Raw genomic sequence first — 57,671 nt, 5'->3', positions numbered from 1 at the left:
AGTTGTACCGCTTGATGCTGTGAATGAACCATTCCCGTTGTTTGTAACCGTTGCGTTCGGAGCCGGTAAAATAGTCAGATCCAGAACGAAGATGGAATCACAACCGTTGCCGTCAACCAAGGTATCCGAATAAATTCCGGAAGCAGTATAAGTCATACCGTTTTGTGCCCAGGTATAGCTTGCACAATTCGTTACGGATTCTGTCTGTGAAGAACCACCGATTGTCAGGTTCAAGGTGATAATGGAATCACAACCTGCTGCATTCGGGATAGTATCTGTATAAGTTCCGGAAGTCGTATAAGTCATTCCATTTTGAGCCCATGTGTATGAACCACATGCAAATTCATTCGAAGATGAGTTGGAAGCAGTTAAGATAGTCAAATCCAGGGTCACAATAGAATCACATCCTGCTGAGCTTGGAATTGTATCAACATACGAACCGGAAGCGGTGTAAGTGACCCCGTTTTGAGCCCATGTGTACGAATAGCAATTGCTTTCTGTTACCGTGTTAGTAACCGGAGCAATGACAGTCAACGTCAATGTTACCGTAGAGTCACATCCGTTTGCTGCAGTTCTTACCTGTGTATAAGTACCGGATGTATTGTAAGTCTGAGTACCCCATGTGTAAGAGTTACAAGCTGTTTGGCTGAAACTTCCTGTGATCGGAGCAGATTCCGTAATGGTAAACGATTTTGTTGCCTGACAGTTGTTCGCGTCAGTCACTGTTACAGTATATGTTCCTGCTTCCAATCCTGAAGCTGTAGCAGCTGTACCGCCTGAAGGAGTCCATGAGTAAGTGTAACCCGGAGTTCCGCCTGTCGGAGAAACGGTTGCAGAACCTGTAGAACCACCGTTACAAAGAACATCTGTTTGTGAACCGGACGATACATCCAGTACGGTCGGTTGTACAATGGTGAAGGATTTTGTTGCCTGACAGTTATTCGCGTCAGTCACTGTTACAGTGTATGTTCCTGCAGCCAGTCCTGTTGCTGTAGCAGCTGTACCGCCAGAAGGAATCCATGCGTAAGTATAACCTGGAGTTCCACCTGTAGGAGAAACGGTTGCTGTACCATTTGATCCGCCGTTACAAGAAACATCTGTATGTGTTCCGGCAGATGTATTCAAAGCAGTTGGCTCATTAATAGTGAATGTTTTTGTACCCTGACAGTTGTTCGCGTCCGTTACCGTTACGGTGTATGTTCCTGCTGCCAGTCCTGTAGCCGTAGCTGCAGTTCCACCTGAAGGAGCCCATGAATAGGTGTAAGAAGGAGTTCCACCGGTAGGAGAAACAGTAGCTGTACCGTTCAACCCACTGTTACAAGACACATCTGTTTTACTTCCTGCAGTGGTGTTCAAAGCAGTTGGTTGTGTAATCGTAAACGATTTTGTGCTCTGGCAAGAGTTTGCATCTGTTACAGTCACGGTGTATGTTCCAGCCGCTAATCCTGTTGCAGTTGCAGCAGTACCACCTGATGGAGCCCAGGAGTAGGTATACGAAGGAGTTCCACCCGTCGGAGAAACGGTAGCTGTACCGTTCGAACCACCGTTACAAGATACATCCGTTTTGCTTCCTGCAGTGGTATTTAACGCAGTTGGCTGTGTAATCGTGAAGGATTTTGTACCCTGACAGTTATTCGCATCTGTTACCGTTACGGTGTATGTTCCTGCTGCCAGTCCCGTAGCCGTAGCTGCAGTCCCACCGGAAGGCGCCCATGAATAAGTATAACCTGGCGTTCCGCCTGTAGGAGAAACGGTAGCCGTACCGTTCGACCCACCATTACAAGACACATCCGTTTTGCTTCCTGCAGTGGTGTTCAGCGCGGTAGGTTGTGTAATCGTAAAGGATTTTGTACCCTGACAGTTATTCGCATCTGTTACCGTTACGGTGTATGTTCCTGCAGCCAGTCCTGTAGCCGTAGCTGCAGTACCACCTGATGGAGCCCATGAGTAGGTATAAGAAGGAGTTCCACCTGTAGGAGAAACCGTTGCTGTACCATTTGTTCCACCGTTACAGGAAACGTCTGTTTTGCTTCCTGCGGTGGTATTCAACGCAGTTGGCTGTGTAATGGTAAATGATTTTGTAGCCTGACACGCGTTCGCATCGGTCACCGTTACGGTGTATGTTCCAACCGCTAATCCTGTTGCAGTTGCAGCAGTACCACCTGATGGAGCCCATGAGTAGGTATAAGAAGGAGTTCCACCTGTAGGAGAAACCGTTGCCGTACCATTTGTACCACCGTTACAAGATACATCTGTTTTGCTTCCTGCAGTGGTATTCAACGCGGTTGGCTGTGTAATGGTAAATGATTTCGTAGCCTGACACGCATTTGCATCGGTCACCGTCACGGTGTATGTTCCAGCCGCTAATCCTGTAGCCGTAGCCGCAGTACCACCTGATGGAGCCCATGAGTAGGTATAAGAAGGAGTTCCACCTGTAGGAGAAACCGTTGCCGTACCATTTGTTCCACCGTTACAGGAAACGTCTGTTTTGCTTCCTGCGGTGGTATTCAACGCAGTAGGCTGTGTAATGGTGAAGGATTTCGTCCCCTGACAGAAGTTTGCATCCGTTACTGTTACAGTATAGGTTCCAGCGGCCAATCCCGTTGCAGTTGCAGCCGTTCCACCTGAAGGCGCCCATGAGTAGGTATAAGAAGGAGTTCCACCTGTAGGAGAAACCGTTGCCGTACCATTTGTTCCACCGTTACAGGAAACGTCTGTTTTGCTTCCTGCGGTGGTATTCAACGCAGTTGGCTGTGTAATGGTGAAGGATTTTGTACCCTGACAAGAATTTGCATCGGTTACCGTTACGGTGTATGTTCCGGGAGCTAATCCTGTAGCCGTAGCCGCAGTACCACCTGATGGCGCCCAGGAGTAAGTATAAGAAGGAGTTCCACCTGTAGGAGAAACGGTTGCAGTACCGTTCGAACCTCCGTTACAGGAAACATCTGTTTTGCTTCCTGCTGTGGTATTCAGCGCGGTAGGTTGTGTAATCGTAAAGGATTTCGTCCCCTGACACGCGTTTGCATCGGTTACCGTTACGGTGTATGTTCCGGGAGCTAATCCTGTAGCCGTAGCCGCAGTACCACCTGATGGTGCCCAGGAGTAAGTATAAGAAGGAGTTCCACCTGTAGGAGAAACGGTAGCTGTACCGTTCGAACCACCGTTACAGGAAACGTCTGTTTTGCTTCCTGCAGTGGTATTCAATGCCGTAGGTTGTGTAATCGTGAAGGATTTTGTACCCTGACAGTTATTTGCATCGGTCACCGTTACGGTGTAAGTTCCTGCAGCCAGTCCTGTTGCTGTAGCCGCAGTACCACCTGAAGGCGCCCATGAATAAGTATAACCTGGCGTTCCGCCTGTAGGAGAAACGGTTGCAGTTCCGTTTGAACCACCGTTACAAGATACATCCGTTTTTGAACCTGAGACAGTATTCAATGCAGTTGGCTGAGTAATGGTATACGATCTGGTAGCCTGACAGTTATTTGCATCGGTTACTGTTACGGTGTAAGCTCCGGCAACCAGTCCTGTTGCAGTTGCCGCCGTACCGCCTGAAGGAGACCAGGAGTAGGTATATCCCGGAGTTCCACCTGTAGGCGCAACGGTTGCTGTACCATTTGAACCTCCGTTACAGCTCACATTCGTTTTACCTCCGCCAACACCAGCATTCAATGCACTACTTGGCTGAGTAATCGTAAAGTTTTTGGTAATCTGACATGAAATAGCATCGGTAATGGTAACTGTATAACTTCCTGCAGCCAGTCCGGTTGCAATGGAAGCAGTACCTCCTGAAGGAGACCAGCTATACGTATAAGATCCGATTCCCCCGTTTGGAGATACAGCTGCCGAACCGGTTGAGTTTCCGAAACATAAGACATCATTTTTGGCTGTTGAAGAAGTGATATTCGAAATATTCAGTGTTCCTGCACTGGTATTGGTAAAACAGCTGGCAACTGCATTGATAGCAGTACAACGATAGGTATACCCGTTCATTGCACCGGTTGCACCGGTAATGCTTAATGTCGTGGTTGTTGCATTGGAATAAACACCGCCGTTTGTAATGTCTACGAAGCCGGATCCGGTATTGACCTGCCACTGGTAAGCTGTAGCTCCGGTAGCAGATGCCGTAAAGGTAGTGTTTCCGTTCACACAGATGGATCTGTTCGGTGGATTTGCCGTGACAACAGGAGCAGTACAGGAAGGAGTTTCAAACAAGCGGAAATTGTCTAACGCAAGTGATCCCGGGTTCCCGTTGTTGACATAGATATCAAAGCGCAAATCCAGGGTAGTTCCCGTTCCGGTAATTGTTCCGGAGACTTCCGCAAGAGTCGAGCTTAACAGCGGACTGTCTCCGATTCTGTCACCGTCATTGTCAACCGCCATCGTACCACCTGATGCAGTAGCGTTGTTTGGATAAATTCCAACGATTTTAGTCCATGTACCTCCATCGATACGGTACTCAACAGCCATGGAGTCCATGGTGAAACTGTTGGTAGCATTCGCGAAATAAATTCCCTGGAAAACAGCTCCGCTATTAGCTCCGAAAAGCCCTTTAAAAGATAAACCGCTTTTTCCGGCAATATTGATCCCTGACCAGGTAATTGACTGACCGGCACTGATGCTATTGTTAACACACGTTGACCCTCTGTCAATATCCATTGCGGACCAGAATTTAGAACCCTGGAATCCGGAATAACTACTTGTTGGAACAATGTCTGTTCCATCTGTCCGTTTAAAATACGCAGTAGCTGGACTGTTGCAGCTGAATTCTGCGATGGAAAGTGTCCGGCTGCCTGATGAGGGAGCTCCGGCATCTTCGAAATTGTCTGACCAAAACTGTGTCTGGGCGGAGCTGTTGAAGCCGACCAGAAGCAGTACGGTGAGCATGGTAAGTAATTTTTTTGTTTTCATATAACTGTTTTTTTTTGGATTAGAGGTGATTATGGTTTGAGTTTTTAGTATGAATTATGAATTGAATAGCAAGCCGAGAACGGGTTTTTTCGCAGCGAATCGCTCCGCCGTTTGAATCCCAAAATCTCCTGCCAGGATTTGAACATGGATAATTTGACCATCCAGACAAGAAACAGCGATTTCTCCGTCCGGAGTCACATTCAATACCTTTCCGGGAATGTCAGTATGCTGATTTTCGGATAACGAAGCGGATAAGATTTTGATGTTCCTTCCTTGTAACAGGGTATCAGCTCCCTGATTCCAGGGGTTACAAGCATTGATCAACGAAATGATTTCATCTGCAGGCATGCGTTTCCACTGAATGAAGGTGTCGGCTACTTCCGGCTTTTCAAAGTAACGAGCCTGATTTTCATCTTGTGCTGTCCGGGGGATTTGAGAACCGAATTGAAGCATGTGTGCCATATTTAATGCCACCATGGCTGTTCGTTCACTCAATTTGATAGCCAGCTCACCGTATGTTTCATTCGGTGAAATAGCTAGTTTCTCTTTCAGAATAACGGCTCCTTCGTCAAATTCCGGGTTCATAAAATGAACACTGATTGCCGTTTCTTTCTCCTGGTAACGCAATACCTCAAAAAGAGGCATCGGTCCGCGGTATTCAGGAAGTGGCCCCGGATGAAAATTGATAAAGCGCTCTTCCCCGAAGGACAAAACGTCTTCCGAAAGAAGAAACGGGAAGGAAATGCTGAAGATGTAATCCGGTTGCAATTCTTCGATCCAATCTTTCAAATCCGAAAGACTTTCTTTGTCCGGAAAGGATTTATAGGTCAATCCGTTTGTAACACGTTCCTGCTCCAGAACGGCTAGTACCTCTTTCTCACCTTTCCCGATTCCAACACCACACAGGAATTTTTCAAGCCCCAGGGTTTGCAGGGTTGGAAAAGCGAATTGACCGCCACATAGAACCAATATGCGTTTTTGTTCCATTAAATGCAGGTATAACTGTTATACCACCCCGAAATAGCATTTTCGGTTGAGATGGTAATGAATTGTTCAAAATCAGACCGGGAATTTTCAACGCTTTTTTCGATCAGCAGCGAGCAGGTTCCGTTTTCATCTTTTTGAATACTTGTTTCGTACAATGGAGCAAGGGTATGTCTGGTAGGAGCGTGGAAGCTTACGGTTCCTCTCGGACCGTCAAACGAAAACGCGTTCAGGGTATTGGAAACCAGTTCGACTTTATTCTTATTCTCCAGCATCAGGTCGCTTGCACGAGCCGCCAGGATTGCACCTTCCCATCCGATTAATGAGAACAGATTCGGAGTGCGCCCTGCAGAGTCGATTGCATCCATGAAAATCGTGTTTTCCGGGTTGTTCAATTGTGATGACCAGGCTGCGATCCCTTTGATTTGTCCGCCAGGATGAACGGCATTGCTGAGCATGGTTTCTTCGTGGGCGAATGGAGGAAGGTAGACCGGGAGGTGATTTTCACCAAATAGGTCTTTCAATCCTTCAAAATACCACTGGACATAGTCGCCGCTGAAAATACTCAGCAAAACTCCTTTCGGGTATTTCTCAACATGCTCCTTCAGCGGAAGCATCGAGAAATCGTCTTTGTTGTAACCGGTGGCATGGTTGAACGCGATGCTTCCGCCGGCCGCCGCAAAGCCGCTGCATAATCCCCAGGTTTGAAGATAGCCGCCATCATAATATCCGGTTACCATTCCTCCCTGGGAAAATCCATCGTTGGCAGCACGTTTGGCAGCTAACCATGAACCGAAGGAGTTATGTAACGAATGGTAAATGATATTGGGAGTTTCAGGCCATTCGTGCGGCACGTTTGCCCCGGCATCCAATACGATCAACAACCGGTTGGAAGCCTGAAACAGAGGTTTCAGAACCTGGGCCATCCGGTGTCCGATATAAGCCAGAACAACCGTTGCATTTTCATGCATGATTAATTCTTCCGCTGCTTTGTAGCAAAGTTGTTTATCGGTTCCGAAACCGATATTCTCTGTCACCAACCGGATCGTATCACGTTCCATATGACGAAGGGATGAGCGCACACCCTCAAAAATGTCAAAGCTCAAGCCTGTATAATAGGTTGAGCGTGGTAAAAGTAGACCAATTGTTTGCATCATATAATCAAAAGGGGAGTGCGTTTTGCGCACTCCCGTATTAGTTTAATTCCGGCTTGGGAAGATTCCTTCCACTGCAATTGAAAAGTTCAGACACAGGAATGGATTCAAAATATTGAATGGCATACCGCTTCCGGCTGCATCCGTAGTTCCTGAAACCTGTGTTCCCCCGGTATATAAATTCGGAGTCGCTGTATCTGCATAAGCAGCAGCAACAGTTGTTGCAGGAAATGTTCCATCTGCCGATTGCTCGGTAGCAGTTGTATTGTTGGCTTTGATCTGTACATGCATATTTACAAGCGTGTGAATATGCTGTGGCAGATTATCCGTTTTTAATGACATGTTTGTATTTCCCGAAGCTTCTCCGATCGTATAGTTCGGTAAGCCGCCTCCCTGACCCTGACCTACAGGCATGCGTCCCTGAAGATCAGGAAGTGCAAAAGTCGTTTGACCATTACCGCCATAAGTTGTTCCGATTAATGAGAACAAAGCCGTGTATGCAGCAATAGACAGGATCTGTCCCTGACAGGTCATGTATCCCAAAGGAGGAAAGTTAAAGCCCAAAAGTTTTACTTCTCCGATAAATGGTTCTGTAGACATACTAAATGGTGTTAGAGTAAGTAAAATAATTAATTACGGCTTGGGAAAATTCCGTAGAGCGCGATAGAGTAGTTCATACACAGATAAGGGTTCAGAATACTGAACGGTTGCCCGCCTCCGGTGATATCTGTCGTTCCGGATACCACTGTTCCTCCTGTGTAAACGTTGGCAGTAGGTGTATCAGCATAAGCAGCAGCTACTGTTGTTGCAGGAAATGTGCCATCTGATGATTGCTCTGTTGCAGTTGCAGAGGATGCTTTTACCTGAACTCTGACGCTATTCAACGTGTGAACGTGAGGAGGAATGTTACTTGTCAAAAGCGTTGTGGAAGTTGTACCTGCTACCTCTCCCATGGAGTAATAAGGCAAACCTGGTCCCTGACCTTGTCCGATTGGCACACGTCCCTGAAGATCAGGAAGTGCAAAAGTAGTTGTTCCGTTTCCACCGTAAGTAGTCCCCAAAAGAGAAAACAAAGCTGTGTTTTGAGCAATAGACAAAATTTGTCCCTGGCATGTTGCATAACCTTTTGGTGCAAAATTGAATCCGAAAAGTTTTACTTCGCCGATGAATGGTTCCGTAGACATAGTTATTATTTGTTTAAGAGTTACTTTTTACAAATGATAACTATTATCCAAAACAGCTGCCTGGCGTTGCATATGAGAGGAATAATGGTGTTATCATCAGTGAACGTTTATTTATCAAGGTTGAGACAAATATAAATGATAAATCACAAGAAAAACGAATAAACGGAATTTCAAGGGGAAACCCCTGTTATCCGTTCGTGGAGCAGAGCGTGTCCGGCAGGGAGAAATGGCGTAGGAATGTATTTGAATGGTAAGGGGTTGATTGATAGTTTTTTTGCTTGTTTTTTGGGGATGACTGCTTCAAATCTTGAAGGTGGATGGTTTTTTATCGAAACAACTGCCTCATTTTGGGGATGGGAATGACGAAATCACCTGAATTTTAAGAGAAAATAGCATATTTTATTGCAGAGTAAGAAAATGTTTGAGCGATCTTGTGAGATTATGTCGTACCTTTGCACCAATAGTTATTTAAATACAAGTTAATGAACAAAGGAACAGTTAAGTTCTTCAATGAAACTAAAGGATTTGGTTTTATTAAGGAAGAGAACTCCGAGAAAGACCATTTTGTACACGTTTCAGGATTAGTAGATGAAATTCGTGAAGGGGATTTGGTAGAGTTTGAATTAGAAGAAGGAAGAAGAGGAGTGAACGCAGTAAATGTGCGCATTATTCAATAATAAGCCTTTATAAATGACTAAAAAGAGTTTACCGTTTTTTTAGTGGTAAACTCTTTTTTGTTTTTGTAAGAGTAGTAAATTTTAAACAATTAAATGGCAAGATCACAAGAGACTTTTAGCAAAAAAGAAATTCAAAACAAGAAAGAAAAAAAGCGTAAAGACAAAGAAAAGAAAATGTTGGAGCGCAAAGAAAATGGGAAAGCCAGTTTCGAAGACATGATCGTTTATATCGATGAGAACGGAAATCAGACAACAACTCCGCCGGATCATTCAAAGCGATTGGAATTTAATGCCGAAGACATCGTAATCGGTGTTCCGAAGAGAGAAGACCTGGAGCCGGAAGACAAAGTTCGTAAAGGGGTGGTTACCTTCTTTAATGAGTCGAAAGGATACGGTTTTATCAAGGACAGTACTTCCGGAGACAGCGTATTCGTACACGTAAACCAGATGAGCGAAACGATTGTAGAAGGAAACAGAGTGAGTTTCGAAGTTGAAAAGGGGCAGCGCGGACCAACTGCTGTTCGTGTGAAAAAGGATTAATTCCTGTTGAATCGGAATCAGGCGGACGGGGAGTCCGTTTGGTTTGAATCTTCAAACAAGGATTTGTATGAAAATCCTGGTGACTTGAATTTTTATTTCTTGTAAATAAACTAAATGCGTTCAAAGGTTTAAAGGGTTCAAGTGGAACCGTTTCATTCTGATAGCTATCGGAATTTTAATCCTTTGAACTGTTTGGATACGCACTCACTCTTTCGTTGTGGTGAATATGACCATCACCTGTATTTTTGTAATCTGCTTTAAATAAAAAAGGTTCCCGAAGGAACCTTTCTGTTATTTGTCTATCGAACCGGTTACACGCTTCATAAAATCATTCAGGGCGTCTCGTTGGGTTTTACCGGTTTTTATTTCCTTGTGAACCTCGATCGCTCCGGAAAAATTGGAGAGTAATTCCCCAATAACGTCCAATTCTTCGTCTTTCAATCCCGGAGCATCAATTAAGTACTCCAGTGTTTCGATCGTTTCATTCACGTAGTCTTCATCGTTTTCTTCGATGAATGTGACCATATGTTTAATTACCGGCAACCGCATCTTTAATTTCCTGAATGGTTTCTATTTTATTTCCCTGAGCTTGTTTTACCAGTTCTCCGCCCACAAAGCCAGCGAAAGTAGGCAGGTTGGAAACATCCGCAAACTTGCGTGAATTCGGTAACTTCTCCGCATCCACGTAATAGAATTCTATCCCTGGATTTTCCTCTGCCATCCGCTTGAACTTCGGCTTGGTGATTTTACAGTTACCACACCATGATGCTCCGTATTGAACCATCACTTTCTGATTGGTGTTCAATAACTGCTCTAAATTATCTTCCGTTAACTCTGTAAACATGACTTCTTAGTTTTTGCTTAAATACTCAGCTGTGCTGACACGGTCAGCTTTCATTGCTTCTTTTCCTTCTTCCCAGTTTGCAGGACAAACTTCTCCGTGTTTCTGAACGTGTGTGTACGCATCTACCAAACGGATGTACTCGTGTACGTTACGTCCAACCGGCATGTGGTTGATAGACTCATGGAATACGGTTCCTTCTTCGTCAATCAGGTAAGTTGCTCTGTATGGAACGTTGTCACCGATTGAATCCTCATCATACGGATCGTAATCCAGGATATCCAGTTCTTCAGCCAAACGACGTGTTGAATCTGCAATCAATGGGAACTTAACACCTTCAATTCCACCATTGTCCTTTGCAGTGTTTAACCATGCAAAGTGAACCTCAGCTGTATCACAAGATGCTCCGATAATCAACGTATTACGTTTTGCAAACTCTTCGGAAGCTTCCTGGAAAGCGTGAATTTCAGTCGGACAAACGAATGTGAAATCTTTCGGGTACCAAAACAACAATACTTTTTTCTTGTTATCGATTGCTTGTTTCAATACGTCGATCTGGAAAGTATCTCCCATTTCATCGATTGCGTTCACCACTACTGATGGAAATTTTTTACCTACTACACTCATTTTGTTTGTTTTTTTATGTTTGTTTATTTGTTACTTTTTTTGAGTCAAGAGTCACGATTTGGTTCTTATCAAAGTTCGGAAAGAAGCGAACTGTTTCCTATGACTTATGTCAGCTTTTTGGAGTCAAGACATTTAGTGTCAGGGATTGAGACTGATAGATTTAAGAGTCACTACGATGAGAGTCAGGAAAACAGACTGATACCATCCGGACTCTTCCAGTCTTGCCTCTTTCGATCTTACCTCTTTCAATCCTGCCTCTGACAGTCTAACCAATTATTTCCCCAGCCACGCTGCAAACATCCAGTTCGTTTTTTCTTTCTCCCGAACCAAATCGCTCATCATGCTGTTGGTTCCTTCATCGCCCAGTTCGGCAGACTCATTCAGGATTTCGCGTTCCAGTTTCAGAATCGTTTCCTGTGCATTCAGGATATAGGACATGCCTTCTTTTCCGTCGTGGATTGTTGGATTTTCCTTCAGGTCACTGTGCTTCAGGTAATCCTCAAAGCGATGAAGCGGTGTAATTCCCAATGTCAGGATGCGCTCAGCCAGATCGTCGATGATTACTTGTGTCCGTGTATACAATTCTTCGTACTTCAAATGCAATTCGAAGAAGTTCGTTCCTTTGATATTCCAGTGAATTGCGCGTAAATTCTGGTAATGTACCTGGTATGTCGCCAACAGGCGGTTCATCTTATTGTTCAAATCTTGCTGTGAATTCATTGTTATGGTTTTTTAATAGACTTCAAGACTTGGAGAGTTATGAGACAAGACGTGCGAGTCTTGATTCCTGGCTCTTTTAGTCTGGCCTTCGATTTCATTATTCAAAGTTGCTCATTTTTTAAATATAAATGATATTGATTAACTTTATAAATCTATAGAATTAATTTATCATGATTTCACCACAGCAGATTGCATACATCCTGGCGGTTTCCGAAACAGGATCTGTCAGCCGGGCAGCGGAACAATGTTACGTCACGCAACCCACTCTTTCCATGCAGCTTAAGAAAGCGGAGGAAGTATTGGGACACCAGGTTTTTCACCGCGATACGAATCAAATGGAGCTGACGGAATTCGGGAAAGACCTGATTCCCGTTTTGCAGCAAATCCAGGGAGATTACGGTGCTATTGAACGGATTCTGCAGATTTACTCCGGAACTTACCAGGAACGCTTGCGTATCGGGGTTATCCCGACTGTTGCAGCCTACCTCTTGCTGGATAATTTCCGGGAATGGCAGTCTTTGCTGCCGGCAACCCAGGTTTTCGTGGAAGAATTGAAGACCGAAGAATTGCTGGAAGCTTTGGACAACCGCAAGGTCGATCTGGCCATTCTGGCCGGTCCGGTTACGCAGACCAATTACCGCATCACACCGTTGTTTACCGAAGAAATCCTGGCGTATGCTCCGAGTATTGAAGGAGATGTTTTGCTGGTAGATCAGTTGAAAGACCTGCAACCCTGGCTTTTGAATAAAGGGAATTGCCTGCGGACACAGATGATGCAGTTTTGTTCGATCAACGATGATCTGCCGTCGAGCTGGAACTACCAGGGCGGAAACATGGATTTGCTCATGCGCATGGTGGATCAGCAGGGAGGGTACACACTCATCCCGGAATATTACCATCCGTTTGTGCAGCAGCAGGTCGAGTTCAAATCCATCCGGGACGAACAGGGGGCTTTTCCGGGACGATCTATTATTGCAGTGAGTGCATTCCGCCACGTGAACTGGGATTCAATGGAGAAAATCATTCGTTCCATTCAACACAAATACAGCAAGCCGGTTTCTAAGGAGCTGGAATTGTTGAGTTGGAAGTAGTAGGTTTAGAGAGGGACTATAAGACTTCGGGAGTCAAGAGCCAGGATGTTTGGGGTTTGAAGTTCGGGGAATGTTAATTAGTCAGAAAAAAGAATGATTGAACGTTGAATCACTAATTTTGTGCAACCAAACATTCAACCTGTATGTGCCGTTTAAGCGTACTTATTTTCTTTTTCTGCCTGTCGTTTTCTTCATTCGGACAGTTGACCGACCAGAACAAAATTCAACTGAAAAAAGAGCTTTCAGCCCTGGTCAATGCGCTGCGAAAAGAGAAAGGACTCAAAGCGTTGCAGTTTCATCCGTCATTGGAAAAAGCGGCAGAAATGCACAGCAAGTACATGGCTGAAAAGGGCATCCTGGATCACGTAGAAAAAAACGTGGAATTTTCCACTCCAACCAAACGGGTACTGAAAGCCGGGGGAACAGACCTGGAAGCTGCCGGTGAAAATGTACTTTACTCCACTCCGCAGAAATTTCCGCTGGATTCCGCCGCAATTGCTGTGCTTGCAAAAGAGATGTTCGAATCCTGGAAAAATTCGCCCGGTCATTATGCCAATATGATCAATAAGACCTACGAACTGGGAGATTTTGGATTCGAGGTCAATTCAAAACATGTCGTTTATGCAACGCAGGTATTTGCGAAAAAGGGAATAGTCGTCAAAAACCAATTGTCGAACAATGCGTTTGGCTTGAAACAAGGGCCGAAAGATTGTGCCAAAGACCTGGATGGTTTTATGAACCTGGTTAACCAGCTGGGAAACTCGATTGAAATTCAGGGAAATGAAGTGATGTTTTATTATTCTGATTTTGATCAGTTCAATCGAATTCTGAAGGGAGACAAAGACGGAATCGCCGTGGATATTATTCAGCGAAGCCAGGTTCCGTGTTCGGCTGACAATCAATTGGATATGTCGCCTTTTTACGACGGTGTTTTACTGAAACCACTGTATAAGAAAGAAATTCTGAGTAAAAATCAGGCGGAGAGCAATTACCGGTTGATTACTTCTCTGGGAAAGGTCCCGGAGCATTTGAAAGGCAAGGAGCTGAACATTTCGCTGGTACTGATCAAAAACGGAAATGCCTGTTTGTATCTTTCCCCCGGAGTAGTTCCTTCCGAAAATTATCACTTGAGTAAAGTGGAGCCCAAACTGACCAACCCGCCGGATGCCGTTTTCAGTCATGAAGGAATTATTGAATCGGTGGAGGTGAAGTATGATTTCAGACCGAGCGATTCGATTCCGCTCACGTATCCTTCCTTCAAGAGTAACGGGAGAGCTGTTCATTCGGTGTATATCCAGTCTTTTACTTCGATCGATGGAGACAAACGGGCCAATGATTACTACCACTACATGAGGGCGCAGACCATCAAAAAACATATCCAGTCTAAACTGAATGTGCCGAACGAAGCATTTACGATTGATGCGCGTGAAAACTGGGAATTGATGGATTTTCAAATGCTTTATTATTTCGCAGACGAATTGGCATCCATGAGTCGTGATTCGATTAAAAAGCACTATTCGGATTACGAGGGAATTCCGTGGAGAGAGTTGTTTCAGAAGCAGCGGCGGTCTACGGCAACCATTAATTTTATAGGGAAAATTCCGCCGAATGCTCCGATGAAGCAGCTGGCAGAAATGAACCTCCGGACTGCGCTGATTAATAAGAACTGGAATCAGGCCAACAGATCCATGTATGAATTGTATCAGCTGAAACAGTTTCCGCATTTTATCATCGAATCTCCTTACTTTGAAATCATCAAATCACAAAGTGAACTGACTCAGAATGCCGCTGCGCTTTTCATCATGTCGGGCAAAACAGATGATGATCTCGTGACGCAGTTTTTGTATGCATCCCTGAGCCGGTCAAAAGACCTGAGTTTTGAAGCGAAAGAAAACCTGGCTCTGCTCTATGCTCAAATTGCGTTTGAGTTGTTAACCGTTTGGGATTTACCGGCGCAGAGTCTGGCAAACGTCATCCACCCGACGCGGATCATTTCGATGGTGGAAGGAAACCAGTTCAGAGACGAAGTTATGCTCAATATGCACCTCACGTTTATCAATTACTTCGGGCAGGTCAATGATGCCAAAAACATTCGCAAATCGTTCGATTTTATCAGCTCGCAGTTTAACAACGTGACGCTTCCCGTGAAAGAAGAAATTGATTTGGTCTTGTTCTTTAACCAATGGAGCAGGTATGATCTGACTATCGATCGGCTCAAACCCCTCTTCAAAAATGGGAAGTTGAATGAAGAAGGCGTATTCATCCTTGCCAAAACATTGAGTTTCTATCACCAGGCTGCCGATCAGGCATTGTTGGATGAGGTCATGGCAAAAGCAATGGCGATGAATAAAGTGAAATGGTGTAAGTGGATCAATGCTGAGTTTCAGCAGCTGAGAAACCCGAAACTGAAAGAACAGTATTGTAAAACCTGCAAGTAGGGAGAGCGGCTCACTGAGATCGATCAAATATCATTAGGGTTTTGACGTATAAATTCCCACTTTTACAGTCTCAAATTTTTCACTTTTCACTTTTACATTTTCACTTTTCAAATTAGTATTATGGCTTTAATCAAATCATGCAGGGGAATCGAACCTCAATTCGGAGAAGATGTTTATTTGGCAGAAAACGCAACGGTGGTCGGAGATGTGATCATGGGGGATCGTTGTTCTGTTTGGTTTAATGCGGTGATTCGCGGAGACGTGAATTCCATCCGGATGGGAAACCAGGTCAATGTGCAGGATGGAGCGGTGATTCATTGTACGTACGAAAAAACCAAAACAACACTGGGAAATAACGTATCGATCGGACACAACGCATTGGTGCACGGCTGTACGGTTGAAGACAACGTGTTAATCGGCATGGGATCCATCGTGATGGACAACTGTTACATCGAATCGAATTGCATTATTGCTGCAGGAGCGGTGTTACTCGAAAACACACGTGTTGAATCCTGGAGCGTATATGCAGGAATTCCGGCTAAGAAAGTGAAAACGCTTTCTCCCGAATTATTCCAGGGAGAAGTGCAGCGTATAGCGAACAACTACGTGATGTATTCCGGCTGGTTTAAATAAAGACCTTGCCAGGGAATTGAAGTGATTTTTAGTCCCGCTGATGACGCGGACTCGCCAAAGGCGAGCGCAGATTGGATAGTAATACCTATCAGAGATATTCAGTAAAAAAGACCGCACTCGTACCTGAGACGGTCTTTTTTTGATGCATTTTATCCTAAAAATAAGGAGCGTTTAAAGATCAATCGGTTCTTTGTTGATGCAGTTGACTGTTCCTGCACTCGTTCCGGTAACGAACTTCCAGGAATCGGAGTAATAGTTGTAAGTCGACAGGAAATAACCTCCGGTATCATACAGGTAACCGGTTGAAATCTGTTCGTGAATTGAAGTGGGAAGCGCTGTAGACAAATCACTCACGATGAGGATGAACGTAGAACTGTTCGTTAGAAGTGAACTGGCGTACCACATATACGGATTTGTACAGTTAAAAGTCGCGATCCGGTTGTATAAGCTGAAACCGCTTGTGGTAGCAGGACCGGCATATTTGTAGAGTGTGTAATACGAAGTATAGGTATAATTCTGGCTGCTGCTGCATTGTGTTCCCACCCGCCAGTTGACCCGGTTCCTGTTTTTGGTCGGAATCATGGAAATGGTACACGGATGACCGTCACTGCAGTGGGTATCGACCAGTTTGTCATAGAAAATCGGGTGGACACAGGTTTTGGTGTTTGCCTGCGGTTTCTTTTTACCGGCTTCTTCCGTGCGTGAAATAAGGGTTTCTTTTGTTTCTTTCTGGCAGGCATTGAATACGATAGCTCCCAGAAACAGGCCTGCTACTGCTATAGGCAGGTACATTGCTTTTTTCATGAGTAATGGTTTTAAGTGAATAATGTGTGCTCAAATTAGAAAATTTCAATTGGTTTTCCAAATTCATGTTGAAAATCAACGAAATAGAATCCTGGAAACGAAAAAGGCATCCGCTATTCACGAATGCCTCCTCTCTCTGATTTTGGGTTTTGATTTAGATCGAGAGGTAATGTTTTAAATCATCCGATGTTTTAATTTGATCAGTTATATTTTCCATCAGGAATACAGGCGTTTTTTTCGACAGATCGAGTTTGGGATCCTGTTCGCTTTGCAGGACATAAATTTCGCCCTCCGTTGTAAAGAGCAGGAAGATATTTTTTCCTTTGGAATTGCAGGTAAAACGCTTCGGATCAAAGCTGAATGACGCATTGACATCTTTATCGATCAGGCAGAGGATATCGGCATCTTTGATGGTTTTTTTCGTTGCCGCATTCAGGTATTTCGGTGAAACTTCCGTTTGATTGGCTAAGCGGTAGATTTGATCACAGTTGTAAACACCAAATTTGTCGGAGTTTAATCCGCGTACCAGGTTCGGATATTGATGTCCTTTGTCGCTTCCTTCGATCATTCGGCTGTCAGCATTTTCCGGATCTATTAAAACACCTTGATTGTTATAAATGACATCGTATTCCTGCCAGATGAGTTGAACGAGCGCTTCCACGTATTCCGGGTTGACCTTTAAGCGGTACTCCTTAGTCAGGTCCTGTGCAACACTTTCCGAGATTTTCTGTGGTTCTTTTCTCGCCAGGCTGCGGTAAGCTTCGCGGGTTTCATTGTCTAAAGTCACGATGGCATATGGAATGGACTTGACATAACTAAGTTTGGGTTCATCTCTTTTTACCTGTGCTTGTACGCTTTGCGAGGTTGCAAGGGGTGTGTCCGGCTCCGGAGTCATTTTCTTTCGGGGAAGTAAATCGTGTCTCAAAACAGTCCAGATTCCGGTTTCATCATCCAATTGATAAAAATTGATTCCTTCTTCGTTCCTGGTGCAGTTGAAATCAACCGTTACCTCTTTGGCAAGTTTGAGTGTATTTCCGTTTTGTGTTCCGCGGATTTCATACATTCCGGCCGAATTGAACAGGTAGGAGCCGGTTTTGTCCTTGTATTCCATCGGGATTCCTGAAAAAGCCATTTCTGCAGCATTTCGGTATTCGCGGTAACTGAAAATGTACATCCCGGCAACCGGTTTTCCATTTTGATCCGTTACAGCATACGCCGGAATATGAATCGTACTGCCGCTCGGGTGCGTAAACGTGCCGCCTTTTGCATTGTCCACATCAAACATGGAGAAAGGATTGGAAGGATCAGCTTGTTCGATCCGTTTGAAAGCCATCGGAGCCTGAAGTACATCATCTGTATAAATCCGGAAACCGTGAAAATACTGCTGAGCTTCTGCACGTGTTTTGGCCCCGGTTTGTTCAATCCACACAATGTGAGGATTATCCGTCTTCAAGCGCGGCAGGAGTTGTTTCAGGCGGTGCATGCGGTCTTCATTCAGCTGGTTTTGATCGAAATGTTCATCTTCCTTATACCGCGTATAAATGAGTTCAACCCGGGTGATCTTTTTCGATTGGAGGGCTTTCAGTGCTTTGGAGTTGGAAATGGTCTCGTGGGAAAACGAACCTGGAATCTCTGTGCAGTGCTTGCCTGCAGGAACCGCTTTCTCCACTTCCTGTTGTTCATGAGCCGTTTGCGCGGAGCAATGCAGCGAAAAAATGAACAAGCAGATAGCGATGGGTAACTTCCCTTTCATAAGTTTAATCTTTAGAGTTCCAGTGTATAATGTCGAAAAATGAAAAAGGTAAACACGAAAAGTGATTTTTATCAGAAAATAATTGTTCGAAGTCAGTTACTTTTGAGTCTATGAAGCAGATAGAATCAAAGAAAGACATCGAATTACTGATCGAAACATTTTATGGAAAACTTCTGAAAGATGAAACGGTCTCTCACTTTTTTGTTCATCTGAACCTGGAAGAACATCTGCCGCGCGTGGTGCAATTCTGGGCGTTTATTTTACTCGACGAAGCGGGATATAGTGCCAACATGATGGTCAAGCACGCAAGCCTGGATTTAGACGAAGCATCTTTTGACCGCTGGCTGAAATTGTTTCATGAAACCGTCGACCAGTTTTTCGAAGGGGAGAAAGCCGAATTGGCCAAACAACGCTCCACCCTGGTTGCCTGGACGATGAAGACGAAGTTTTTGAAATAATTCCGAATTACGAGTGCCTGATTCCCTATGATTTCCAACAAGTAATTCGTAATTCGTAATTCGTAATTCGTAATTCGTAATTCGTAATTCGTAATTCGTAATTCGTAATTTTCATCGCAATAAGGAAACATGCCCTGTAATGATCTCTGCATTGGCATAAGGCGCGCAGGAAGTATAGCGGATCACATAGCTGTAAATGTCTTCTTTGCACGCAATTCCGTTGTAGGTTCCGTCCCAGTGGTCTTCAAAGTCGTTTGACTGGTAAAGCAATTCGCCCCAGCGGTTGTAAATCTTTAAATCCCATTCCACCGGGGTGAGCCCCAATTTCGGATAGAAGTCATTGTTGTGTTCGTTTCCATCCGGCGTGAACGCATTCGGAACATAGACCGTAAACGGTTCAATCGCGATGGATTGGTAACTGGTGTCGCTACAGCCGTATTGATTAAACACAATCTGCATCGGGCGGTGCATGCCGTCAGTGAAATACGTGTACGTCGGATTCGGATCTGTGCTTCCGGCGTTTAATTCCCCGAAGAAATACGTGATGTTGAGTGCTCCCTGCGACAAATCCGTGAACTGGATTTCCGAATTACAAATATCGGTTTGCGTTTTATCGATGGAGAAGCCCGAGGTCGGTTTCGGGTGAATCGTAATCAAATCCTGTTGGAGCAGCGTAAAGGTATCGATACAACCGAAGGTCGAAATGATGGTCAGCTCCACGGAATAAGTCCCGGCAGTGGTGTAGATATGCAACGGACTGGTTTCCGTACTCGTGCCGCCGTCTCCGAAATCCCAGAAACTGAGCAGCGGCCCTTCGTGGTAGCTCAGGTTGATGAATTGTGCCGGGTAAGGTTCGCACTTCAATTCATCGCTGATCGTAAATCCAACGGTAGGAACGGAGAAGACCAGCACATTGGAATGAGCGCTTTTCGAACAGCCTAAAAAACTTGCTGTAAGCGTCACAGGGAATGTTCCGGAGGCATTATACACCACATTGTTCACATTCAGTGTAGTGGCAGTCTGAGGATTGGCATTTGCACCAAAACTCCAGGAATAGGTCGTAATGGAAGGCCCGGTTACATTCCCCACAAAATTGAAACTGTTGTCTGTGATACAGAGCGAATCGTTGTGTGTGAAAGAAACCTCCAAAGGCTCATAAATCGTAATATTCTGAACCAGCGTATCGGAACAGCCAGGTCCGCTTGTTGCAATCAGGGTAATCGGGTAAGTCCCTGCTGACGGGAAAGTATAAGTTGGTGAAACCGCCGTACTCACATCCGTATTGATTCCCGGAACACCGAAATCCCAGGAGTAACTGGTTGATCCCTGTGAACTGTTGGTAAATGTCTGCGTGTAGCCGGAACATTCGTGGTTCGTTGCGAAATCCAGTTCAGGAACCGGTTTGTCGTAAAAGAAGACCGGTTTGGTAATCGTGTCGGCGCAAACGCTGTAGGTTCCGATCAGTGTCACCACATTATTTTGAGAGGAGCTGAACTCCACGTTGAGTACATTTTGAGTCGTTGCTGTCTGCGGAGTGGCATTCGGGCCAAAATTCCAGCTGAATTGCGTGCTGGCAGGTCCGTTGATGATTTGTCCGTGGAAATCCAGCGTATTATCGATAAAACAAGTCGAATCGATGAAGGTGAAATCCACATGGAATGGATTTTCCAGGATCAAATCCATGTAGGCGGTATCGGTACACGGCCATCCGGGATTGGCGACAAGCATCACGTGGTATGTTCCCGGCTGCGGGAACGTGTAAGTCGGTTCGAACGCTGTACTGTTGTCTGTTGTAATTCCGGCAACTCCGAAATCCCAGTAATAACTGCTGGCTCCGAAGCTTTGATTGTCAAATGTAAACGTCAGTCCATTGCAATAGGAAACGAAGCCCGGAGTATTTTCCTGATCTGTAACGATGGCAGAAAGCTGCACGTTACAGTTGACTACGCGGAATAAGAAATCGCGGGTGACGGAATTGATAATGATCCCGTCGCGCCATTCGTTTACGCGGATTCCGACTACGTACAATCCCAGGTTATTGGCATCCACGAATAAATGTCCTGTAACCGGATCGATGGTGGTCGTTGATCCCGGCCCAAGTGGAATCGCCTGGTTGAAACTACCGCCCCAATTTACCAAAGGGTAGGGAGGAGCAGGAATCGGGTTCGGAGCCGGGTTGAAGGAACTTGCTCCTGCATTCGGAGTTACCAGTTCATACGACAAGCTGTCGCCGTCGGCATCCGTAGCACTGTGGTCGAAATTCAAATCTTCGTTGTTACAGATCACCAATGGCGGATAATTCGTAAAACGTGCCGAATTGTTGATATAATGATTGCCTCCTGCCGGTGGAATAAAGGCCTGTAGTGTCAGTCCGGTATCGTCCGGGTTGATCAGGTTTGTTACATTCGGTCCGCGGCAGCATCTTTGGTAAGAAACAATGTAACCGACGGCTGACGGCGGCAGGTTTAAAGTGATGGTATAGATGGCTCTTTCGGTACAAATTCCGGTCGGAGCAGTGATACATGGATTGTTAAAGACAATCGGAAGTACGGTACTTCCCGGGAAGGGAACGTTGTGATCCGAAACCCGCGTTCCGTTGGCCGTAAAAACACTTAGAGGAAGCGGAGAATCATACGCCGCACCACTCGAAGCACAGTCGCGATAGATGGCAATGTAGAACTTGTAATTGTTGTTTCCGAGGTAGTCATAGTAAATTTCTCCTCCCACAATATGAGAAGCCTGGGCGGAGAAGCCTAATAGTAACAATAGGAACAGAGTAAGGTTTCTAAACATACCCGGAGAATGAGAAATTAAAAGTCACTATTTTTTTTCATACGTGCCAACTATTTGATCTTTCATTGAGTGAAAGGTTTAATTTTAGATGTTAACGGAGAAAATATGTCACATGTTTCACGCTATATGAAATTTAGTTTCGAAATTGGTGACATGAATTTTCGGATTTGGTTGCTTTTTTCAGTTATTCATTTAACACTTTTTGGTCAAAGAGGGTTGATCCAGTACTCGAAAGAGAACGGGTTGATCTCCAATGAAATCAGAGACGTGGCGTATGACCAGGAAGGGTTTATCTGGCTGGCAACTCCGAAGGGAATTGAGCGGTTCGATGGTCAGCGTTTCATCCATTTCAAACACGATCCGGTTGATTCTTCCAGCATTGCATCCAACGACATCCAGGGATTGGTTTTCGATAAAAACCAAACAATCTGGGCGTTTACCTATAACAAAGGACTCGTTGCTATTCATACCGAAACGTTTGAGGTGAGGAATTACAGCAAACGAACGATCGGCTCTTTCGGCAGCAACCGCATCAACGCGCTGGCAGTGCAGGACCACAAAATCTGGTACACTTCCGCAGAAGGAAAACTCTATCTTTTCGACACGAAAACCAAACAAACGAAAAGTTTCACGTTCCCGGCTCTCGAAAAAGAAAGCCCGGTTCTGAGTGCTATTCTGATCGACAAAACAGACCCGGCGAAACTTTGGATCACATCTTCGGAAGGCTTGTACCGGTTTTCCGTAAACACGCAAAAATGGAAACACTATGAGTTCAGCCGCACAACGGATATCAGTCCTGTTGAAACGTCTTTTTACCGCAATGAAATGACGTCGCTTGTCGAGGACGATAAAGGAAATTTGTTCATCGGATTGCGCAAGGGCGGCATGCTGTATTTCAACCAAAACCAGGGGGTGTTTCGCGTGTTCCCGATTTCCATTGATGAGTTGAAATACCAGACGATTTCATCGATCGAATGGCGGGATGAACGCTATTTGTATCTCTGTCTTTTGAACAAAGAGATTTTGCTTTTTGATACCAGTAAGAAAGAATATGTACGGTACGAAGAATCGGAGCGAAGCGCAGTGATGCCGTTCCGGATCACGAAATTCGGTTCACAGCTGGTGATTGCCAGTTCCAATGCCGGGTTGTTTGTTCACGATGAATCCCTGATTTATGGTGCGAAAATGACCTCGAATCTGCAGCTGCGGAACGTGAAATATTCCGTGGATGGAAAGCGAGCCTACCAGCTTTTGGGAAGCGGAACGCCGGTGCTCCGGAGGATTCTCGGAAACGGCCCGGAGCAGATTCGTCTGGATGGATTGACGGATGCGAAATGCTTTTATTTCCTGAAAAACGGGAACATGCTGGTGGTGGGAGCCAACGGAGTAATGTTCGTAGACCGCGATTACCGGACGATGCGCAAAATGATCCATTCGGATCACCGGTCGATCGACCATCGTTTTCAGAATTCGTTGCTGGTCGGAGATTCGCTCTTGTTTGTGGGAACGCTGGATGCCAGTTTGCTCCGGATTCGTTTGAACGATTTTTCTTCGGAACGGATTTATGAAATTTCCAGTGAAACCAAATCGGATGAAACGCGGGAGTATTTTCCGCTGGCGATGATTCAGGTGGGGGAACGGGTTTATTTTTCTGAAAACGAGCAGTTGTACCGTTACAACATTCGTTCGGGGAAAGTGGACCGCGAGAACCTGTTTAATCATGAAAACACGGATCAGATTATTTGCCTGGCGGTAGAAGATCAGCAGAAACTGTGGATCGGGACGCGGGCAAGTGGTGTTTGGAGTTACGATTTGAAAAGCAAGGCACTGGAGAATGAATACACGTCGTTTAACGGCTTGCAGAATGATGAGGTGAATCAGTTGATTTTGGACAAATCAAAACGCCTTTGGGTACTGAATCCTTCCTGCGTAGCCATTGTGAATACAACGTTGCGGAAAGTACGCAGCCTGGAAAAGCGGAACGGAATCAGTGATGTGTTCGGGATCAATATCACACCAGATTCGATCTACTTTTTACAGCGGAATTCATATGTTGTAAGTGCGGTTTCAAGTAAACTCCCCGTTCGAAAAGTGGCCATGCCGTATATTCTCCAGATCAAGGAAATGAATGGAATCGGGCGTTTTTCTACGAATAAGTTCAGATATGCCTATTTTGAGAACAACCTCGTTTTTGAGTTCGGGGTCAAAGATTTCTCGAATGCGGAAAACAATATTGTGAGCTACCGGATGCTTGGATTAAATTCCAACTGGATCAACGGAAACCAGAAGAATGAAGCCTTGTATCACAATCTTCCGGGTGGAAAGTATGTATTCCAGGTGCAGGTGGTAGAAGGCGATGAATCGCGGATTATTTCGTATTCGTTCAAAATCACGAAACCGTTCTGGCTCCGCTGGTGGTTCATGACGCTTTCTTCCGTCATTGTTGCCTTCGGAATCTGGTACTACATGCGTTCCCGTATCCGGCGTATTCAAAGTACGGAGCAGATGAAATCGGAATTCAGTCTTCAGATCAACGAATTGGAATCGCGTGCGCTTCGTGCACAGATGAACCCGCATTTCCTGTTCAATAGTCTCAATTCCATTCGATTGTTTATCCTGAAAAACGAAGTCGACAGCGCGGCAGATTACATAGCGAAATTCTCCAAACTGCTCCGGATGATCCTGAATTATTCGCGCCAGGATATGATCACGGTTTACGATGAAATTCAGTCGCTGAAGCTCTACCTGGAGTTTGAACGCCTGCGTTTTGATCAGGATTTTGACTTTGATCTCCAGATTGACGGTCAGGAAGTGCTCGACTGCCAGATTCCGCCGATGATCATTCAGCCGTTTATTGAAAACGCGATCTGGCACGGCTTGATGCCCAGAACCGAGGATGGCGGAAGAATCCGGGTTTCGTTCCAGAAACAGCAGAGCGGATTGTATGTGATGGTTCAGGATAACGGAATCGGGAGGGAAAAAGCCAAAGAGAACAACCGCAAGCGTTCCCTGAAGGAGGGAAGTGTGGGATTACAGATTACCAAAGACCGTCTTCGTTCGTTAACCCTGCGCACCAAGCGCCAAAATGAGTTCGAAATCGAAGATTTAATTGACGAAAATGGAAAAGCAATCGGAACTTTAGTTACCTTGTACTTTGAAACACCAAACTAGATTATGAAGTTACGTGCAATTATTGTAGATGACGAAAGGCATAGTTTAGAAACTACTGCTATTTTGATCCGGAAATTTTGCCCGGATGTGGAGGTTATTGCCGAATTACAAAACCCGATTGATGCGGTTGAAGTCATCAATACCGAAGAACCGGATTTACTGTTTCTTGATATTTCAATGCCTAAAATGAATGGCTTTGAATTGTTGAATGTATTGACTTACAAAGACGCAGATGTAGTTTTCACGACTGCATACGACGAGTATGCTTTGGAAGGATTCAAGCAGGGAGCGGTTCATTATTTGGTCAAACCGATTGATGCGGAAGACCTGGTAGAAAGCGTTCAGCGTGTGAAAAAGAAACGTGCCGAAGGGAAACAACCTGCCGGAGTAAGCGGATTGGGTCTGAAGCCGAAAATTCCGATTTCTTCCCTGAATGGTGTGGAACTCATTGAAGTAGATCAGATTATCCGTTGCGAATCCGATGGGAATTATACAACCATTGTATTGCAGCAACGCAAGATTACGGTCTCAAAAACGCTGAAAGAAATTGAAAAACAATTGATTGATTTTCCGTTCTTTTTCCGCCTGCACAATTCCCATTTGGTGAATCTGAACCAGGTAGTGAAGTATATTCGCGGAGAAGGTGGATCGGTGATTTTGACCAACCAGGAAGAAATCGGCGTATCGCGAAGCAAGAAAATGGAACTACTCGAAGTTTTGGGAATCAATTAAGGACGGAGTTCACTCACTGAAATTGAAAATTCACAAAATCGAACCGATTAGTTGTTTGTCTTTCATTACATTTGATTAAAACGAACTTATGAAAGCTCTTCTACTTTTTGCTGCGATCTGTTATTCGGTAACGGGTGCTTATGGCCAGGAACTACTCAAATCGATTGGGAATACGGCCAAAGAAAAGGCAAATGCCCAGGATTTCAATACGACACGCAACAACAAGGAAAGAGGAAACTTGCAGCAAGAGAAGAACCGTTCGCTGAAAGAGTCGGAAAGTGCTCCTGCACCGGCTCCGGGGGCGGGCGCTGCCCAACCGGAATCTCCTGTGGAACCTTCAGGTGATTACCAGGCTTCGTACACGTTTTCAAGCAGTGTGACTTATCGTATTGAAAGTCCGAAAAAAGCAAATGAAACGCAGGAAATTCACTACAGTTTTGGTAACCAGGTGATCAAAATGGAAGCTGCGAATCAGGATATGTCGTCCATCATCGACTCGAAAAACGGGGTGATGATTCTATTGAATAACAAGGACAAGACAGCCACTGTGATGTCGACTAAAATGATGGAAATGGCCATGAAACAGCAGGCGATGAACCAAAATCAAGGTTCGGAAAAACCGGCTGCCAAAGTGACCAAAACCGGCCGTACAAAGACTATTTTAGGCTATAAATGCGAAGAAATCATCATCGAATCGGATAAGAAGACCGAAGCTTGGGTGACCAGCGAAGCTGGAATTGACGTGAGTAATATCTTTGCAAACATGGCTAAAACACCGATGTCGCAGGTTCCGTCAGAAGCATTTTCCGGTGGGGTGTTGATGGAAATGACTTCTTACGATGCCGAAGGAAAGGCCGAAATGCACATGCTCATGACTGCTTTATCGAAGGAAACGAAAATCATCAACATCGGTTCTTACAAAATCACTAAGCTATAGGGTAATTGGAAGGGTCGGGATACACGTATTTGTAGCCCAGATCAAGCGAATGTTTGTTGGAGATGATTCTTTCAGACTGGATTTTGTGTTCAAATTCCGGGGCTTCGATTCCCAGTTTTTGCGCCATTTCGGTATAGAAAGGTCCTTTGAGTGGATGCCCGGTCGAACAGCCGTTGATGGTTTCATTCCACAGTTTGTGTTCTATCACAAATTCGATCAATCTGACAGCATCTTCCAGGTGGATCAGGTTGATGCGTTCATGACTCTGGTAACTTTTCCCTGATTTTGCCATGGATGTTACGGGATATCTGCGCGGCCCCACCAAACCAGCCAGTCGGACAATTGTCAGTCGTTCGCGTAGAATGGAACTAAGTGCTAATTCTGCATACCCGATGGCGTTGTTCTTAATGGATCCCGGAGGATAGTCATCTTCCGTAAAAATCCCGTCCCGCTTCGGATAAACGCCCGAAGAACTCAATAAAATCACTTTGCAGGAAGAAGGGAGCAGATCAGCTACCCGCACACAATCTTTGGCGTATGCTTTTTCGTCTGTTTTGGAAGGTGTGAATGCCATTACCACGACGTCTGAATCCATGAAATAGGAATGATCCGTGAAACGTTTTTGCTGTGGATCGAAGATCACATGTGAAAAACACTCGTGAGCTAAATTCACCGAACGTGACCGTGTTGTTCCAATGACTTGAAACCCTTTGTTCAATAGTGATTTTGCGAGTGGTAGTCCCAGCCATCCCAACCCAATTATTCCGATCTTCATATCTGAAAGATACAGCAATAATTCGGGATTTTGAGTTGTTTTTCAGAAAATAACCTGTGGTGTTTTTTGAATCAGGTGCGGGTTTTTTAGTTGAAAAGATTCTGAAGTTTGATGAGCTGTTTTCAGGTAATCAGAATCTTTTCAACTGGTTTGACAGTAGTCAGGGCTTAACCTTTTTCGTTAATCCAGGTATTTTTTATCGTGTGGCGAACCAAATAATAGCGATTGTCTCTCCAGTAAAAGAAGCAAACGCAGTTGTTGATTCCGTCGATGATCATCTCGTATTCGTTTCCGGCATCGCTTTTCACGGTCATGGTGTACTTGATTTCTTTATCGTCGTATTCATACTTGGTGATGAAGTAATCGGAAGAAATGCCGGGTGTTGTGTGGTGGAAGGTCGTTAGCTCCTTGTTGAATTCGAATAAGGTTCCGTCTTCATCCGTCGACAAAACCTCCCATTCGGATTTTTCATCGTTCCAGACAGCATCCTGCCGGTAATTGGTCGAAATATTCAGCTGTGCAAGTGAAATGGTGGTGCTTAACAAGAGGCTGAATAATAAAAGTAACTTTTTCATGACGTAACAATTTAGTAGAACAAAGGAAGGGGAGAAAGTTGGGTTGGGCAATACTGCATTTGACGTATTGTTGGTTCGGGTGAGCAGAGGTCATTAATCGTTGGAATCTTAAATATTTTGGAGCAGGTTGATTTTGAGCGTGTTTATGGAGGGATAAGGTGTTTTTAGAGATTGTCAGAATCACTTTGATTGATTTCTTTGAGGTTTTAATGTTGGGAATTCCCAATTTCCCAATATTGGGACGAGCTATTCATTCTTGAAGTCCTAAATTTTGATAGTTCGCAATTCGTTTGCTCACTCGAAGGAAGAACTTCAAAAAAAATGACTTAGGTCATCGGATTCAAGACGCTTTTATCGGTAATTTTGGGCAATAAATAGCGACTATGTTTTCAAAAGCTTTTATACGATTAAACTGGATCACATTGGTATTCATCTTCCTGGTGATTATTGCAGGAAGCGTGGTGCGTACCTCCGGAAGCGGTATGGGATGTCCCGACTGGCCGAAATGTTTCGGAACCTGGGTTCCGCCGACATCTGAAGCGCAATTACCAAAAGATTACCGGAAAGTTTACGGAGAAAGACGTGTGAAGAAGGTCGAGAAATTCGCCAAATTCCTGACAGCACTCGGTATGAAGGAAACAGCTGAGAAAATCAAAAACGATCCGAGAACTTACGAAGAAGAGCCTTTCAATGCACAGCGAACCTGGACGGAATATGGTAACCGCCTGGTTGGTTTTCTGGCGGGAAACGGTGTTTTGATCATTTTCCTTTGGGGATTCTGGAAATACCGGAAAGACAAGCGTTTGGTGTGGCTTTCCTTCTTCAATCTCATTGCAATCGGTCTCAATGGCTGGTTCGGATCGATTGTCGTAGCGACCAACCTGGTGCCGTGGACGATTACGGTACACATGTTCCTCGCTTTACTGGTTGTTTGTCTGCAGTTACTGCTATTGCGCAGAATTAGTCCTGCAAATCAGAAAACGTTGAACCTGCCGGTTGCCATGAAGTGGTTGATCGGAATAATCCTGCTTATTACCGCATACCAAATGTTCCTGGGCACGCAGGTGCGCGAATACATTGACCAATTGACCATGAAGGGACTCGGAAGAGAATCCTGGACGAGTCAGTTCGGCTGGGCTTTCTTTATTCACCGCTCCTTCTCCTGGGCTGTTTTGGGGCTGATGATTTTCCTGGTATTTCTTAACTACAAAACGGATAAAGTACGTTCGGTTTACTGGGCCTTCCTGGTATTGGCGATTGAATTGATAGGTGGAGTTCTCTTAGCGTATGCAGACATGCCGGGGTTGGTACAAGTGTCTCATTTGTTGTGTGCTACTGTTTTGTTTGGAATTTTATTTATGCAGTTTATTCGTTTGAGACCCTTGTCGAAAGGTCTTTCCAAAAGCAGTATCCGCGGATAAATTTCGGCTTCTTCTTGTGCTTTTCGATTTGGGATTGGATAGAAATACTATATTTGCAGGCGTTAACATCGTGTTTAGTCTAATTACACAGTCGTTTGTTAACTTAATCGAAAGCGATGCTTTCTCCGGTCCTATAGCTCAGTTGGTTAGAGCAACAGACTCATAATCTGTGGGTCCACAGTTCGAGCCTGTGTGGGACCACCAAAACAAAAAAGCATTCAGCGGTAGTTGGATGCTTTTTTGTTTTTTGCCATTCTGTTTCCCTTTCTCATTCTATCCGGATTTCTTATGAATGCTTTTTTGTTTTCAGAGCGAAAATGAGAACGAGAATGAGTGTGGAATCCCGGTTCGAAGCTGAGATTAAGTATCCCCCTTTGGAGAAGAATGAGGAATGAGACAATTTGAATCTTCTAAAGTCCAACCCATTCCGATCCAAAAAACGGGAAGCCAAAAATTATTTTTGCAAATTGTTGTCGAGTATATTATATTTGCGACAACAATTATTTTTTCAAGATGAGACAATTGACATTTGCATCACTACAAGTGAATGATTTAGAAGCTTCAAAAGACTTTTATACCCGGAAATTGGGTTTTGAAATAGGGGATGCCAACCCGCAGGCCTGTGTCTTTAAGTACGGTCAGGGAGAGGCGAGCTTTGCAATCCGCACACCGCTGGAACCTTTGGAAGGAAGGGAATTGGGTGTTGGTGCAGCGCTTTGGTTTGCCGTAAGCGAAAACGTGGACGAATTGAAAGAAACCTTCATCGCGAATGGGGTAACCACGGCTGGCCCGATTATCGAAACACCTTTTGGAAGAGCATTCCACGTGAAAGACATCGACGGGTATAAACTGACTTTTTTGGAAACAAAGTAAGCCATGACTGCTGAACGGGAAACGAAATATTGGGTAATCGTGGCATCAAAAGACCACGTGAGGACCGGAATTGCAGAAGGTTTTGCCCAGGCCTGTCACGGAAAAGCCGGACCGCTGAAAAGAATGCGGAAAGATGATTTCGTGATCTATTATTCAGGAAAACAAACGATGGGTAAAATGGATAAGTGCCAGGAATTTACCGCGATCGGGCAGGTGAAGAGCGATGATACGTATTTGTTTCAAATGACAGCTGATTTTTGTCCCTCCAGGCGAAATGTGACGTTTTTCGACCACCGGGATGTTTCTATTTTGCCATTAATCAACGAATTGGAATTCATTCAAAACAAACAAAGTTGGGGATATCCGTTCCGTTTTGGATTTTTTGAAATCAACAAACACGATTTTGATTTAATTTCGACACAAATGCTTCAACACTAAATGGCAGAAAAAATAGAATTTAAGTTCAGTTCCCCGAATGATAGTCCGGGTTACCTGCTGGGGCAATTGACGCTCCTGTGGCAGCGAAAACAAAAAAAGGTGCTGGATCCGCTCAACCTGACCCAAACCCAGTTTGTCCTGTTGGCGGCGTTGGGTTGGCTTTCGCGGGAAAATGATCACGTAACGCAGGTAGACATTGCGAACCAGGGAAATGCCGACCGCATGATGGTTTCCAAAGTGCTTCGGACGCTGGAAGAGAAGAAATTCATCAGCAGGCAGGAACACCCAACCGACACGCGGGCCAAAGTGATCAAACTCACGGATGGAGGCGTGAAGGTACTCCAGCAAGCATTGACGACCATTGAACAGGCAGATATTGAGTTCTTTTCGGCGTTGGGAGATGATTTAAGCTTGTTTAACCGGCAGATGGTTAGTGTTATTGAACAAAACAGAGAAGATTAAACACCCGGAGTTCATTTCCGATTGAAGGTATATAAAACTAAAAATCCGCAGAACGTCTATTCCTGCGGATTTGTTTTTTCGGAGCGTTTCTTAAAATTTAAAGAAGAAATACGCTACTGCAGCCCATTCTTTCTTAATTCCTCTGGCGTAGCCTATGGTTCCATGGCTGCTGTTTTCAACAGTCCCATCGTTTTTGATATACCCAATGGTTCCGTGGCTGGAATTTTCAACGGTTCCGTCTGCTTTTACATAACCCACGGTACGATGACTGCTGTTTTCGATGGTTCCGTCGTTTCGAATGTAGCCGATCGTGTTGTGACTTCTGCCCTCGATCGTTCCGTTGCTTTTGATGTAGCCCACGGTACCATGACTTCTGTCTTCAATCGTCCCGTCGCTTTTAATATACCCAATGGTTCCGTGGCTCCCGGATTCAATCGTTTGTGCTTTGGAGCATGCTACGCTTCCCAGCACCATCATCATTGCGATTACTTTTTTCATGTTGTTATCAGTTTATTAGTGTACTAAATATTTTGTTGCTTTTCCGGCATATTGTCCGTCCGGAAACAGTTCCAGGTAATAATTAGGCCATTTTTCTTTGTTGCCATCAATCGTCACCAGTTTTTCACAGGCTTCCCAGATATTGTAGTCATTCACTCGTTTATCGTATCCCGAATGGAATGATTGCGTGTAAAAATCAAGTGCTTTTTCAAAATCACCCAGGAAAAAATGACATGCCCCGATCTGGCTTTCACAACTTCCTTTCTCGTATGCGTCCGTCGAATTCTCCCGGATGGACTCAAACAGCACAATAGCTTCAAGATACTGTTTTTTCGGAATGAGTCTGCATGCCCGGTTGAAAACAGAATGATACGTCTCGCTATCCATGTTGTCTTTTAACGACAACTGGATTTCTTCGATCTCTTCCATACTCAGTTTTCCCGAGTTTGCAAACAGTTCGTCTTTCTTCTTAAATAATCCTCCAAATAATCCCATTGTTTGTTGCGTTTAAGTTCATTAGATCAATACTTCTTCAATATCGGAGAGTTCTGTTTTCATGAAGATGTCATATATATTCGTGCCATCCTCTAAAATCATATGATCTTCGGTGAAATCGAACAAGGCAAAGCGGCACGTTTTGTCAAAATTGAAAGCGTCATCTTCCGTCTCCCAATAAGTGCTTAACTGGACTTCGTATACCCATTCTCCAACAACTTCCGAATCCTCGTTGTTCCACCAAACGATCTTGATAAAACCATTGGTCGCGTTGATCAGAAAGAGGAGTTGTTGTGCTGAAGCAGCCAGGTCTTTTTCTTTGTTTTCGATCATTCGGTCGACAACCGTTTTCAGGTCTCCGGCAATTTGCTTTTCGGTTGTTGACTCCGATTGGAAGATGGTTTCTTGTTCGTCCGGGGTGAGCGCTATCCAAGTCATTTTTGAGGTAAGTGTTTGTTCTGTTCTAACAAAAATAACGCATTCGGGAAACCCTGGTTTTCGAAAAAACGCGGCAATCCATATTAGACAGTCTTTGTTTTATATCCGCAGAATGTGGGAATATATTCGTTTTTTTGCCTGATTGCTTCCGGCGTTTATTGCAGGGTTGATGAACACGATCAGAGAAGCGAATATATCCATGACTATCCAGGGGGATTATGGGAATTATAAAGCGAAGGATCAAAAAGAAAGTAGTTCGATGACTTTTTCTTTAACGGACAAAATGCAGCCGCAACTGAACATTCGATCGATCAACGTACCGCCATTCACATATGAGAAAGATGGAATGAAGTTTAGTTCAGATGGGATTACTTTTGGTAGTGGCCATGTCATTATGCCGGATGCAACCTTTAATCAGATTGAGATGAAAATTTCCGGTGGATCCATCAAAGCTCCCAAAATTGTTATCCCATACAAAGACAAGGATAAGGAAAGTGATTCCAAAGAAACCAAGTGATTAATTGAAGTAAGTGACATGCTGTTGAGAGAAAGGTAATAACAAGTTGCCTTTCTCATCAATCAGCCCAAAGAGTTTATTTTGACTTACCCAATAATACCCCTTTTGTTCTTTACGTACATTTTTCATATCCGCGCAAGACAGTAGTTCAAGGCTTAATAATTCCATTCCGGCATTTTTGGGAACAAATTCATACACGATGGGTGCATAAAAATCAAATACATAAGGAGAAACAAGATGACCTTGCTTGTCAATCAGTTTCCATGCTTTTTTTTCGTACCGGATCATACTGATCGAACCATTGAAAAAGTCTGCCTGTGCTGCATCTACCTGGATAACAACCTCCCCCCGATGATTGATATAATTCCATTTTCCATTTTCAATAGAAACAGCCGATAAACTATCAGAAAAGCTTAATGCCGAATGATAAACCGGAGGAATCACAAATTGACCGCTTTGGTCTATAAATCCCCATTTCCCAGCTTGTTTTGCTGCTGCCAATCCCTCACGGAACTGTCGGGTGTCATCAAATATGGGAGGAATAATCGTTTGATGCGCACTATCAATAAATCCCACTTTTCCATCGGGGAATGATTTTCTAGCTAAACCTTCATACAGTTTGATTGAAGGTTGATAATCCGTTAGAATTTCACCTTTCTTATCCATGAATTTGTATTCTCCGAGTGCCACTTCAACCACCGCAATACCACAGCAGAAAGTGTAAGCACTCTTAAAACGGAAATCAATAACAACTTTTCCCTGGCGATCAATAAACCCCCAAAGTTTGCCTTTTCGGGCGGCACATAAATCTTCGCTAAAAACTTTGACTTCATCAAAAACAGGTTGGATCACTTCTTTCCCTGATTTGTTCACGAAACCCCACTTTGAACCTCTTGAAAAGCCTGCAAGTCCTTCACAAAAAGAAATGGCTAAGGAATCATATTGGAAGGGAATTCGCAATTTATTCTGTTTATCGATGAACCCCCATTTTTTTTTCATTTTAACCGGGGCTAATCCTTCACTGAAACATAATGCGTTGTCAAAATAGGCCCCGATAATCCATCTCCCTTTGATATTAATATATCCCCATTTCGCCCCTTTTTGGACAGGAGCAAGCATTGTATCCTGGATATCGATAGTTGATGATGGAGTCATTTCACGTGATTGAGAAATGCCTGTATCATAGACAATACAAAAAATGATGAGTAAAAAAATGGATAGCGAATAATTGGTTGAAGTGCTCATATTTAAGATGTTTGCAAAATGAGATTGCTTAGTGAAGCATGAAATTATGAAAAAAAGAAGAACCGACTTCGAATGGAATGAAGCTTTCATCTTTCTTTTGTTAAAAAATACAATCTTATGGACTGCATTCGGAAGATGGAGTGATAAATTCACCGTCCTAAAAAAACAATCATAAAACAGAATAACTTCTCCCCATGAGCGATATGAGCCGTTCCGGATCGCTTTGAAGCCAATTGATAAGGTTAAGAAGCATGTTTCCACGATAGTCATACGTACCATCAATTTGTTGGAATACGGTGTTACTGTAAGGCCAGCGGAACATACCGACATTCTGGGCAATGATTTCATCCCAGTGGATCAAAATTTCGGCTTCTTTTCTCTTTAAGGTAATTCCCTGACGGGAAACGGAAAATTCTTTGTAGTTGATACTCTCGCCCTTTGCGAATTTGTCGAACCATTTCGTTATGATCGGACGTGAGATTACATCGAACAATACAAGCCCGATCTGATGTATTACAGGAGTATACTTTCCTTCCTTCAGGAACATGGAAGCTGAGGTAAAAGAGATCGTATGATGCCCGCCCGTATGATAGATGTTAATACGGTATTCAAACCTTGAAATACCATGAGTAGTTAATTCTTCAATGCTAGAAGCATATCCTGTAGCAGAAGAAGTACTGATCGTAGTATCGCCATGCTGAATGTACTGCTTTGTAATCTCCAGTGGTACATTCTTTTTTGCCAGGCTTTTCAGTTCCTGGTTAAAGGTGCGGTCTGTGAAATAATCCGAAGCGAATGCCTCCTTCAATTTCAGGATTTCTTCATGTGCGGCCTCTTGAGGTCTGGGGTCTTCTGCATCCTTCAGGGGAAGTAATTTGACAAAAGAAATGATTTGAACCCGGTCTTTTCTCTTGAAAGATAACGCAATTAGTGCGGGTTTGCGCATCTTGAAAATCAACTCATAATTACCAGATTCTTCCCGGTTGATTTCAAAGCTTTTGATATCGGAAAAGGGAAGCCCGATGCGAAACTCTTTCTTTAGGTCGGAGATAAGAATTCCATTCGGATAGCGCTCGATTGAAAGGGTAGATTCTGATCGTTGTAATTGCTGATCGAAAGCCGGTTCCTGAACACCTCTGGCATATTTTAAAACAGGATCGGTTTTAGGCAGTTTCTTAAAAAGGGATTTACTTCCCAGGTGTTGTTTGATCTCTTCTTTGGTTTGTAGATACATACTGAGGTTTTGCCTATCAAAGATAGAGATAATAAACAGCTTCCTGATTCCCGGAAGAGCATCACACCTCAATTTTTTTCCGTAGTATTGAGTGGCCAATAATTAAAACAATCCGCAATGAAACGAGTAACCGGAATAGGAGGAATTTTCTTCAAATGCAAAGATACCGAAAAGGTCAATGAATGGTATAAAAAACACCTGGGACTGGACACCGGGCCTTATGGTGTGACCTTTGAGTGGCCGGAAGATGATTCCAGTAAAAAAGCGGTGACGCAGTGGAGTCCTTTTTCTGAAACAACCAAGTATTTCGAACCTTCCACGAAGGATTTTATGATCAATTACCGGGTTGAAGACCTCGAAGGATTGGTCGAAGCATTGAAAAAAGAAGGAGTAACGATCCTCGACGAACTGGCGGTGTACGAGTACGGAAAATTCATCCACATCCTGGATATCGAAGGCAATAAAATTGAGTTGTGGGAGCCGGCTGGTGAATAATGCCCGACAGCACTAGAAATGGACTTTCCACACAATTTTATAAATTTGTGTGGAAAGTATTTTTGACCACTTTTTGATCCGCTTGTCAATCAAGCGACCACTCCAGTTCATCTTTATCTAAAAACCAGTTTGATTACAAATTAATCTTTTTTAATTTAAATAGTAATCATTAATTTTGTCAGACCTGATCAAATCAACGAAACAATGTCTGATAATTTACCATATAAAAACGGGCGCGGAGCGCAGATTAATCCCCGGAACCGCTTCTTTGCGCAGGAAAAGGGAGAGGATTTTGATGATATTGATCCGTCTGAGGAAGACGATTTGAAGACCAAATTCATCGAAGTGTACCCGAAAACCATTGTCAATAAACTTACGAGTCCCGATGTGGGAATGTATTATTCCCTGAATCCATACCAGGGTTGCGAACACGGCTGTACGTATTGTTACGCCCGGCCTACACACGAGTATTGGGGGTACAGTGCCGGAACGGATTTCGAGCGCGTCATTCTCGTCAAGAAAAATGCACCTGAACTGCTGGAAGAAGCGTTGAAGAAGAAATCGTGGAAGGTTCAGACCATTTCGATTTCAGGGAACACAGATTGTTACCAGCCTTGTGAGCGTCAGTACCAAATCACGCGGAAATTGCTGGAGATTATGCTGAAGTACCGGCATCCGGTTGGGATTATTACCAAAAATACACTCGTTACCAGGGATCTGGACATTCTCTCGGAACTGGCCAAATTAAACCTGGTAGTGGTAAACATCAGCATCACCAGCCTGAAAGAAGAACTACGCCGGAAGCTGGAACCGCGCACAGCAAGCAGCCGCAAGAAACTGGAAGCTATTGAACTGCTGACCGGTCACGGAATTCCCGTCAATGTAATGATGGCTCCGATTATCCCGGCATTGAACGACGATGAAATCTTTTCGATTGCAAAAGAATCAGGACAGCGCGGAGCTTTCAGTATGCACCACCAGATCGTGCGTTTGAACGGTCCGAACGGAGAGATCTTCACGGATTGGGTCAACAAAAACTACCCGGATCGCGCCGAAAAAATATTGAATCAACTCCGCGATACGCATGGCGGACAGCTCAGTGACAGCCGTTTCGGAACACGTATGAAAGGAGAAGGAGTATACGCGCTGAACATTCAGCGGCAGGTGCAGCTGGCCCGGAAACGTTTTCTTCCGGATTTGCCTTTTCCACGGCTCAGTACCGATTTATTCGCCATTCCCGATACCAGCGGACAGATGAAATTGTTTGGAGATTGATGATTTCCAACGGAACAAACTACAACAACAACGAAATTCCGTTGACAGTGTTAAATGTCGTGTTTCAACGACCGTTTTCAGTTTACCGGAACCGGAATCATCCTGGAATTTAACCCGGAAGCACACACGATGCTGCTCAAACAGGGCGGGGAAGAGTTTTTATTCACCAGGGACTGAGGGGGCTTTTGACTGCCCGCAGTTTTTTTGTGCAGACACATATTTCAGCACCATTGGGAAACGAAATTCCTGTCCTTTGAAATATAGGAGGAACTCGCCGTACGAAGTCATACGCGGTCTGTGATATGGAATACACTTCAGGGTAATGACCGCCTGTTCGCCCGGTTGGATGAAACGAGAATCTGAACCCGAACTTCTGAGTTGAGAATTATCGTACCAGCTTTTGTACTCGTGTGGAACATGCAGCGCTTGTTTGGTTTGGTTGTGAACCCGGAAAGTGACTGAAAATTTATTGGCGTAGAAATTACAGCTGTCAAACACAAAATCACTGACTTCGAATTTCAATAAATCGGTATCGCAAAACAGCGAGTCGTGTCGCTCTGAAACCACAATTATTTTTTTGCTGTCAATAATTCGTTCCGTCCCCTGTGAAAAAACGGGAAGCGTTCCGGTAAGTACTAAAAAGAGCAGGAAGATGGTTTTCATAGTCGTTATTTTCCTGCGAAGCTAGGCAATCGGCGGGGTAGAATTTCTTATCAAACTGTTAATGCAAACCCAAAGAAGCAATCCGTGTTTTTTCCGTTGCAAATGAATGGTCTACTGGCTATCTTTAGCCTCTGTTTTAAAACTATAAATCATCCTGTTATGTCTGGTTTTCGATTGATTCTGATCTGTTGTTTGAGCTGTTTGTTCGGCACGGCAAATGCACAAACGTCTTTTCCTTACGATACACGGAGCGACAGCATTTCCATCCTGCATTACAACATCCACCTGGATTTGCGCGATTTCAACACGTTTGTACTGAAGGGACAGGCGCAGGTGATTTTCAAACCGCTGGTAAACAATATCACCGAAATCAAACTCGATCTCATGGGGCCGGCGGTAGACAGTGTGCACGATGCAAACGGAAACCTGCTTTCATTTGCGACCGCTCCGCTCGGTTTCAAAGTAAACCTGGGAACCACATACAATGCCGGTGATTCGACCGCGATTGAGGTGTTTTACCACGGAACAACCGTTCAGGATCCGACGTTCGGAGGGTTTTACTTCAATAGCAGCTATGCTTACAATGTAGGCGTTTCACTCGACGATATTCCGCACAATTATGGGAAAACGTGGTTTCCGTGTTTCGATAATTTCACTACGCGTTCCACATACGACCTCTTTGTAAATACACTTCCGAACCACAATGCAGCATGCGGTGGCGTACTTCAGTCTGTCACCGTGCAGCCCGATTTATCCAAAATCGACCATTGGAAGATCCATCAGACCATTCCGAGTTACCTGGTTTCGGTAGCAGTGGCGAACTACGTTTTTGTAAACGATACCTTTACGGATTATCAAAGCAACCCGGTTCCGGTGAAACTGGCAGCCCTGGCGTCGGACACTACGAACATGAAAAATTCCTTTGTCAACCTGGAAAATGCCTTTGATATTTTCGAAGGGAAATTCGGGCCGTATCGTTGGGACAGAGTGGGCTATGTACTTGTTCCGATGACTTCCGGAGCGATGGAACACGCCATGAATATTGCTTTCCCGAAAATTGCCGCAAACGGAGGGCTGTCCTGGCAGTCCGTGATGGCGCACGAACTTTCGCATCATTGGTGGGGAGACCTGGTCACTTGCCGCACAGCCGAAGACATGTGGATCAACGAAGGAAGCGCGGTTTACTGCGAATATGTGTTCACCGAAGAATTCTCGGGCCGAAGCAATTACGAAGCAAGTGTGAGAGGAAATCACAAAAACCTGTTGCAAACCTGCCATATCGAAGACGGTGGTTACTGGCCGCTTTCCGGTGTTCCACAAGAACATACCTACGGAACGACGACTTACACCAAAGGAGCAGACATGATTCATACACTGCGGGCTTATCTGGGAGACTCCCTGTTCTTCAATGGATTGGCTGAATTGCTGGAACAGAACCAATTTTCCGATATGGATGCTATCGAGTACCGCGACGACCTGAGCACCATTACCGGGGTAAATCTCGACAACTTCTTCGCAGACTGGATTTTCCAGGAAGGATGGCCGCATGTTTCCATTGATTCGCTTACGGTGACACCAAGCGGAGGACAATACAACGTAACTGTACATTTGAAACAAAAACTGGTCGGAAGGACGAACTATGGAAACCAGATTCCAGTGACGCTGACCTTGCGCGATAACAACTGGAACACCTTCGAAACGAAAATTCACGCTTCGGGAATGAACAACACGGTAACGGTGACCGTTCCTTTTCAGCCTTCGCTCGGATATCTGAACCGCGACGAATTGATTTCCCACGCAGTAACAGCAACGTATTCGACCTTCAATACCACGGGAAGCAAAACACTGGGGCATTCGAACATGATTCTGCAGATTCAGAACATCACGGATTCTGCTTTCGTAGTGGTAGAACACAACTGGGCAGCTCCGGATCCGGTTCAGAACTGGGCCTCGGGCTACCTGATTTCCCCACAACGATACTGGCGCATTGATGGAATCTGGGATGCCGGTTTTAACAGCAACGCGACTTTCCGTTACAGCGGACAAACCAGCGGTTCCATTGCCTACCTCGATCATTTGCTCATTACCGGATCGGAAGACAGTATCATTTTACTGTATCGTCCAAACCGATCGGTAGATTGGTACGAATACCCGACGTATACCAAAAACATGGGGAATGTGAACGATAAAACCGGTACGCTGAACGTCACAAACCTTCAAAAAGGAGAATACGCGATTGCATTAAAAGGACAAGACCTGGCGTTGAATGAACTGAACAAAACACCTGATGCAGTCTTGTATCCGAATCCGGCTTCCGGTAATGTGACGATTGAAAGTGCTGTTTCTGCAGACCGGATTGTTGTCAGCGATGCGGTGGGTAGACTGATCGACCAGCACCTGCAGCCGGGATCGAAAACCGGTTTTGATACATCCTCCTGGGGAAAAGGAACGTATTGGGTGACGGGTTACAGCCAGGATCAGCGCTTGTTTCACAAATTATTGATTGTGCGCTAAAATCCGGAAATGATTGATTGTTGATCACGCGAAAGACCAGTGGTTCAGATTGTTGGCTTTTTTTGTTCCATTTTTCAGCTCGATTTTCTTACAGAAAGAGAGAATATTCATCGAAACAAATCGTTCGGTCATTTTGAATTGAAAAGAACCCGGACTGGCCATTTTTTTCCTATTTTCGTTTGAAAATAAACGTATGAAACACATAATCACCTGTCTAATCTTCCTGGGAGGCCTCTCAACGTCAGTTTATTCCCAGTCGGAATTGAAGATAAATTGCTTCACATCTACCAATTCGCCGGATGTGTATTACAATGCTTTCTATATCGATGATCAAATGATTGAGTATGCTACCTGCGGATTGGATCAGGCGTTTTATGTCGGGGTGATCGATCCTGCAACCTGTAGTGCGTGGGCAACCAATTTCAATGGTTCCAACCCGGCGCACGATTTCGGGAATCTCAACAACGACGGCTATTGCAGACAGAGACCCGAGTCTTATTTTGTGTTCCGTCAGTCTGATTCCATGGAATTGGAAGGAATGAAAAACATGATTCAGCAAATTCCCGACGGTCATTCATTGTTTATTTACACTCCGATTTCATACAGCTATACAGCGGTGAATGCCGTAAACCCAGCGTTAATCCAGGAACTGGAATCCCGCTGGCTTCCCTCTGTGATCCAGGGAGAAGACATCATGGTGTTATATGGTATTCAGGGAAATGCGCAATCTTTTGTATCGGAAACAAACCAAACCAACGGACAGATTTCCTTTACAACAGCTGTCTGCGGAAGCCTGGGACTTTCTGAATTACAGTCGGAATACAGATTATTCATCAAACAGGAAGGAACCAAACTGACAATCAATCCGGATTTGGCGGTGGATGATTTCAGAATCCTCGACGCGGCAGGAAAGGCGATTTCCTTTGTGAGAACAGAAAATATCATCGAATTGCCGGTAGGAATTGCACCGGGTGTGTATATTTTCCAGGCATCTGCAGCGGGAAAAACACTTCACAGCAAACAACTGATCGGGTATTAAGCGATTACACATATTTCATGATTCGAAAACCGCGGTCAAACGATTGCGGTTTTTTTTATGGAGTTTGATCCCCGGATTTGCACGAAATTATCCTTAATTTCATGGTAGGAAATGAATTATAAAACAGGAAGAAATGACCGAGCTTGAGAGAAGCATCACATCTTACTTCGGAGTAATGGAAGCACAGAAACTGGAGGTCATTACCTCTTTTTTCAAACCGGAAACAGTGAAACGCGGTGATTATTTCCTCGAAACGGGAAAGCGGTGCGACAAGCTGAGCTTCATGAAATCCGGGCTCATGCGGATTTTTGTAGAACTGGAAAAGAAAGATATCACGCAGTGGATTACCACGAAAGGATATTTTGTGACCGATCTGTCGAGTTTTGTGTTTGATGAACCTGCGCGCTGGACGATTCAGGCTTTGACGGATACTGAAATTTACACCCTGCGGAAAAGCGATTATGCGAAACTAAGTGCTCTCGTTCCGGACTGGATTGTACTGGAACGCTTGTTTATTGCACGCTGTTTCACGATCATGGAAAACCGGATTTTTTCCCATCTGTCCATGACGGCCGAAGAACGCTATGCCCAGTTTTTTGAAAGCAACAAGGAATTGTTCAACCAGGTTCCCCTCCAATACATCGCTTCCATGCTTGGAATGACACCTGAAACCTTCAGCCGGATCCGGAAAAAGCAACTTCAGTGAGTTCTTGATTTTTGTCAAGAGTTACCTGCTTTGTTTCATCGAACTTTGAATAATTAAAAAACAAAGACGCAATCCGATGAAAAAAGAAATCAAAACAGAAATCCGCATCCAGGCTCCGGCCGAAAAAGTATGGAACATCCTAACCGCATTTGGTGATTACCCTCAATGGAATCCGTTTATCAAATCCATTGAAGGAACTGCCCGCGTAGGTTCGAAAATTACAGCGCGTATCGAAGCACCAGGTTCCAAAGGAATGACCTTCAAACCGACCGTCCTGGTTTTTGATCCGAACAAAGAATTCCGCTGGATCGGGCATCTGCTGTTCCCGGGACTCTTTGATGGGGAACACCGCTTTGAACTGATCGACAACGGAGACCATACCACCACGTTTATCCAGGCCGAAAAATTCAATGGAATCCTCGTGCCACTGCTCCGCAAAATGCTCGACGGTGGAACTATTGAAGGATTCCGTGCAATGAACAACAAGTTGAAAGAATTGTGTGAGAAGTAATACCTGTTCGAAAGAGTGCAAACGGCTTTCAAATCATGGTCTGAACCCTTTTGTAAACGCATTCAGCCGGTTCATCCATCCTTTCAGGAATACCGCATTTTTTCCTTTCCCGATGCGGTGAAAGAATGCGGCACGCTGTTTCACCAGCTCATCAAACAAGGCTCGGGGATCAAGCGCATTGGCAGCATTGATGGTGTTTATTCCGATTGCTCCGTCAACAACAACATGCCCTCCCAATTGATTGATAGCACGCTGTAAGGTCAGCCCGGCTTGTCTGGCTCCGGAGCCCCAGGCAATGGTCGTAACCATCAATCCGATGGAAAGCGAGTGAAATTCTTTCGCGCGGACTTTGGAATAGTAAAGCGAATCGAAAACAGCAAACCAATCGTCGTTCGACATGCTGAAAAAGCGTTGATCATTGGTTTTTCCGAACTTTTTGCGCCATACGGAATAGGTGATCCCTGCATTGGTGTGCCAGCCGGTTTTTCCGTTAAACGGAGTAGGGCAGGGTGTTTTACTTGCAGAATCGGAAGTGTTCCGGCTCAAACCGCCTTCCCATTTTCGCTCAAAGGCGATGAAATCGTTTAGTGTCATCATTTAGGTCAATAGATAAAAAATGAATAGTTTTTTCATTTGAAATTTACAACTCTTTTTCGAGTCTTGTTTCGGTTCTCAGAAATAAATCCTTCAACGGAGAAAGCATCTTGTAAAGCTGGTTTCGGGAAATGGAAAAAATACTACATTGCGGGAAATTTAAAATCAACCGTATGGGACTATTTGACTTCCTGAATAACAACAAACCTGAAAATCGGTAGCCGCATCCGCAATTGCAAGCGGCGATCGAAAGCTTTGAAAAAGAAATTTTTGAATTCATTCCCGGATACTTATAAGAGCTTGCTATCAGGTTGTTGCGGTGAACCAAATGCAGGTGTATCTGCTTTTTCAGGTGCTTGAAAGCATCAATAACCGGAAAGGATGAATTTATCCGCGAATTTACTTGCTAAAATGCCTGATTGTAGACTACATTTGGTGTAGAACCGCAACAAAGAATTCACATGAAAACACATCAGACTACTTGGGGGAAAGTCATTACTGCTTTTTGCTTTTGCACGTTTGCAATCGGAACTTCCTATTCCCAGCAGGATCATCAGCGCATAACCGGATCGTATTCCAATCCGAATAACATGGCCAATACGTATAAAGTAAACTGCGGATGCAATTCTCCCGGAATACTCCATTACGAAGATGCCGAAGGAGATCCCCACACGCTGTTGCTTTGTTTCGATACCGAGCCGGGAAGTTTTTATGAGATTTTCGAAGGAGAAGGGATCACTGTGGAAGGAAACCTGAGATTGGTGACGTGTGATGATAGTGAAACACACGAAGTACTGTTTGTTGTAAAATCCGAAATGGAAATTCAGAACCGCAGAGAATTGGTGCCTGAATTCATTAAAAAACAGCCGGGGCAGGGATCAAAAGAAAGATAGTATCCCGGTCTTCAATTTGATTTTGAAGTGATGTTGAAAGAAACTTTTCAGGAACTGGTATCCAGGTATACCGAAGATCAGCCTACGGTACAGGAACTCTGGTCTGAAATCGAAACGTACTATTCCGGTGAGGGCAGGTATTACCATACACTTCATCACCTGGAAAACCTGCTCAACCAACTGATAGAAATCAAACCGCTTTTGAAAGATTGGAACACCATCCTGTTTACGCTTTTTTACCACGATGTGATTTATGACGTGTTGAAGCCTGATAACGAAGAAAAAAGTGCGGAGCTAGCCGGGAAACGCATGAAACAGCTTCAGATTCCGGATGAAATCATCCAGCGTTGCAAAGCACAGATTCTGGCTACCAAATCACATGTGCAATCCGGAGACGAAGACACGAACTACTTTACCGATGCGGATTTATCTGTTTTAGGTCAGGATTGGGAAGCCTATGCCGTTTATGCGGAACATGTAAGAAAAGAATATGCCGTTTACCCGGACGCACTTTACAATCCCGGGCGTAAGAAAGTACTGGAACATTTCCTGGCAATGAACCGCCTGTTCAAAACAGCATATTTCTATGGAAAATATGAAAAGCAGGCGGTGGAAAATCTGAGAACAGAGCACAGCATGCTTTAATCTCTCATGAAACAAAAAGCTGTTTAAAAGCATAGAGGGCATATATACACATGCCCTCATTTTCTATTCGCTTATTAGGTTTAGGTGGTAGGCATTCATTCGTTCGGTAAAAGCTAAATTCACATTGTTTCTGATACCCTAAACGAAGCAGATTGAAAATTGGTTGGAAAATGACATTGAATGAATGATTGGTCTGCGGAAATCAGCGAGAAAATCAACTATATGGGAACATAACACACATAATCCAATTATTATTATTCATCTGCATAATTCGCGAAATCGTTCGGCTGAGCTCACGACGAAGTCCACGGGAGACAAGAATCAGTTGCCCCAAAAAGAAAATCGAGTGAATTCCAAAATCCACTCGATTTCCCGATTTTTTCTGAAGGGGTCTGCTTATTTTTTCGGCGTCTCGGATGAAGCAACGTTTTTGCTTTTCGGACTTTGATTCCAGTACTGCATAATGATAAATGATACGGCTACTGCACAGCCAATACCTTCAGTGAATAGTGTTAATGCAGCTTGACCCAGAGTAATGTTGTTGTTCCAAAGTATACCCCCTTCAAATTTGCTGATAAAATCAGGTTGAATAAACATGGCGTAAATCACAAACGAGACAAAGGATAGAACTACTGTCACGACATTAGCCAGAATCAGAGAAGCCCATCCTGACAAATAATCATTATCGTATTGACTTTCGTGATTTTTCCGCGCAAGTCGGTTTGTAAAGTAAATAATGATAAAGAAATTCAAAAACCGGAGCGAAGCTATATTTTCAAGTGAAAATAACTTCATGAGCAAAAATAGGAGTGCAATCCCTGCAAAACTATAAAGCCCATAGCGTATGGATTGAGATCGATTGTTCATAGCGGATACTATTTTAAAGTTGAGAAGAAGTTACAATAAAAAATGGTGACTTCCAACTATTTAACATTTGAATTTCCATGAGACCGGTGAACAAAATCAGCTTCCGGCTGTATCGGGAACTAAAGAAATTCTGTTACATTCGTAAAACTAAATCCCGGCTCATGAAAAACCTGCTTTATGTTATTGCAATGGGAGTATTCCTGGCTTCCTGCGGAAATCCTGCTGCACCCGATTCGGAAAATCAGGTGGGAGGAAAATCCAATGAACAGCCTGTTGAACAAATCAAACTGAGTGAATCGGATTTGTTTGATGGTGAAAGCGTGCGCCTGTTCCTGTTTCAAAACCCGAAAGCCAACCAGGAATCGAACCAGCAGTTTCTGAACGCGCTTGATGAGTTTAAAAACAAAAAGAACCTGAATGCGGCTGCAAGTGGTTTCCTGACTTCCATCATGACGTATCCGAGTTCAAAAGCATATTACGAATTGGGAAATGTATACATGGAGCAAAGCAACTACCAACAAGCGCTGAATGCCTATTCCATGGCTGAAAAACTGGGATATGAACCGTTCTCAAAAGTACTGTTCAATGTAGCCTGTGCCTATTCCCAATTGAAAAACTACCCGATGAGTGCCGATTACCTTCAATACGCCATTCAGTCCGGATATGCGAATATCGACAACATCGAAAAAGATGCCGACCTGAAAAACCTGCGGGAAGAAGAGCCTTATCTGTACAAAAGTAAAATGACGCTGGCACTGAATGGAGTTTCGGATGTGGAAAACCTGCACTGGCTTCAGTTCAAACGCAATTTTGTCCAGGCATCCTTTCCCATCAACCTGACGGATAACCAGGGAAAACCGGTGTTGGATGAAAAGAATCGGATTTCCTACGATTTTGAGCGCTTCATCTCCGAAATGCGCGATGAGCGTTTCTCGCGCGAAGTTAGTAAGGGATTCTTCAATTTTGTACAAGTAGCGGAAAACAACCAATTCGTGGCGTTGATCTATATCGTGAAAGACGAATTCAATGGAGATATGTCGCCGCTGACCTACCGCCTGGTGACTTTCACTAAAGAAGGGAAGATCATTGACAAGAAAGAGATTGCGGGACGGGAAGATTATTCCGAAAACCTGAAAATGTGTACGATCAACAAAGATTTGACCTTTACGATCAGTTATTACGAAACAACTTTCCAGAAGGATCCGGAAGAAGAAGGGTACTACGAAAACCCGATCGTGTCTAAAAAGAAAGTTTCTGCAGAGAAATACCGGATCAGTTCATCCGGTAAAATTCAATACGTATCTCCGGTTACTGTATCGGCTTAGTGCGCTGAAAGCAGTCGTTGGATCAATCCTTTTCTGATCAGGAATTCCGCCAGCAGCAGGTTGGGAATCCAGCTTGCCCATGACAGGATAACGTACAAATCCACCGGATTCATCTGCAGGTGGAAGACATCAAACAAGTAAGAGTAGAGCCGGAGTGAAACCGCCGAAAGCGTCAGCGCATAACTCCGCAGCATCCATTTTCCGTGAACGACGTAGTTTTTCTTCCGTACAAAGGAATAGGCCAGGAAGGTACTTCCGAGCCACAAAATGCTTAATATGACAAAACTTGCCTGGGCAGGATAACCACCGTTGGCATAAAATGACATGACCAGTGCGGCAGGTCCGGAGATCAGTAAAGTTGTGATGAGGTAAATGAACCCCGAAACACGGTGTATCTTCGGATAACGGGCAATGATCGTTTTGCTGAACTGGAACAAACCGCTGGTGATGATCAGGATGCTGGTAAACACGTGGATATAAAAACTAAAACGCCAGTGTTTGATATGGTAAATGAGCTGTTTGGTTTTCAAAAAATCGACACCACGGCGCATCTCGAGATACGGAAGTGAAAGCAACAGCAGCAAGTACGAAGCATACAGAACCCCGACCGCGAAAACGAACCAGCTGGCTTTTCTCATAGAAATAAAGAACTGTAAACTAGAAATAATTGAGAGTGATTTCGATTCCTCCCGGACCTTTGAAAAACGGTTCATCATCCTTTTTTTGAACCAGTTTGAAGGTCATACTCCGTTCCTTTAAGTACGTGTTTTTCTCCCATTCTATGAGCAGACTCTTATCGGAATTGAACTTCCAGGAACCGGTGACGGTTTCCAATTGCCTTGTTTTCTGTTCGACCGGGTAATACGTCAATGTTACCAATCCGTTTTCATCAAAGCTGAGATCATCATCATTCAGTTGGGAACGGGAAAAAACTTCCAGGAAATTATTTTCCGTAATCGGGCCGCCGTCGTAATAGGCTTTTTCATCCGATCTTTTTGGGATCACTTTCCGGGTAAGTTTGAACTTTTTGGTCGAAATCTTAGGATCTTTTGCTGTCCAGGTTGCATCTGCACTGAAATCCTTTTTCGAGATTTTCAGGACAAATACACCGTCATACGGATTGTCGCCCGGCTCGTTGAGCGTGAGTTCGAAATAATCAGGATGCTGTACGACATCACCGCTGATATTGCGCTGCAAGCCTTTGTGAATGTTGTATCCGACCGCTTTTTTGTCATTCACATACGTCAGAAAGATGTTGATGAACCCGTCACCGAAATTTCCGGTATACATTCCTCTCAGTGTATCGAAATCTGTTTCGGGAAACCAGGATTCCGTTTCAACAGAATCCGCTTTATTTTGAGCTGTTTCGGCCGGTTGCTGTGTTTTCGAATCGGAAGAACACGATTGAACGGCTAAAAAGCTCCATATACCAATGGACAGCATCAGAGATGTTTTCATAGCGAGATTATTTCACCGCTAAAAATAACTTTTTATTTGTCAATGAGGCCGAAATGGTGATGGATAATGTTGAAGAATCAAGGTCTGAGCAAGTTAGAAAAAAAACGTCATTTCGGAGCTTTTTTCTTGTCTTAAATGTCGGTTTATCGGTTAAAATTCGTATCTTTGATTGTCGACAAAAAACGCCGTAATCAGGATAGTCTGTGCGGGAAAAATTTAATTACCTAAATAAAAATCAAATGAAAAAAATCCTTTTCGTGGGATTGGCTTTTATGTCTCTCCTTTCTTGTAAAAAGCAAGAATTAACTCCTAATTCCAGCTCTTCCGGGCAAACAACAAAACCACATACGAATAACCAGGAAAAAAGTGGAAACCTGGTATGGGGATTGGGTGCTGATCACCGGGTGTATCGTTGGAATCCTGCCGGGAACAATTGGGCGGAGCCGAATGCTGCAGCTCGTATGTATGACATTTCCGTTAGCCAGGATTACAGTGGAGCTGTTTGGGCTTTGGGATATGACGGACGTGTTTACCGTTGGAATGCGACATCCAATTCGTGGGATGAGCCAAACAGTACAGCACGATTGACTCAGATCTCCGCATGTTCGGCAACAGAAGCTTGGGGTGTTTACCAGGTAGGTGCAGCACGTAATGTGTATAAAACGTTTAACGGAGGAGCAACCTGGTCTTTGATGCCGATGAACGGATTACCTAATTCTTCAGGGAATACCGGGTTGATGAGCGTTAGTGCAACGGATGGAAATTCAGCTATCGGTATTGGTCGCGATTTAAAGGCTTACAAGTTCAATTATTCAACGAACCAGTGGTCATTGATCGTTGCGGGAGATACGAAGATTTTCCGTTGTTTGAGTGGTGGTATTGCAACTGTTTGTTGGTCAATTGCATCAAGTCCAAGTGTGAATGATGTGGTTTACAAGTTAAATTATGAGCCGTGGATTTCCGGTGGAACGTATAGCTGGACAGTTCCGAATTCTGCAGGGCTGATGAGATTGCTTTCAACGAGTGTTGATGGAGTTGTTTGGGCTTTGGGATACGATAATCGCGTTTACAGATGGAATGCAGGAACCAATTCCTGGGATGAACCGAATCCTGCAGCACGATTGGATGATATTGCATCCGGAAATCAATAAATTGATTGAAAAGAATAAGGAGAAAGGCGGGCAGATTGTCCGCCTTTTTTCGTTGTTGTGATTCATTATGAATGCTTCTTCAATTTGGGGGCGATATTTCGATTTAAAACCTTATTTTTGAACTTTCGAAAACAATTTATGGAATACAACACCACGAGACCGAAGTTATTACTTCCGGAGTATGGTAGAAACGTACAGGAAATGATTTCCCACGCTATGGAAATTGCTGACCGTGAGGAGCGAAACAAAGCCGCACGCGCAATCATTGAGGTGATGGGACAATTGAACCCGCATCTGCGTGATGTGGACGATTTCAGACATAAGCTGTGGACGCATTTGTTCGTGATGTCTGATTTCAAACTGGATGTTGATTCTCCTTATGAAATTCCGAAACCGGAAATGCTTTCCAGCAAGCCGGAACGCATGATTTATCCGAAAGGACGAATCCGATACGGGCATTATGGAAAATATACGCAGGAAATTTTAAAAGACGCAAAAGATATCACTTCTTCCGATGAGCGCGAGTACCTGAAAACAACCATGGCCAATTTCATGAAAAAACAGTATCTGGCATACAACAACGATGCAGTTGAAAATCATGTGATTGCAAACCAGTTGAAAGAGTTGTCCCAGGGAACGCTGGTACTGGAAAACCCGGATGAGCTGATGAACACGAACCTGATCCTGAAATCATTTGGAATTCAGCCGAACAAGCGTCCGAAAAAGAATCAGAAAAATCAAAAGAATTTTAAAGGAAAAAACCAAAATCGTAAACAGAACTAAGTATGTCGTCTTTTGAAATTTACGGAGGGAAGAAATTAAAAGGAGAATTAACGGTTCAAGGTGCAAAAAACGAAGCTTTACAAGTTTTGTGTGCACCTTTGCTGACTGCTGAAAAAGTAACTATTTCGAACATTCCGGATATTGTGGATGTAAACAAGTTGATCGACTTGCTGCAAACCATGGGAGTGAAAATCGAAAAAGTGGAGCGGGGAACGTATGTTTTCCAGGCGAAAGAAATTGATCTGGCGTACCTGGAAAGCGAAGATTTCAAAAAAAGAGCGGCATCACTGAGAGGTTCGATTATGATTGTTGGTCCTTTACTGGCTCGTTTCGGAAAAGGATTTATCCCGAAACCGGGAGGAGATAAAATCGGGCGCAGAAGACTGGATACGCATTTCGAAGGATTTGCCCTGCTGGGAGCAAAATTCAACTACGATGCAGGCGAGCATTTCTATTCGATTGAAGCGAAAAAATTAAAAGGAACATACATTCACCTCGACGAAGCTTCCGTAACCGGAACCGCAAACGTGATTATGGCAGCTGTTCTGGCAGAAGGTACAACGACTTTCTACAATGCGGCCTGCGAACCATACATTCAGCAACTGTGTAAGATGCTGAACGCAATGGGAGCGAAAATCTCCGGAATCAGTTCCAACCTGCTCACCATTGAAGGAGTGAAGGAACTGGGAGGTTGTTACCACCGCATTTTGCCAGATATGATCGAGATCGGTAGTTTTATCGGGTTGGCGGCCATGACGCAGTCCGAAATTACGATCAAGGATGTGAGCTGGGAAAACCTCGGGGTGATTCCGAATACCTTCCGCCGTTTGGGAATCAAATTGGAGCGCAGAGGCGATGATATTTACATTCCTTCCCAGGAATCCTACGAAATTGATACGTTTATCGACGGGTCGATCCTGACGATTTACGATGCACCGTGGCCGGGGTTCACACCGGATTTATTGTCCATTATCCTGGTGGTGGCTACGCAGGCAAAAGGAAGCGTGCTGATCCACCAGAAAATGTTCGAATCGCGATTGTTCTTTACGGATAAGCTGATCGACATGGGGGCACAGATCATTTTGTGTGATCCGCACCGCGCAACGGTGATCGGATTGGGAAGACAACACAAATTACGTGGGATCCAAATGACTTCGCCGGATATCCGTGCGGGAGTCTCCCTGCTGATCGCGGCGTTGTCTGCAGAAGGAAAAAGCGTCATTCACAACATTGAACAAATTGACAGAGGATACCAGGATATCGACATGCGTTTACGCAACCTGGGAGCTGATATCCGACGGATTAATTAATACTCATTATGAAAAATTCAATCATCATTCTTTCAACATTATTGGTTGTCGGAGCGGCTTTATCTTCATTTAAATCGGTAAAAAGAGCACCCGGAGTAGGTTCAAAAGCTCCTGAAATTGCTTTGGTTGGAGTGGACGGAAAAACGGTGAAACTTTCTTCCCTGAAAGGAAAAATGGTTCTGATCGATTTCTGGGCTTCCTGGTGCGGACCTTGTCGTAAGGAAAACCCGAATGTGGTAGAAGCATACAACAAATACAAAAAAACGAAATTCAAGAACGCGAAAGGTTTTGAAGTATTTTCCGTTTCATTGGATCGCGATGAAGCGAAATGGAAAGAAGCTATCAAAGCGGATGGTTTGATTTGGAAAAGTCATGTTTGGGACAAATCCAATGAAGCCGGAAAGGCATATGGTGTTCAGTTCATTCCAAGCGGATTTTTGGTGGATGGTGAAGGGAAGATTGTTGCTTCCGGAGAAGCGTTGAGAGGTTTGGGATTGCACGTGGAGCTGGATAAGTGTAAATAGCCCGGTTTTTGGGTGGATCTGTGCTGTCGAAAAGACGCATCCCGCATAGCCTGTTCCGGCAAATTCGGAATGCGGGATTTGCTCAGTAGCAGTACGTGCTTCATCAGCCCGGATCGCACCAAATAACATCCCTCAAAATCCAAAATGCCCGGTTTGGCGTATATCACTAAAAACGATTGACCATGAAAAATGTTGTGATTATGCTCTCCCTGCTTTTCGGATTCAGTGCTTGCTCGCAGGAAACCCCGAAATCCGATTCAACCGCTGTGAAAAAGAATGTGAAGTACAACAAACTTACCCCGCAGCAGGAAAGTGTACTGATCGGCAAAAATACGGATCGTCCGTTTACGGGAGATTATTATCAGAAGACAGACAAAGGCGTGTATATCTGCAGACAATGCAACAATCCGCTCTACCGTTCCGAAGACAAGTTTGAATCTCATTGCGGCTGGCCGAGTTTTGACGATGAAATTCCCGGTGCTGTGATCCGCGTGCCGGATGCAGACGGGATGAGAACCGAAATCATTTGTGCCAATTGTAAAGGACACCTCGGACACGTATTTACCGGTGAAGGCTTTACCGACAAAGACACCCGGCACTGTGTCAATACAAGCTCCATCGTGTTTTATCCGTCAAAAGACCTGGATAAATTGCCCAAAGTGATTAAGTAAGTACGCTTATTACAAGCATGAAAATAGAAACGGAAGAGTTGCTCATTGTAGCAGCTCTTTTTTTTTGTTGTAACAAGTTGATTATGAATTGGAAAGGTGTTCTGGGTATGAATCTTGATTTGTTAAAAATAGAAATTTAACACGGTTTTTTGTTTAAAATAAAACAGGATTTCATAATATAGCCCCCTTAACAAGTAAAGCGCTATTTATGAAAACACTGAATCTTTCGGCGGCGGCCATGCTATGCATCGGTAGCTATTTGAGCTCTTACGCTCAGGAATTGAGAAAAGCTCCTTTACCAAAAGACGCGTATTCTCCAACAAAACAATTCCAATTTGAAAACCAGCGAAAAGTGAGCAAGGTTTATCAAACATTACCCGAAGTCTATATCATGGATTTTTCAGGTGCCAAAACAAAGGCTGTTTCAACCGGGATGGAACAAACAGTTTCGCAAACACTCAGTAAAGCATCGTATGTGGATTATTCCAATAGGAAAGCGATTGGAGATTTACTGTCGCTTCGCCCGGAAGCCTTAAGTGTGCAATTGCCGTTTGAAGGCCAGGTGTTAGTCTTGGATTTGGTTCAGGCTTCCTTATTCGGAGATGCATTTGCAGTTCAGTCAAACAACCCGGAAAAAGTACTGGGAGTGAAGCTTGGATTGTATTATCAGGGAACTGTCCGTGGAACGAACTCGGTGGTTGGAGTGAGTTTCTTTGAAGATGAGTTCAGTGTGTTGATATCGCGCGATACGCCGGAAGATAAAACGATCGAATGCGGGTTTCTCCGAACAGCCGAAAACGATAAAGGAACACACATCTTGTACTCCGATGACGATTTAACGCTCAACATTTCGCATCCATGTGGTGCAGAGAGTTTGGATCAATACCACCAGGCGGTCGAACAGCTTTCGAATCAGTATGGGATCCTGGAAGAAATGGAGAAAGCAACCTACAAGTGTGTGACCTACTTCTGGGAAACCTCCTACAATTTGTACACGTCGAAAGGAAGTTCACAGGCGGTTACCAATTACATGACTTCCCTGTTCAATAACTTCCAGATTATCTATAACAACGAACAAATCGGTTCCAAACTGAACCAATTGTTCATTTGGACGACACAAGATTCTTACGCCGATAATTTAAATACGTTTTCAGCAAACCGAAGCGGTTTCGGGGCAAACCTGGCGACTTTGTTCTCGACTACCGGTGGTGGCGGGGTCGCATGGCTGGATCAGATCTGCGGAAGCAATGAATACTACAAACACGGATTCTGTGGTTCGGTAGGAGGAACGATTCCTGCAGTACCGAACTATAGCTGGGCAGTGAATGTAGCGACACACGAGGTTGGTCACAACCTGGGGTCTCCGCACACGCACGCTTGTAGTTGGACAGGTGGCGCAATCGATGGTTGTGGCCCGGCTGCAGGGTACAGTGAAGGTTGTACCGGCCCGATTCCTTCCAACGGAGGAACGATCATGAGTTACTGCCATTTGAACAGTGTGGGAATGAACTTCAGCCTGGGATTTGGTCCTCAACCCGGAAACCTGATCCGAAGCAGGGTAAACAGCTGTATTACGCTGACCTGTGATACGGACGGTGGCGGATCAACCTGTACAACTGCTTATGAACCGAATGAAACGCAGGCAGCAGCAGTTGCCATTACGAGTGGAACAGCTATTTCAGCAGCAATAGCAACTGCCGGAGATATTGATTATTACAGGATCACCACTTCGGTTACAACCAACAATGTTTTCAATTTGGTAGGGCCTTCAGGCGTGGATTTTGACATGACAATTTACAACAGCGCCGGTACTCAGATCGGAGCAGGAGCGGGAAGTACGGCAACAGAGTCGGTGACACTGAACGGACAGGCTGCAGGAACGTATTACATTAAAATCTTCGGTTACAACAATGCGGCAAGTTCAACGTGTTATAGCCTGACTGCTACGGCAACTCCGGTAAACAATTGTTCAACAGCATATGAGCCGAATAACACCAGTTCAGCAGCGGCAACCATTCCGCTTTCAACAACCATTTCTGCTGCCATTTCATCCAACACAGACCCGGATTACTACAAAGTGACGACCACATCGGTTGGAACGTATCAATTTAACCTGGTTGGGCCAAGCGGGGTAGATTACGACCTCTATGTGTATAACAGCGCGGGAACCCAGATTGGATCCGGAGTGAGCACTACAACAACAGAGAGCATTTCGATCACCAATTTGGCAGTTGGAACATATACGATTCTGGTAACGGGATATAACGGTGCGAACAGTGCTACCTGTTATACCTTGAATGTTTCCAAAACATCCGCGACTCCTATGAGTGATGCGATTTCCACGGAAATCTACACGGTTTACCCGAACCCGGCAAAAGATAAGTTGTTCATCAACTCGTCAGGAGCGGAAGAGCAACTGACCGTCCAGGTACTCGATATCAATGGGAAAGTACTTGCAACACATCACTTGTTGAACAACTCGGCAATCGATGTTTCAGGTATCAGTACCGGGGTGTACTTTGTGAAAATCGTATCGGAAACGGAGAAGGTGACTCAAGTAAAGTTCATCAAGGAATAACGAAAAAGATTCTTTGAAAAAATCAAAAGAGGCTGTTCTTTCCGGACAGCCTCTTTTTTTGGTTAATCATCGGGTGTGTGGTGAATAGACTGTTAAAATTGGCTTAGATCGAAATATTGAATGTCCGGAAAATGCGCATTGAAGAAACCGTATCCATTGGTAATGTTGGAAGGATAGGAAATAGGCTCCATATTCAATTGGTTTAAAATATTTCCGCCATTGGTACCTCTTATTTTCAGGTAATTGAAATATTGTTCGTTGATGTTTGAAAGTGTGACCACGATACTGTCATGGGCGGTGACTCCTTCCAGTTTTACTTTTTTGGAATAGGCTCCTGCAAATTCCTTGTCGCTCACCAGAATGGTTTGTAAGGAGGAATTTTTACCGTTTTCAAAGTAATTTACTCCATCCATATTGCTGTAAATACTGGTTTTCGCATAAAAATTAAGCATATACCAATTGGATTTGTCCGGGATGTCATTGAAAGCAACGTTTACAAAGATGTTTGTATCTCCCGGATGCTTGTCTACCTGTGGCAGGCAGTTTGAAAAATCCACTTTTGGAAGCATAACGGTTTTGGAAGTGACCACGTGCTCTCCGCTTGTAATGACCAGTTCGTATTCCTGGTTGTAATCATATGCTTCGCTGTAGCTGATATAAATACCCGGATTGATTTCAATAAAATCAAAGGTTTGGTTATTGAATTTTACCTGAATAGTTGCTCCTGATACCAATAGGGAAGAAATATCATCTTCTTTGATGCCTTCCAGCACGGAGAAACTCTTGGTGAGTGTGATAATCATGTATTTATCCGGAATAAGGTGTGTGAAGACAACCAATTTTTCCGGTGCTGATTTGACGTTTATCGTAAGCGGTTTGGGGCGACAGCCCGTGAGTACCTGTACACTGATCGCGACTAAAACAATCAGCAGGCAGGAGGTGAATAATTTGATTTTGTTCATGTGTTGAAGTTTTAAAATTTAAAGTTCCAGCCGATAGATGGGATGAATCCAAATAATCCGGGTTGTTCGTAATGAACTTTTCCGGTATCAGGATCTGTACTTACGCGAACCTGAAAGGGCGTTGCCCGGTTGTAAACATTGTATGCTCCGATATGCCATTCAGAGCTGAATTGTTTGGTTTTATTTTTTTTCTTCTCTTTGGATTTGATAATGAAATTAACATCCAATCGATGCGACAATGACATCTTAACCGAATTCCGTTCCGCGTAAATCGGGATGATCTCCACCTTCGTCAAGCCTGCGTTAGGCTGGGCGTACTGACCGATAATCGGAGTGAAGCGCGCGCCGGTTGAGAGTTCAAAAATGCATGAGAAGCTCAGGCGTTTATTAATCGTGTAGATGAGTACATTGGTGAGATAATGCCTGCGGTCATATTTTGCCCAGAAAGCCTCCCCGTTGTTCAAACCGTCAAATTTTCGTTTGGTCCAGGATATCGTATATCCGATCCAGCCGCTCAGTTTTCCGCTCTCTTTTTTTAGCAGGAATTCTAACCCGGTTCCCCAACCTTTTCCCTGTATGAGGGACTCTTCAAAATGATCATTGAGAATAAGCTGGCTTCCTTCTTTGTATTCGGTCAGATGCTGCATGTATTTATAATACCCTTCGATCACAAAGGACGTATTTGCTTTGGGAAAGTACATATTGTAAGAAAGCGCTACCTGGTCCGAAATTTGAGGTTTCACCTTTTGGGATATCGGATACCACAAATCTGTCGGAAGGGCAACAGAACTGCTGGATACCCGGTGCATAAACTGGTACATTCTGGAAAACGATCCCTTAAAAGATTGGTATTCGTTGATCACATAAGTTGCATTGAACCTCGGGGACAAGCCGGCATAGGTTTTATTGACGGTGAAACAGATCGGAACAGATAACCCGCCCTGGATTTTCCAGCGGTTGTTTACATCGTATTTCACATCAGCATAGACATTCGTTTCTACGGTTTTAATCAACACCCCCTGCTTGCTTTTCAGGTATTCTGAAATTTCGCCTGAAGTCTTCACAATACTGGGTCTGAAATTGTGATTGGTCGCCTGAATACCGTAGAGAAATTTGGTTCTGGAATTTTTGAAATACTGAAAATCATACCGGACGCCCTGATCTTTAATGGCACTTTTGATCAGGATTTCATTGGTTTGCAAATCGACAAAACTTCCCTGGATGTTGTACTTGAATTGCGTGTAAATAAGAGACAGGTATGAAAATAACTTGGGGTTGAAGACGTGAGTCC

55 protein-coding genes, 1 tRNA gene and 1 pseudogene (1 of these 57 running past the window's edge) are annotated in these 57,671 nt (G+C 44.2%); 31 read left to right on the top strand and 26 right to left on the bottom strand.

The features are described from left to right. The 5 genes in view from ABDV94_RS05440 to ABDV94_RS05420 are tightly spaced (at most 54 nt apart) and all read right to left on the bottom strand, a layout consistent with a single transcriptional unit that may run on beyond the window. A protein-coding gene (locus ABDV94_RS05440) for a T9SS type A sorting domain-containing protein (protein ID WP_343605462.1) crosses the window boundary here: on the bottom strand, positions 1–4,908 show its 5' portion. The gene continues 399 nt to the left of window position 1, outside the view; only the first 4,908 of its 5,307 coding nucleotides appear in the window; its start codon is at positions 4,906–4,908; the stop codon falls past the left edge of the window. A gap of 54 nt (positions 4,909–4,962) precedes the next feature. Beyond that, positions 4,963–5,895 carry a formyltransferase family protein gene (locus tag ABDV94_RS05435; RefSeq protein ID WP_343605460.1) on the bottom strand — a complete coding sequence of 311 codons (933 nt, stop codon included), beginning with the start codon at positions 5,893–5,895 and terminating at the stop codon, positions 4,963–4,965. Next, positions 5,895–7,046, bottom strand: a complete 1,152-nt coding sequence (locus ABDV94_RS05430; RefSeq protein ID WP_343605458.1) for an ABC transporter substrate-binding protein — start codon at positions 7,044–7,046, stop codon at positions 5,895–5,897. The genes ABDV94_RS05435 and ABDV94_RS05430 overlap by 1 nt, the downstream gene beginning before the upstream one ends. 45 nt (positions 7,047–7,091) lie before the next feature. Next, positions 7,092–7,646 (bottom strand): tail fiber protein, encoded by a 555-nt coding sequence (locus ABDV94_RS05425; RefSeq protein WP_343605457.1) that lies wholly within the window; start codon positions 7,644–7,646, stop codon positions 7,092–7,094. A 29-nt stretch (positions 7,647–7,675) separates the two neighbouring features. Next, positions 7,676–8,230, bottom strand: coding sequence for a tail fiber protein (locus ABDV94_RS05420; RefSeq protein ID WP_343605456.1), 555 nt, complete (start codon positions 8,228–8,230; stop codon positions 7,676–7,678). A 482-nt stretch (positions 8,231–8,712) separates the two neighbouring features. Here ABDV94_RS05420 and ABDV94_RS05415 point away from each other — a divergent pair, with 482 nt between their 5' ends. Both ABDV94_RS05415 and ABDV94_RS05410 read left to right on the top strand, forming a co-directional pair. Beyond that, the gene (locus tag ABDV94_RS05415; RefSeq protein ID WP_343605455.1) at positions 8,713–8,907 is read left to right on the top strand and encodes a cold shock domain-containing protein; all 195 of its coding nucleotides are present in this window, start codon (positions 8,713–8,715) and stop codon (positions 8,905–8,907) included. Between the two features lie 93 nt (positions 8,908–9,000). Beyond that, positions 9,001–9,447 carry a cold shock domain-containing protein gene (locus ABDV94_RS05410; protein ID WP_343605453.1) on the top strand — a complete coding sequence of 149 codons (447 nt, stop codon included), beginning with the start codon at positions 9,001–9,003 and terminating at the stop codon, positions 9,445–9,447. A gap of 291 nt (positions 9,448–9,738) precedes the next feature. Here the strand turns inward: ABDV94_RS05410 and ABDV94_RS05405 are convergent, their stop codons facing one another. The 4 genes from ABDV94_RS05405 to ABDV94_RS05390 form a co-directional block, all read right to left on the bottom strand. Next, positions 9,739–9,996, bottom strand: a complete 258-nt coding sequence (locus tag ABDV94_RS05405) for a hypothetical protein (protein ID WP_343605451.1) — start codon at positions 9,994–9,996, stop codon at positions 9,739–9,741. After that, entirely contained in the window at positions 9,977–10,291 is a 315-nt protein-coding gene (locus ABDV94_RS05400; RefSeq protein WP_343605449.1) for a thioredoxin family protein, read from the bottom strand. The genes ABDV94_RS05405 and ABDV94_RS05400 overlap by 20 nt, the downstream gene beginning before the upstream one ends. A 6-nt stretch (positions 10,292–10,297) precedes the next feature. Next, positions 10,298–10,915 (bottom strand): peroxiredoxin, encoded by a 618-nt coding sequence (locus ABDV94_RS05395; RefSeq protein ID WP_343605447.1) that lies wholly within the window; start codon positions 10,913–10,915, stop codon positions 10,298–10,300. Positions 10,916–11,188: 273 nt separating this feature from the next. Continuing rightward, positions 11,189–11,635, bottom strand: a complete 447-nt coding sequence (locus ABDV94_RS05390; protein ID WP_343605446.1) for a Dps family protein — start codon at positions 11,633–11,635, stop codon at positions 11,189–11,191. Positions 11,636–11,805: 170 nt separating this feature from the next. Between ABDV94_RS05390 and ABDV94_RS05385 the strand changes: the two genes are divergently transcribed. The 3 genes from ABDV94_RS05385 (at position 11,806) to ABDV94_RS05375 (ending at position 15,797) form a co-directional block, all read left to right on the top strand. Further along, positions 11,806–12,726 carry a LysR family transcriptional regulator gene (locus tag ABDV94_RS05385; RefSeq protein WP_343605444.1) on the top strand — a complete coding sequence of 307 codons (921 nt, stop codon included), beginning with the start codon at positions 11,806–11,808 and terminating at the stop codon, positions 12,724–12,726. A 143-nt stretch (positions 12,727–12,869) separates the two neighbouring features. Next, on the top strand, positions 12,870–15,164 hold the full coding sequence (locus ABDV94_RS05380) for a CAP domain-containing protein (protein ID WP_343605442.1): 2,295 nt from the start codon (positions 12,870–12,872) through the stop codon (positions 15,162–15,164). A gap of 120 nt (positions 15,165–15,284) precedes the next feature. Then, positions 15,285–15,797: a gamma carbonic anhydrase family protein gene (locus ABDV94_RS05375; RefSeq protein WP_343605441.1), complete on the top strand. Its 513-nt coding sequence runs from the start codon at positions 15,285–15,287 to the stop codon at positions 15,795–15,797. Between the two features lie 171 nt (positions 15,798–15,968). Here the strand turns inward: ABDV94_RS05375 and ABDV94_RS05370 are convergent, their stop codons facing one another. Further along, positions 15,969–16,601, bottom strand: a complete 633-nt coding sequence (locus tag ABDV94_RS05370; RefSeq protein WP_343605439.1) for a hypothetical protein — start codon at positions 16,599–16,601, stop codon at positions 15,969–15,971. 154 nt (positions 16,602–16,755) lie between these two features. Continuing rightward, on the bottom strand, positions 16,756–18,354 hold the full coding sequence (locus tag ABDV94_RS05365; RefSeq protein ID WP_343605437.1) for a hypothetical protein: 1,599 nt from the start codon (positions 18,352–18,354) through the stop codon (positions 16,756–16,758). Between the two features lie 110 nt (positions 18,355–18,464). Between ABDV94_RS05365 and ABDV94_RS05360 the strand changes: the two genes are divergently transcribed. After that, positions 18,465–18,812, top strand: coding sequence for a group III truncated hemoglobin (locus ABDV94_RS05360; protein WP_343605435.1), 348 nt, complete (start codon positions 18,465–18,467; stop codon positions 18,810–18,812). Between the two features lie 111 nt (positions 18,813–18,923). Here ABDV94_RS05360 and ABDV94_RS05355 read toward each other — a convergent pair whose 3' ends face one another. Next, complete coding sequence (locus ABDV94_RS05355) at positions 18,924–21,605, bottom strand: PKD domain-containing protein (protein WP_343605433.1); 2,682 nt, start codon at positions 21,603–21,605, stop codon at positions 18,924–18,926. Between the two features lie 153 nt (positions 21,606–21,758). Here ABDV94_RS05355 and ABDV94_RS05350 point away from each other — a divergent pair, with 153 nt between their 5' ends. The 3 genes from ABDV94_RS05350 (at position 21,759) to ABDV94_RS05340 (ending at position 26,445) form a co-directional block, all read left to right on the top strand. Next, positions 21,759–24,776 (top strand): histidine kinase, encoded by a 3,018-nt coding sequence (locus ABDV94_RS05350; protein WP_343605431.1) that lies wholly within the window; start codon positions 21,759–21,761, stop codon positions 24,774–24,776. A 3-nt stretch (positions 24,777–24,779) separates the two neighbouring features. After that, entirely contained in the window at positions 24,780–25,508 is a 729-nt protein-coding gene (locus tag ABDV94_RS05345; RefSeq protein WP_343605429.1) for a LytTR family DNA-binding domain-containing protein, read from the top strand. A gap of 88 nt (positions 25,509–25,596) precedes the next feature. After that, positions 25,597–26,445 (top strand): DUF4412 domain-containing protein, encoded by an 849-nt coding sequence (locus tag ABDV94_RS05340; RefSeq protein ID WP_343605427.1) that lies wholly within the window; start codon positions 25,597–25,599, stop codon positions 26,443–26,445. Here ABDV94_RS05340 and ABDV94_RS05335 read toward each other — a convergent pair. Continuing rightward, entirely contained in the window at positions 26,435–27,220 is a 786-nt protein-coding gene (locus ABDV94_RS05335) for an NAD(P)-binding domain-containing protein (RefSeq protein ID WP_343605425.1), read from the bottom strand. The two genes, ABDV94_RS05340 and ABDV94_RS05335, sit on opposite strands and share 11 nt — an antisense overlap. Positions 27,221–27,387: 167 nt before the next feature. Beyond that, entirely contained in the window at positions 27,388–27,795 is a 408-nt protein-coding gene (locus tag ABDV94_RS05330) for a hypothetical protein (protein WP_343605424.1), read from the bottom strand. A 383-nt stretch (positions 27,796–28,178) separates the two neighbouring features. On the opposite strand from ABDV94_RS05330, the gene ABDV94_RS05325 reads away from it, so the two are divergent. The 5 genes from ABDV94_RS05325 (at position 28,179) to ABDV94_RS05305 (ending at position 30,989) form a co-directional block, all read left to right on the top strand. Then, on the top strand, positions 28,179–29,216 hold the full coding sequence (locus ABDV94_RS05325) for a COX15/CtaA family protein (RefSeq protein ID WP_343605423.1): 1,038 nt from the start codon (positions 28,179–28,181) through the stop codon (positions 29,214–29,216). Between the two features lie 127 nt (positions 29,217–29,343). Further along, a tRNA-Ile gene (locus ABDV94_RS05320) sits at positions 29,344–29,420 on the top strand. 309 nt (positions 29,421–29,729) lie between these two features. Beyond that, positions 29,730–30,089 carry a VOC family protein gene (locus ABDV94_RS05315; protein ID WP_343605422.1) on the top strand — a complete coding sequence of 120 codons (360 nt, stop codon included), beginning with the start codon at positions 29,730–29,732 and terminating at the stop codon, positions 30,087–30,089. Positions 30,090–30,092: 3 nt separating this feature from the next. Next, positions 30,093–30,527: an EVE domain-containing protein gene (locus tag ABDV94_RS05310; RefSeq protein WP_343605420.1), complete on the top strand. Its 435-nt coding sequence runs from the start codon at positions 30,093–30,095 to the stop codon at positions 30,525–30,527. Next, complete coding sequence (locus ABDV94_RS05305) at positions 30,528–30,989, top strand: MarR family transcriptional regulator (RefSeq protein ID WP_343605418.1); 462 nt, start codon at positions 30,528–30,530, stop codon at positions 30,987–30,989. It abuts the gene before it with no gap. A gap of 90 nt (positions 30,990–31,079) precedes the next feature. Here ABDV94_RS05305 and ABDV94_RS05300 read toward each other — a convergent pair whose 3' ends face one another. Genes ABDV94_RS05300 through ABDV94_RS05290 form a run of 3 tightly spaced genes read right to left on the bottom strand, consistent with a single transcriptional unit; the run spans position 31,080 to position 32,420 of the window. Next, a complete protein-coding gene (locus ABDV94_RS05300; protein ID WP_343605416.1) occupies positions 31,080–31,487 on the bottom strand; it encodes a 5-fold beta-flower protein in 408 nt (135 codons plus the stop codon). Positions 31,488–31,502: 15 nt separating this feature from the next. Beyond that, entirely contained in the window at positions 31,503–31,982 is a 480-nt protein-coding gene (locus ABDV94_RS05295; RefSeq protein WP_343605414.1) for a tetratricopeptide repeat protein, read from the bottom strand. Between the two features lie 21 nt (positions 31,983–32,003). Next, the gene (locus tag ABDV94_RS05290; protein WP_343605412.1) at positions 32,004–32,420 is read right to left on the bottom strand and encodes a hypothetical protein; all 417 of its coding nucleotides are present in this window, start codon (positions 32,418–32,420) and stop codon (positions 32,004–32,006) included. Positions 32,421–32,589: 169 nt separating this feature from the next. Between ABDV94_RS05290 and ABDV94_RS05285 the strand changes: the two genes are divergently transcribed. Further along, positions 32,590–32,937 carry a hypothetical protein gene (locus ABDV94_RS05285; RefSeq protein WP_343605410.1) on the top strand — a complete coding sequence of 116 codons (348 nt, stop codon included), beginning with the start codon at positions 32,590–32,592 and terminating at the stop codon, positions 32,935–32,937. Here the strand turns inward: ABDV94_RS05285 and ABDV94_RS05280 are convergent, their stop codons facing one another. After that, positions 32,938–34,182: a WG repeat-containing protein gene (locus tag ABDV94_RS05280; RefSeq protein ID WP_343605408.1), complete on the bottom strand. Its 1,245-nt coding sequence runs from the start codon at positions 34,180–34,182 to the stop codon at positions 32,938–32,940. It lies immediately after the preceding gene. A gap of 169 nt (positions 34,183–34,351) precedes the next feature. Then, positions 34,352–35,416 (bottom strand): hypothetical protein, encoded by a 1,065-nt coding sequence (locus ABDV94_RS05275; RefSeq protein WP_343605406.1) that lies wholly within the window; start codon positions 35,414–35,416, stop codon positions 34,352–34,354. Between the two features lie 117 nt (positions 35,417–35,533). On the opposite strand from ABDV94_RS05275, the gene ABDV94_RS05270 reads away from it, so the two are divergent. The 3 genes from ABDV94_RS05270 (at position 35,534) to ABDV94_RS05260 (ending at position 37,363) form a co-directional block, all read left to right on the top strand. Next, positions 35,534–35,911 carry a VOC family protein gene (locus ABDV94_RS05270; protein ID WP_343605404.1) on the top strand — a complete coding sequence of 126 codons (378 nt, stop codon included), beginning with the start codon at positions 35,534–35,536 and terminating at the stop codon, positions 35,909–35,911. Positions 35,912–36,115: 204 nt separating this feature from the next. Then, positions 36,116–37,186: a PA0069 family radical SAM protein gene (locus ABDV94_RS05265; protein WP_343605402.1), complete on the top strand. Its 1,071-nt coding sequence runs from the start codon at positions 36,116–36,118 to the stop codon at positions 37,184–37,186. A 54-nt stretch (positions 37,187–37,240) separates the two neighbouring features. Next, positions 37,241–37,363 (top strand): hypothetical protein, encoded by a 123-nt coding sequence (locus ABDV94_RS05260; RefSeq protein WP_343605400.1) that lies wholly within the window; start codon positions 37,241–37,243, stop codon positions 37,361–37,363. Here the strand turns inward: ABDV94_RS05260 and ABDV94_RS05255 are convergent. Further along, complete coding sequence (locus ABDV94_RS05255; RefSeq protein ID WP_343605398.1) at positions 37,346–37,849, bottom strand: hypothetical protein; 504 nt, start codon at positions 37,847–37,849, stop codon at positions 37,346–37,348. The genes ABDV94_RS05260 and ABDV94_RS05255 overlap by 18 nt on opposite strands. A gap of 159 nt (positions 37,850–38,008) precedes the next feature. Here ABDV94_RS05255 and ABDV94_RS05250 point away from each other — a divergent pair, with 159 nt between their 5' ends. The 4 genes from ABDV94_RS05250 to ABDV94_RS05235 all read left to right on the top strand — a co-directional run bounded on the left by ABDV94_RS05250 (position 38,009) and on the right by ABDV94_RS05235 (position 42,619). Next, on the top strand, positions 38,009–40,363 hold the full coding sequence (locus tag ABDV94_RS05250; RefSeq protein ID WP_343605396.1) for a M1 family aminopeptidase: 2,355 nt from the start codon (positions 38,009–38,011) through the stop codon (positions 40,361–40,363). 193 nt (positions 40,364–40,556) lie between these two features. Then, complete coding sequence (locus ABDV94_RS05245) at positions 40,557–41,402, top strand: hypothetical protein (protein ID WP_343605394.1); 846 nt, start codon at positions 40,557–40,559, stop codon at positions 41,400–41,402. A gap of 133 nt (positions 41,403–41,535) precedes the next feature. After that, positions 41,536–42,108 (top strand): Crp/Fnr family transcriptional regulator, encoded by a 573-nt coding sequence (locus tag ABDV94_RS05240; protein WP_343605392.1) that lies wholly within the window; start codon positions 41,536–41,538, stop codon positions 42,106–42,108. A gap of 76 nt (positions 42,109–42,184) precedes the next feature. Next, positions 42,185–42,619, top strand: coding sequence for an SRPBCC domain-containing protein (locus ABDV94_RS05235; protein WP_343605391.1), 435 nt, complete (start codon positions 42,185–42,187; stop codon positions 42,617–42,619). A gap of 33 nt (positions 42,620–42,652) precedes the next feature. Here the strand turns inward: ABDV94_RS05235 and ABDV94_RS05230 are convergent, their stop codons facing one another. Beyond that, complete coding sequence (locus ABDV94_RS05230; RefSeq protein ID WP_343605389.1) at positions 42,653–43,216, bottom strand: putative peptidoglycan-binding domain-containing protein; 564 nt, start codon at positions 43,214–43,216, stop codon at positions 42,653–42,655. A 458-nt stretch (positions 43,217–43,674) separates the two neighbouring features. Between ABDV94_RS05230 and ABDV94_RS05225 the strand changes: the two genes are divergently transcribed. Continuing rightward, complete coding sequence (locus ABDV94_RS05225) at positions 43,675–44,106, top strand: hypothetical protein (protein ID WP_343605388.1); 432 nt, start codon at positions 43,675–43,677, stop codon at positions 44,104–44,106. Positions 44,107–44,136: 30 nt separating this feature from the next. Further along, positions 44,137–44,751: a hypothetical protein gene (locus ABDV94_RS05220; protein ID WP_343605387.1), complete on the top strand. Its 615-nt coding sequence runs from the start codon at positions 44,137–44,139 to the stop codon at positions 44,749–44,751. A 396-nt stretch (positions 44,752–45,147) separates the two neighbouring features. Here ABDV94_RS05220 and ABDV94_RS05215 read toward each other — a convergent pair whose 3' ends face one another. Beyond that, entirely contained in the window at positions 45,148–45,618 is a 471-nt protein-coding gene (locus ABDV94_RS05215; RefSeq protein WP_343605385.1) for a hypothetical protein, read from the bottom strand. A gap of 161 nt (positions 45,619–45,779) precedes the next feature. Between ABDV94_RS05215 and ABDV94_RS05210 the strand changes: the two genes are divergently transcribed. Further along, positions 45,780–46,943: a hypothetical protein gene (locus ABDV94_RS05210; protein ID WP_343605384.1), complete on the top strand. Its 1,164-nt coding sequence runs from the start codon at positions 45,780–45,782 to the stop codon at positions 46,941–46,943. Here ABDV94_RS05210 and ABDV94_RS05205 read toward each other — a convergent pair. Then, on the bottom strand, positions 46,940–47,581 hold the full coding sequence (locus ABDV94_RS05205; RefSeq protein WP_343605382.1) for a DUF2306 domain-containing protein: 642 nt from the start codon (positions 47,579–47,581) through the stop codon (positions 46,940–46,942). The genes ABDV94_RS05210 and ABDV94_RS05205 overlap by 4 nt on opposite strands. Positions 47,582–47,600: 19 nt before the next feature. Further along, positions 47,601–48,401, bottom strand: a complete 801-nt coding sequence (locus ABDV94_RS05200; RefSeq protein ID WP_343605381.1) for a hypothetical protein — start codon at positions 48,399–48,401, stop codon at positions 47,601–47,603. Between the two features lie 239 nt (positions 48,402–48,640). Between ABDV94_RS05200 and ABDV94_RS05195 the strand changes: the two genes are divergently transcribed. From ABDV94_RS05195 to ABDV94_RS05170, 6 genes are all read left to right on the top strand, one after another. Continuing rightward, complete coding sequence (locus ABDV94_RS05195) at positions 48,641–49,552, top strand: hypothetical protein (RefSeq protein ID WP_343605380.1); 912 nt, start codon at positions 48,641–48,643, stop codon at positions 49,550–49,552. Positions 49,553–49,690: 138 nt separating this feature from the next. Next, on the top strand, positions 49,691–50,335 hold the full coding sequence (locus tag ABDV94_RS05190) for a DUF4290 domain-containing protein (protein WP_343605378.1): 645 nt from the start codon (positions 49,691–49,693) through the stop codon (positions 50,333–50,335). 2 nt (positions 50,336–50,337) lie between these two features. Continuing rightward, positions 50,338–51,645: a UDP-N-acetylglucosamine 1-carboxyvinyltransferase gene (murA, locus tag ABDV94_RS05185; RefSeq protein ID WP_343605376.1), complete on the top strand. Its 1,308-nt coding sequence runs from the start codon at positions 50,338–50,340 to the stop codon at positions 51,643–51,645. An 8-nt stretch (positions 51,646–51,653) separates the two neighbouring features. Continuing rightward, entirely contained in the window at positions 51,654–52,169 is a 516-nt protein-coding gene (locus tag ABDV94_RS05180; protein WP_343605374.1) for a TlpA disulfide reductase family protein, read from the top strand. 182 nt (positions 52,170–52,351) lie between these two features. Next, on the top strand, positions 52,352–52,840 hold the full coding sequence (locus tag ABDV94_RS05175) for a methionine-R-sulfoxide reductase (RefSeq protein ID WP_343605372.1): 489 nt from the start codon (positions 52,352–52,354) through the stop codon (positions 52,838–52,840). Between the two features lie 208 nt (positions 52,841–53,048). Beyond that, positions 53,049–55,418, top strand: coding sequence for a T9SS type A sorting domain-containing protein (locus ABDV94_RS05170; RefSeq protein ID WP_343605370.1), 2,370 nt, complete (start codon positions 53,049–53,051; stop codon positions 55,416–55,418). Between the two features lie 92 nt (positions 55,419–55,510). Here ABDV94_RS05170 and ABDV94_RS05165 read toward each other — a convergent pair whose 3' ends face one another. Together ABDV94_RS05165 and ABDV94_RS05160 are read right to left on the bottom strand one after the other, a co-directional pair. After that, on the bottom strand, positions 55,511–56,380 hold the full coding sequence (locus tag ABDV94_RS05165) for a DUF4249 domain-containing protein (protein WP_343605369.1): 870 nt from the start codon (positions 56,378–56,380) through the stop codon (positions 55,511–55,513). Between the two features lie 11 nt (positions 56,381–56,391). Beyond that, positions 56,392–57,671: pseudogene (locus ABDV94_RS05160) on the bottom strand (hypothetical protein); the annotation flags it as partial.

Source organism: Fluviicola sp. (assembly GCF_039596355.1).
Classification (GTDB): Bacteria; Bacteroidota; Bacteroidia; order Flavobacteriales_D; family Crocinitomicaceae; genus Fluviicola.
Note: the sequence above shows the minus strand (reverse complement) of the source record. Positions and strands in the feature narration are given on the sequence as shown.

Bases quoted from the DNA above. Each gene is read 5' to 3' on its own strand.
- ABDV94_RS05235 (WP_343605391.1), top strand. From the start codon at position 42,185: ATGAAAAAAGAAATCAAAACAGAAATCCGCATCCAGGCTCCGGCCGAA.
- ABDV94_RS05190 (WP_343605378.1), top strand. From the start codon at position 49,691: ATGGAATACAACACCACGAGACCGAAGTTATTACTTCCGGAGTATGGT.
- ABDV94_RS05385 (WP_343605444.1), top strand. From the start codon at position 11,806: ATGATTTCACCACAGCAGATTGCATACATCCTGGCGGTTTCCGAAACA.
- ABDV94_RS05350 (WP_343605431.1), top strand. From the start codon at position 21,759: ATGAATTTTCGGATTTGGTTGCTTTTTTCAGTTATTCATTTAACACTT.
- ABDV94_RS05325 (WP_343605423.1), top strand. From the start codon at position 28,179: ATGTTTTCAAAAGCTTTTATACGATTAAACTGGATCACATTGGTATTC.
- ABDV94_RS05430 (WP_343605458.1), bottom strand. From the start codon at position 7,046: ATGCAAACAATTGGTCTACTTTTACCACGCTCAACCTATTATACAGGC.
- ABDV94_RS05270 (WP_343605404.1), top strand. From the start codon at position 35,534: ATGAAACGAGTAACCGGAATAGGAGGAATTTTCTTCAAATGCAAAGAT.
- ABDV94_RS05200 (WP_343605381.1), bottom strand. From the start codon at position 48,401: ATGAAAACATCTCTGATGCTGTCCATTGGTATATGGAGCTTTTTAGCC.
- ABDV94_RS05400 (WP_343605449.1), bottom strand. From the start codon at position 10,291: ATGTTTACAGAGTTAACGGAAGATAATTTAGAGCAGTTATTGAACACC.
- ABDV94_RS05210 (WP_343605384.1), top strand. From the start codon at position 45,780: ATGAAAAACCTGCTTTATGTTATTGCAATGGGAGTATTCCTGGCTTCC.
- ABDV94_RS05275 (WP_343605406.1), bottom strand. From the start codon at position 35,416: ATGTATCTACAAACCAAAGAAGAGATCAAACAACACCTGGGAAGTAAA.
- ABDV94_RS05360 (WP_343605435.1), top strand. From the start codon at position 18,465: ATGAAGCAGATAGAATCAAAGAAAGACATCGAATTACTGATCGAAACA.
- ABDV94_RS05225 (WP_343605388.1), top strand. From the start codon at position 43,675: ATGAAAACACATCAGACTACTTGGGGGAAAGTCATTACTGCTTTTTGC.
- ABDV94_RS05310 (WP_343605420.1), top strand. From the start codon at position 30,093: ATGACTGCTGAACGGGAAACGAAATATTGGGTAATCGTGGCATCAAAA.
- ABDV94_RS05205 (WP_343605382.1), bottom strand. From the start codon at position 47,581: ATGAGAAAAGCCAGCTGGTTCGTTTTCGCGGTCGGGGTTCTGTATGCT.
- ABDV94_RS05330 (WP_343605424.1), bottom strand. From the start codon at position 27,795: ATGAAAAAGTTACTTTTATTATTCAGCCTCTTGTTAAGCACCACCATT.
- ABDV94_RS05240 (WP_343605392.1), top strand. From the start codon at position 41,536: ATGACCGAGCTTGAGAGAAGCATCACATCTTACTTCGGAGTAATGGAA.
- ABDV94_RS05265 (WP_343605402.1), top strand. From the start codon at position 36,116: ATGTCTGATAATTTACCATATAAAAACGGGCGCGGAGCGCAGATTAAT.
- ABDV94_RS05215 (WP_343605385.1), bottom strand. From the start codon at position 45,618: ATGAACAATCGATCTCAATCCATACGCTATGGGCTTTATAGTTTTGCA.
- ABDV94_RS05345 (WP_343605429.1), top strand. From the start codon at position 24,780: ATGAAGTTACGTGCAATTATTGTAGATGACGAAAGGCATAGTTTAGAA.
- ABDV94_RS05220 (WP_343605387.1), top strand. From the start codon at position 44,137: ATGTTGAAAGAAACTTTTCAGGAACTGGTATCCAGGTATACCGAAGAT.
- ABDV94_RS05300 (WP_343605416.1), bottom strand. From the start codon at position 31,487: ATGAAAAAAGTAATCGCAATGATGATGGTGCTGGGAAGCGTAGCATGC.
- ABDV94_RS05230 (WP_343605389.1), bottom strand. From the start codon at position 43,216: ATGATGACACTAAACGATTTCATCGCCTTTGAGCGAAAATGGGAAGGC.
- ABDV94_RS05180 (WP_343605374.1), top strand. From the start codon at position 51,654: ATGAAAAATTCAATCATCATTCTTTCAACATTATTGGTTGTCGGAGCG.
- ABDV94_RS05390 (WP_343605446.1), bottom strand. From the start codon at position 11,635: ATGAATTCACAGCAAGATTTGAACAATAAGATGAACCGCCTGTTGGCG.
- ABDV94_RS05165 (WP_343605369.1), bottom strand. From the start codon at position 56,380: ATGAACAAAATCAAATTATTCACCTCCTGCCTGCTGATTGTTTTAGTC.
- murA (WP_343605376.1), top strand. From the start codon at position 50,338: ATGTCGTCTTTTGAAATTTACGGAGGGAAGAAATTAAAAGGAGAATTA.
- ABDV94_RS05195 (WP_343605380.1), top strand. From the start codon at position 48,641: ATGAAAAAAATCCTTTTCGTGGGATTGGCTTTTATGTCTCTCCTTTCT.
- ABDV94_RS05285 (WP_343605410.1), top strand. From the start codon at position 32,590: ATGAACACGATCAGAGAAGCGAATATATCCATGACTATCCAGGGGGAT.
- ABDV94_RS05410 (WP_343605453.1), top strand. From the start codon at position 9,001: ATGGCAAGATCACAAGAGACTTTTAGCAAAAAAGAAATTCAAAACAAG.
- ABDV94_RS05425 (WP_343605457.1), bottom strand. From the start codon at position 7,646: ATGTCTACAGAACCATTTATCGGAGAAGTAAAACTTTTGGGCTTTAAC.
- ABDV94_RS05260 (WP_343605400.1), top strand. From the start codon at position 37,241: ATGTCGTGTTTCAACGACCGTTTTCAGTTTACCGGAACCGGAATCATC.
- ABDV94_RS05170 (WP_343605370.1), top strand. From the start codon at position 53,049: ATGAAAACACTGAATCTTTCGGCGGCGGCCATGCTATGCATCGGTAGC.
- ABDV94_RS05380 (WP_343605442.1), top strand. From the start codon at position 12,870: ATGTGCCGTTTAAGCGTACTTATTTTCTTTTTCTGCCTGTCGTTTTCT.
- ABDV94_RS05370 (WP_343605439.1), bottom strand. From the start codon at position 16,601: ATGAAAAAAGCAATGTACCTGCCTATAGCAGTAGCAGGCCTGTTTCTG.
- ABDV94_RS05355 (WP_343605433.1), bottom strand. From the start codon at position 21,605: ATGTTTAGAAACCTTACTCTGTTCCTATTGTTACTATTAGGCTTCTCC.
- ABDV94_RS05340 (WP_343605427.1), top strand. From the start codon at position 25,597: ATGAAAGCTCTTCTACTTTTTGCTGCGATCTGTTATTCGGTAACGGGT.
- ABDV94_RS05280 (WP_343605408.1), bottom strand. From the start codon at position 34,182: ATGAGCACTTCAACCAATTATTCGCTATCCATTTTTTTACTCATCATT.
- ABDV94_RS05395 (WP_343605447.1), bottom strand. From the start codon at position 10,915: ATGAGTGTAGTAGGTAAAAAATTTCCATCAGTAGTGGTGAACGCAATC.
- ABDV94_RS05245 (WP_343605394.1), top strand. From the start codon at position 40,557: ATGAAACACATAATCACCTGTCTAATCTTCCTGGGAGGCCTCTCAACG.
- ABDV94_RS05335 (WP_343605425.1), bottom strand. From the start codon at position 27,220: ATGAAGATCGGAATAATTGGGTTGGGATGGCTGGGACTACCACTCGCA.
- ABDV94_RS05435 (WP_343605460.1), bottom strand. From the start codon at position 5,895: ATGGAACAAAAACGCATATTGGTTCTATGTGGCGGTCAATTCGCTTTT.
- ABDV94_RS05415 (WP_343605455.1), top strand. From the start codon at position 8,713: ATGAACAAAGGAACAGTTAAGTTCTTCAATGAAACTAAAGGATTTGGT.
- ABDV94_RS05295 (WP_343605414.1), bottom strand. From the start codon at position 31,982: ATGGGATTATTTGGAGGATTATTTAAGAAGAAAGACGAACTGTTTGCA.
- ABDV94_RS05405 (WP_343605451.1), bottom strand. From the start codon at position 9,996: ATGCGGTTGCCGGTAATTAAACATATGGTCACATTCATCGAAGAAAAC.
- ABDV94_RS05305 (WP_343605418.1), top strand. From the start codon at position 30,528: ATGGCAGAAAAAATAGAATTTAAGTTCAGTTCCCCGAATGATAGTCCG.
- ABDV94_RS05290 (WP_343605412.1), bottom strand. From the start codon at position 32,420: ATGACTTGGATAGCGCTCACCCCGGACGAACAAGAAACCATCTTCCAA.
- ABDV94_RS05175 (WP_343605372.1), top strand. From the start codon at position 52,352: ATGAAAAATGTTGTGATTATGCTCTCCCTGCTTTTCGGATTCAGTGCT.
- ABDV94_RS05375 (WP_343605441.1), top strand. From the start codon at position 15,285: ATGGCTTTAATCAAATCATGCAGGGGAATCGAACCTCAATTCGGAGAA.
- ABDV94_RS05250 (WP_343605396.1), top strand. From the start codon at position 38,009: ATGTCTGGTTTTCGATTGATTCTGATCTGTTGTTTGAGCTGTTTGTTC.
- ABDV94_RS05315 (WP_343605422.1), top strand. From the start codon at position 29,730: ATGAGACAATTGACATTTGCATCACTACAAGTGAATGATTTAGAAGCT.
- ABDV94_RS05255 (WP_343605398.1), bottom strand. From the start codon at position 37,849: ATGAAAACCATCTTCCTGCTCTTTTTAGTACTTACCGGAACGCTTCCC.
- ABDV94_RS05365 (WP_343605437.1), bottom strand. From the start codon at position 18,354: ATGAAAGGGAAGTTACCCATCGCTATCTGCTTGTTCATTTTTTCGCTG.
- ABDV94_RS05420 (WP_343605456.1), bottom strand. From the start codon at position 8,230: ATGTCTACGGAACCATTCATCGGCGAAGTAAAACTTTTCGGATTCAAT.